Source organism: Solibacillus palustris, assembly GCF_022549215.1.
Taxonomy (GTDB): domain Bacteria; phylum Bacillota; class Bacilli; order Bacillales_A; family Planococcaceae; genus Solibacillus; species Solibacillus daqui.
This window is the reverse complement of record NZ_JAKZFC010000006.1, coordinates 1-57671: the sequence shown is the minus strand read 5'-3', so window position 1 is coordinate 57671 and position 57671 is coordinate 1. Positions and strand designations below refer to the sequence as shown.

Here is a 57671-nt window from a genome sequence, read left to right as displayed (position 1 = left end):
TTAAAGAATAAAGAAATTGCCGCTGTGGTGAATCTCGCTGAAGGTACCGTGAAATCAAAAATTCATTATATTTTAAAGAAACTGCGAAATAATGCAGGCGAAAGGAGTGATTGGCTATGAACGAAGCACCAAAAATTCCAAAACAAGCTTTACAGGCACAACGCCAAGCTGTGTTAGCACAAGTAAGGCGGGAACAAATACGAAAAAAGCAGTTCGTTATAACCGCTACATCCGCACTGTTAGCATTCGTTATTTTTGTATTTAGCGTACGTCTGTCTCCAACCATCGCAAATTACGTTGCAAAGATTCCTGGTTTTGAACCCATCGTCGAAATGATTAGCTATAACAAAGGCTTAAAGGATATTATGCAGCATGAATATTATGAGGAAATTGGCATGATGATTACAAAAAATCAATTAACCGCTACCCTTGTTGGCGTAATTGCCGATGAAACAGGCATGATGATTTCCTATGAAATCGATGCACCGTTTGATTTATCAACCATCAATTTAACTGAAATTTACATTTTGCAAAACGGCGAGCCAATTGGAACATCACATAGCTATGGTTGGGTTTCTGATAAGCCGACAAAGCATATTGAATCGGTTATTACCGCGACTTCACAAGAAGCGATTTCTTATAATAATAACAATTTTGATTTAGTGTTGCATTTTAATGATGAACATAACACCGTCATTACATTACCATTCGAATTACAGCAACCGATTGCACCAACAAAAGTTTATACAATCGACCAAACATTAGAAGTACAAGAACAGAAATTCACGGTGAATCAAGTAGCTATTTCACCTCTTACTACAGCAATTGATATTACAGTTGATCCAACGAACTCCATGCGTATTTTAGCATTTGACGACTTAAAATTAATTGATGAAAACGGTGAAGAATGGGCGCGTATTGAAAATGGTTTAACCGCTACTGGTGCGCTAGAGGACGGAAAAATCCGTTATTACATGCAAAGCAACTACTTCCGCATACCGAAAGAATTAACACTAGAAATCGGGGAAATTCATGCATTACCAAAAGGGCAGGATATCATTGAAGTTGATTTTGCCAAAGAGCGTATCCTCTATCAACCTGATATTGTCGATTGGCAAATCACAGTACAAGGGAAAACCGTCACAGTAGAAGCCGACCATTATGAAGGGGAAGGACGCACACTATTATTTACAGCTTACGATCAATATGGAAATGAAATACCGAGTGGGGAGCAATCATGGCACGACATTGAATATGGATTACACGCATCTTACACATACGACGATGCACCTTATGAAGCACCTGTTAAAATCGACATTAACTATTACCCAAATCCCATTGGGTCTCATTTAATATTACCTATTTTTTCAAATAAGTGAAACCTTTGTGTTCCCGAACCGTAATGATTAGTATTACATTTTAAGGAGTGGATTTTATGCTAGTAGTTACAACAAATTCAATCGAAGGTAAAACAATTGAAACGTATTATGGCATCGTTTCTGGGGAAGCAATTATGGGTGCAAACATTGTGCGCGATATTTTTGCATCGGTGACAGATATTGTTGGTGGTCGCAGTGGTTCTTATGAAGATAAATTAGCAGAGGGCCGCAAAATTGCGCTAGAAGAAATGCAAGACCGCGCACGTAGCTTAGGGGCAAATGCCATCATTGGTGTGGATTTAGACTTTGAAACATTGCGAGAAGGCATGATGATGTGTGTTGCAACAGGTACTGCTGTAACAATTCGCTAAGTGCTCAAACATAAGTGGCAAGAAATTAAGCTAAACTTTAATCTAGCAAAAGCGCATTTCTTCGATCCAGTTACTGAAAAGCGTGTTCGTTAGACGAAGAGAAATTAAATTCTTTCTATTCAAAAATCACCATTTAAAAAATGGTGATTTTTAGTCTTGTTTAAATCTATTAAATTTATAATAGCGCTGCACCGATTAATCCTGCATGGCCTTTATTAATACTCGCTTGTACGCGCCCTTTTTTATGGTCAAAAAACGGTAGCGTAAAACAATTATCTACTTCTTGTGCAATTTCACTCACCATTTGCGGATGATGGTTCATCACACCTCCACCTAAAACAACGACATGTGGATCGAGTAAAAGTATAAAACTATGAATCTTTTGTGCTAGTTCTTGTTGCCACTGCTTAATAATTGGAACAACCTTGTCATCCTGCGCATAATAGCTCTCAAAAAATTGCTGCAGTGTATCTTTACGATTCGTTTTTTCTTGCAACCATTTTGTTAACCCTGGGCCTGCACATACGTCTTCAAAAAAAGCACCTTTCGTCGTTAACGAAAAGCCGACCTCGCCAGGAATACCCGCGCCTCTTAAAAATTTGCCTTCGTGAATGGAACAGCAAGCAATCCCTGTACTAACCGTTAAATAGATTAGCGTTTCCTGCTCAAAATGACGAATTTTATATTCGCCATTCGCGGCTGTCATCATATCAGTTTCCATTCGAATTACAGCACTTGGATAAACTTCTTGTAAACGCGCTACTAACGGGAAGTCCCTCCAAGGTAAGTTTTGCTGATACACAACCATTCCTTGTTGTAAATTTAAAATGCCAGGAAGTCCAACTGCAACTTTTACAACTTCCCCTTCATGACCTTGCAAAAGTTCATTGAATCCTTCAATCATCGCCTCAAATAATGCTTCTGATTGTTGAGGGCTTGCGATTTCTAACTCATTAATCAGCTTTTCGGGTTGCTCTTGCTTCGAAATGGCTAATGCTAATTTTGTGCCGCCAATATCAGCGCTTAGTATCCACATATTCATCCACCTGCTTTACGAAAATTCCATAATTTTTCCAAACAGAATACCCTAATTTTTCATAAAAAGCAATTAAATCTGTCCAATCGATAAATAATGTAGTCTTATTTCGTTGCTGTAAATAATATTCTGCTGCCTTTACAACGGCTCTGCCTAACCCATATTTTCGATAGTGCTCATTAATCCCTAATGGGCCAATTCCACCTAAATTTCCAAATTGCTCTGCCCAGTTATAATTAGGTCCCTTCCATGCGCTTTGTTCATCATTTATGCGGCAAAACCCAACAATTTGCCCCTCCCATTTTACGACGACATAATCTCGACCCGTGCCACCTTTGGCAAAATAGTCATTTGCTTCGAATGTCCAACGTCCAGGAAAAGAATTTGAAATAAAATCTAGAAATTGCTGTTGCTCCTCTGGTTGTAATAAAACAAATTCGGCATTTTCCTTTTGAGGAAGTGCTTGTGGATCCGTTACCATCCTTGTAAAGTCCACACTTTCAACAAGCTGTTTAAAACCAAATTTTTCAGCAAACGCCACGCCTGCTTGCTGCGTTAGTGGAATTCCACATAGTAAATGGCCTAAATCGCCACCAATTTGAATTTTCGAAACACCCTTTTCAATCAGTGCCTGCTCGGCATGCTTATAAAGCGCTGTTGCAATTTTTTGCTGACGATAATCTGGATGCACAAGTAGCATTTGAATCCAACCATGTGCTTTATTTAATTCCACACCATACGTATCGTGCCAGCTTTTTGCAATGACAACACCTACCACTTTGTCATCTAGTATTTTAACGGCACTACCTTCTTGTAAAACATATGGTGATTGCCATGTATTTTGATCAAATAAACGCGCAGTTAATAGAAAATCAGGTAAACATTCATTCCATAAATTTAATATCTCTTCATGAAATTCTTTCGTTAATGGCTTTAACATATTATTTCCCCCCAAACGTTTCTTCCATCCGGCGAATCGGATCATCTACTATAGCTCCATCCCATTCGATGATATGCCCCTGTTGTACTAACTGTTGCTTTATTTCCTCATATGGTAATTGTTGAACTGATTTTTGTGCTTGCATTGCCTGTGCTGCAATGGTTCCAGCTACTTGGCCAAGCATCATAAATACTGGCTCCATTCGAATCGAACCATAGGCAATATGCGATGCACTTATGCAAACAGGCACTACTAAATTTGTACATTCCTCCTGCTTAGGTAAGAGCGCACGCAAATCAATCGCAAATGGCTTTACTGGAATTTGAATATCCCCTTCATTCACAACACGGCCATTTAATACAACGCGACGACAGTGATGAGAGTCCATATGGAAAGACGCAACGGCAATCGGTTGCTCACAATGTATTCGCTGAAGCGCATGATGCTCGGTCATACAATAATCTGCAATCATTCGACGCGCCTCTCGAATATACAATTGCCTTGGCCAATGATTTGTTTCAATAAATTCATCTGCCGCTAATCCCCATTGGTTCACTTCTTGTTGAACAGTCTCCGGCACTTCTTCATCCGTTGCTAAAAAGTATAATAATCCTGCTACATACGTGACATGTAGCTGAAAAATTTCCTCACGTAATGCATAGCTGCCATCTGGAAAGGCATAATTCATGCCGATAAAATCCGTTGAAAATGCTCCGTGATTATTTAAATCGGTTTTGCCGTTCATTAATGTCGTATGAAGCTTCATTGCGTCCCAATGTCCCGCTTGTAAATAACGCAATAATAACTCATAATGCGAGCGGTCATAGCCGTTTGGTTTAGGAATTGGGACTTTATTGTTCTTTGATAAACAGATTCGGAAGTTATAAGCTTGAATGCGTTTATCTCCTGCACCATTTAGTTCCGTTACTTGTTCGTTCGCAATGCCATACAGTAAACCACTATTCGGATTCCCTTCTTCTTGATAAGGATCAATATAGCTTTCAAATTTATGATGCTGTGTCCCAAACTGCACGCCATTATAAATTTCTTTATACACGGTACTTGCTTCGCGACCAACAATATATGAAACTTTAGCATGCGCGAGTAAATCCCCTTCATAGCTTGCATCGATGAATTGCTTTGCCTCATAGGTTGTCCCATCGGTCATCGTAATTTGATGAATTGCTTGATGCTCTTTCACAACGCTTTCAATAAATTGCTCAGTTTGCACATCAATTTTAAATTCTGCTAACCATTTTTTAAAGATTGCCTCGGCTACATGTGGCTCAAAGCGTACACATTTTTCAACCTGATAATGCGCGGCGATTTCTTCATAAAATTGCTTTGCCAAGCCCCCTAATGCTTCTTCAGCTCCTAAGTCAGTTGCTCCTAAGCCGCTCGTTGTCATTCCGCCAATAAAGCGACTACATTCAGCAATTCGTACGTCGATGCCTTGCTTTTTTAACGTAATAGCTGCTGTAATTCCTGCAGGAGTTGCTCCATATATTAAAACCTCTTGTTTCAAATAAAGTGACCGATGTTCTTTTTCGCGATAATAATAAACGGGATTCCACATTATAATGCCTCCCAGCGTTCCTTCGTTACACGCACAACTTCTTTTAAAGCTTGAGCATAATGTTGTAATGGTGCTTCTGGACTTGCCTGCTCGATGACTTGTTCAACAGCCGTAAGCATTTGAATAACTTCCGATTTTGCTTCTGGATTTTTCGCTTCCACGACACGGCTAGGGAAAAATTTTGCATTGAATTGACTATTTTGTCCAAGCTGATGCTCGATTTGCTGTGCGAATTGTTGCATAGATTCTGATAAAAGATAAGGAATCGTTTCAAGTCCTTCCCACAATGAGCGGGCAAATACACTATTATTTAACTGCTGGTATTGCTGATAATCATAGTTTTCCATATGCGCTTGTGCTTTTGCCACTTTATGCACTGGCACAACCAAGTTCACCATGCCATCACAGCCTAGCTCTTGATAACGGTCAACATCTACTGCAATTTGTTTAAATAGTAACGGGAATAATTCGCTTAACATGAAATGATCACTGTAGTATTCAAACACCGTAATGGATTTTTCAGTTGCTTGTCGCCAATCGTCTAAACTTTGCCAAGCACGTACATCGCGTTCAGATTCATAGCTTTTTGTATAATCACGTCCCCAATACGCATATAAAATATCCGTTGTGCTTACTCGCTGTTGTTTTCGTTCAAGCATTTCCCAGCTTAAGCCTGCATTATAAACGATGTGTTCTACATCCACCTGTAAACCAGCCTGTTGTAAAGCTTGTTGAATTTTTTCTGTAAAGGAAATATAACGCGTTAAAAATTGTACCGCTTCCTCTTCCTTTGCACCTACATCTTCTGGCCATAAGGAAATACGGCGAATTGCCGGCTCGTTTTCGCAATACGAAACAATGAGTTCAATTACTTGTTGTTGTACTTGCTCATCTTGTAAAAAATCATGGTTTTTAATCGCATGAGCCGTTGTAAATTCTGTTTCTTCACCAATTAAGTCATTGACAGCACCATCTACAGCTGCTTTGCCCGTTACTTGAAGTCCTCTAGCTTTTGCAATTAAATAACGTAGGCTATGTCCACCTAATGTTACTTCAATGCCGCGCTTTCGTATGTCATCAGTAAGCGCGTCCTTTACTTCATCCCATAAGAAAAATGTGAAAAATACTTCATTTAATCCATTTTTCGTTCCAACATCGAGCATACTTTTTAAAAATGGAACATCATCAATCGTTTCAAACACATTCCCACGACGTGTAAATTTCGGCTTGCCGACATATATGCCTTCAACCCCAACCGCTTCAATCGTATGCTGCTTCTTTAAATCTAGGAAAAGAATCCCTTCCACCTTTTCAATAAAGCGGTACACCCCATACAAAATGGCACGACTTGAATTGCCTCGAATAACATATTGATTGTCTTGCTGAATCATTTCAAAGTGATCATCTGTTAGACCCGTATCAACGTATTCAAAATGAACTGGTTTTTCACCTGCGTAATAGTTGTTTAATTCAGTTAACGCAAATTGTTCGATTTCATTTTGAATTTTAACTGATGTGTTCATATGCTCTATCCCCTTTGTTGTTATTTCTCGTAATTCAACAAAAAGGATACTCTTAACGGAGTACCCTTTTCATCTATTTATACAATTACCGCTTGCTTTTTAGCGTTAGATTCATAAGCCGCCAATGCAATTTCTAATGATTTCAATCCATCATACCCAGAAATAAGTGGCTTTCTTCCATGCTGAATAGCCTGTAAAAAATCAACGATTAATTCAAAATCTGTATCATTTCCACTATATAAATGCGTGATCGATTTTTCGCCTTTACTATATAAGTTTAGCTTTTCATTAAATACATCGACTTTACGGGTTGCTTTCGTTCCGATGATTTCAATCATGACATCGCCCCAAGTCGGAAATTGTGGAAAGCGTGACCAACTCGCATCGTGTGAAGCAATTACACCATTTTCAAAAACAATGGTCATAATCCCTGCATCATCGGTATCAAGCTCGGTAAAATAACGATTTGCAAACGCACTAACTTCGGCTACTTCACTATTTAAATACCAGCGCATAATGTCTACCATATGCACGGTATGATCCAAAACAGCTCCTCCACCCGCTAATTGCTCATCGATAAACCAGCCGCCCGGATTTTGGCCACGATTTGTAGAACGTATCGCGACAATATCTCCAAGCTCTCCTGCTTCAATCGCCTGTTTGACATCTCGAATTGCCGCACTGTAACGTACAGGATAAGCAATTGACAGCTGCACCTCATTTTGATCACAAACTGCTATCATTTCCTTTGCATCTTCAACCGTTGTAGCAATTGGCTTTTCACATAAAATATGCTTTTTCGCCTTTGCAGCCGCAATAACCATCTCTTTATGCAAAACATTTTCACTACATACGAGCACAACATCAATTGGTTGCGCTAAAAATAATTGAATATCTGTAAAAAAAGGTACCTGATATTGCTCACTCGCCTGTTGACCACGATTGCTATCCGTATCATAAATCGCTGTTAATGTTGCCCCAGGTATCCTTTTAATCGCATCGGCATAGCTTGTTGCATGAATGTGTGCAAAGCTCATAATCCCAATATTCATCGCTGTTCACCTCGTTGTAGTAACGCTTGAATTTTTGTTAGCTTTTCATCATAGCTTACGTCCCAAGAAATCGCATGTTCAACAATTGCTTCAACATTTTTATACAAATTATGATTATTGCTCACATCCCCTGTCATTTGGGCACTATCAAACTCCACAATATGTTGGTGACTGCTCCATTCAAATTCAATACGCGCTTCGCCATGCAAATACTCTATATGAGCCATAATTTGCTCTCCTAATTCACAAAGCACGATTACATATTTTGTATCACCGATTTCATTTGACCGAACCGTAATGTTACGAACAGGACCATACCATTCCTCTAAAGCAAGCAAGTCCTCTTCCATTGGAAAGGCATTTATTGTTGTTCGGCGAATCCGAATTACACCTTTTACAGCATCATGTGCCTTTAACACTTGATGCAGTTGAAGCGCAAATGAATACGACCATAAATCAAAGTAAATGAAGCCTTCATGCTGCAGCAACGAAAATGGTTGATACGCCTCTGTTGTTGGTTGCTTTAAAATCGTAATGGTATTTGGCTCATGTCGAATTTCAGATGTAAAGTTATATAATGGTGAGTGCATTAAAATTTGATCATTATTTGGTAATACGATTTGTACCATTTCATCACCTACAATTTAATTTCTTGTCCCGTTGCGGCTGATTCATAAATCGCCGTTAACATTTTCATAACTGCCACTCCATCTTCTACTGGAGAGATTGGTTTCTTGCCAGTGATACAACAATCCACGAAATGATGAATTTCGTTGGTAAAAGCACCTTCAAAATCAAAACCTAATGCATCAATTTGCGGCGTAATGTTTAGTATTGTGTCATGTCGCTCTTGTACAATCGCTAACTCAGGCTCAATTTCTGCGCCACCCTTTTCTCCGTAAACCTTTACCGATATTTCATCTTGCTTTGCCTGCAATGTAAAACTCACATCTACAAATAAAGAGGCACCATTCTCAAAACGAATTAATGCATTCGCTAAATCCTCCACATCATTCAGTTCTGCATTATAATCTGCTGCTTTATAAAATGATAAATTTTCGATATGCGCACGATTCCCTAATTTCTTATATGTATTACCTGAAACAGAAATCGGCTTTGGCTTGCCCATCAAGTACCAGCAAAGATCGACCATATGCACACCTAAATCCATTAGTGGACCACCGCCTGATTTTGAAACATCGCTAAACCAGCCACCAGGATTCCCTAGTCGGCGCAAACAAGAAGCTTTTGCATAATAAAGTTCCCCTAATTCATTGGCATCAATAAACTTCTTTAATACCCCAACATTCGTGGCAAATCGGCGTACATAACCTACTTGTAAAATTTTATTCGATCTTTTTACAGCCTCTTCAATCGCATAGGCTTCATCTATACTGATACTTAAAGGTTTTTCAAGTAATACATGCTTACCGCTTTCTAATGCTTTAATGGCAAGCGCCGCATGAGAGTTATTCCATGTACAAATACTAACTGCCGCTACTTCTTCGTTTGCCAATAATTCATCAACATTTGTATAAAGCTTTGTCACCTTATACTTTTCACCTAACTGATGTAATCTATGTTCATTTTGGTCACAAATCGCTACAAGCTCTACTTCTGGATGTGCAGAATAAGGACCTAAATGAAATTCAGAAATCGAACCGCCACCAATAACGCCAACTTTTAACATGTTAGTTTCCTCCTGAATAGTCGAGAACAGCCGTTAATGCTTCACTCGTTACTAATTTTTCATAGACGCTTGCCGATCGTTCAAATGGGATTTGTAATTGAACAAAATCAGAAACATCAATTGCTTTTCGTTCTAACAGACGAATATACGCAGCTAAATTGCGTCCCTCTGTCCAACGAACATAATGATATGGATAATCGATTGCCTCTTTTTCGTAGCGAGCATCATAACGACCAGGGCCACCCGCGCGAGAAATTGTAATAATTGCTTCTTTTGCAAAAAGTTGTTCTCGATTAAATTCGGGTTCTACATCTCCAACAATGACAATTCGTCCCTGTTTACGCACCCATTCTAAACTTCGGGCTGTTGTTTCTGAATGCTTCCCACCCGCGCAAAGAAGAACGGCATCCACACCTTGCCCATTTGTAAATTTTTCGATATGTTGCTCCATTTGTTTTAAATCTGAAAAAACTTCAATTCCCGCCATATGTTGTAGCATCGACGCACGTTTTTCATTAGGTTCATAACAAATGACATCATAGCTTGCCGCAGCACAAATTTTAGCAATCATTTGACCAAGTACACCTAGCCCAATTACAACAATGAATTCACCAAATTGAAGCTGTGCCTGACGAATCGCATGAATCGCAATCGTACCGTGTGCGGCAAATGCTGCATGCTGTAAAGCTACGTTTGGCGGGCATTTCACAACAAGCGTTTGCGGAACAGCTAACAGTTCCATATGGCCAACATACGGTGCACCGTAGCACGCAACGATATCCCCAATCTGAACCGCCGTAACAGATTCACCAATCGCCTTGACAACACCAACCGCACTATAACCAAGCTGTCGGACACCTTCTTTACTTCCTTCAATTAACAATTTTTCTGTGCCGGGGGAAACGGCTGTATAACGCGTTTCAACTAGTACCGCTGAAGGAAATAATTCTGGTTGTTCAATATCTACTAATTTTGTCTTACCATCATGTGCCTGTAGCGCTTTCACATTTCTCACCTGATTTCCATTTTGCTAAATTCACTTTGACAAAATCATCGTCATGTAAGTGTGGGTACATTTCGTATACGCGTGTAATTTCTTCTGCCTGCCCCTCACTTAACACTTCATGATCTGCTAAACACCAATTGCCTTTTAATAGCCCTTGTCTGGTTAGCACTTCATTAATCCCTGCAATACTGCCTTTAAATCCATGCGCTGGATCGAAAAATGCAGCATTTGCATCCGTTACTTCGATTGCTTTTGTTAACCATGCTGAATCGATTTGACCATTTTCGCGCGCTGCTTTTATGTTTTCAAAATAGTGTACAGCGGTTTTCGCCCAAACAGACCAATGCCCTAATAAACCGCCAACAATTCGTTTTTTCACGGTTTCACCATTAATTGTAAATGCATATTCCGACAATAAATCAACAATGATATTGTCATCATTTCCTGTATAAAGTGCAATTTCATCGCGACGTTTGCTGCAACATACTGCACGGACAACATCCAATGTTTGATAACGATTGAATGGCGCCATTTTAATCGCACAAACATTATCGATATTCGCCAACTCTTGCCAAAATTGATACGTAAATACACGTCCTCCAACAGATGGCTGTAAGTAAAAGCCTACTACTGGAATAATTTTTGCAATTTCTCGTGTGCGCGCCAATAGTTGTTGTTCTGTTAAATGAGCTAAACCACCCATGCTTAATAGCGCTAAATCATAGCCTAATTTTTTTAGAATTGTTGCCTCTTGAATCGCTTGTTCTACAGGTCCACAAACGCCTCCAATTTTAATGAAGGAATCTGGTACATTTGCTTTCTTCATTTCTTCAATCGCTAATGTTAGAACACGCTCATATAATTTGAACTGTGGATCACGAATTTCAAACTGTGTAGTATGAACACCGACAGCTAAGCCACCAGCACCTGCATCAATATAGTATTTTGTTAAAGCGCGCTGACTTACTTCGTCTAACGATTTATCTTCGTTTAATGCGAGTGGATGAGCGGGAATAAACGCACCATCAAGCAATGCTTTCTTAACTGCTTCATTCATATTAATACGCCCCTTTTCGCTCTTGGAAATGCGTTGGTTTATTTAATGTAGCACCATCTGCTTGCACCCAGTTCGCCACTAAATCTAACATTTGCTCTAATGTCACACGTGGATAACCGAACAATTTATGTGCATGAGATGCCGTATTTAACAGTGCAGTTGGTTGTTCTTCACCAACAATTTTTGCTTCTTTGCCAAAGCGTTTCGCAAATTCTTTTGTTAACCAACGTACAGATAATGTTTCTGGACCCGTTACATTTAAAATTTTCACTGGAGATTCACAATGTAATAATGAACGAATGGCATATTCATTTGCATCGCCTTGCCAAATCACGTTGACACTTCCCATCGTGACATCAACGGGCTCATCATTATATACGGATTTTGCAATTTCTAATAAAACGCCATAACGTAGATCAATCGCATAGTTTAATCGGAACATTACCATTTTTGTGTGAAAGCGATTTGAAAAGTTCGTGAAAATTCGTTCGCGTCCTAATGTTGACATCGCATATTCACCAATTGGAACAGGTGTTACATCTTCTGCACAGTTGCCCGCTGTTACAGGTAAGAATGGATAAATATTTCCTGATGAAAAGACGACAATATTAGAATTTTTATATTTATCAGCAACACGACCCGGCACATACGTGTTCATCGCCCATGTAAAATGCTCATTATTGATTGTACCGAATTTATTTCCTGCCATAAAAATAACGTTTGGCACATCTGGTAATTGAGCTAGTTGTGCTTCATCTAGTAAATCGCAAGTGATTGTTTCAATCCCAGCGTCTTCTAATTCTTGCTTCATTTCTTGATTCGAAAATCGCGCAACACCGATAATACGCTTCTCTATGCCTGCCTCTTGTACAGCAAGTTTCGCCATTTTCGCTAATGTTGGTCCCATCTTGCCAGCGATTCCTAAAATTAAAATGTCACCATCTATTTTTTTAATATCCTCTACAAGCGCTGTAGAAGGTTTTGCCATAAATTCTTCCAATTGTTCAATCGTTTGCATAATAAACACTCCTATACAATTTGAATATTCTTACATTTTTTCGTAGAATTGTTATAGTACAAAGTTTTGGAGGCGCTAACATGACAAATCACAACACACTATATACCTCTCAAAGTTTAGTAGCAATTATTAGTCCTGAAATGATGCTCCCCGCTATTAAAGAATCTTTGCGTGGATTTCCAAGTATCCAAGCACAGTATTTTATACTGCATGATTCGTTACTAACAGAGGAATTAATAACATTTATTACACAATACGAAATGCTGGTAATTGCCGATCCTTTTATTTATCAACAACTAAAAAACTATGATTCTTCATTGAAGTTATATCAACTAAATAGCCGAGCGATCCAGCTTTATCAGTTGCTATTAACACATCAAATTAAAAAGCAAGAAAAGTCGTACAGCTTTGATTTCATGCAAGAAAGTGATATTTTGGCGATTACGCATCAGCTTCACCAAAAAATCGATTATGTTTTTTCAACAGATGTAGCAATTGAACAAATTGTTGAAAATCATATTTCTTATGCCAAACAAGGTTATCACCCTGTCACTACGGTTGCAGCCGTACATGAAAAATTACGTTCTTTAAATTTAGCTAGTGACTATTTAATTCCTACAAAACAGGAAATGATTGTCGCATTTGAACGCGTACTCCTTGCAAGTAAAAGTCGGCAAAATAAGGAGACTCAAATTGTTTATGGCATAATCCAATTTGAAGCAATTGCGTCGCAAGATTACTCAAAAGTGAAGCAAATTTTGCAACAGTTTTCTCAACAAATGGATGGACACCTTATTACGTTAAATCCTTTGCAATACAGCTTTATTACGACACGCGGCCAATTCGAACGCGAAACGCTTGGCTACAAACACTTGCCGCTTCTTTCTCAGTTCAAAGAAGAACTACATATTAATTGTACGATTGGTATTGGCTTTGGTATAAATGCCTATGAATCTGGACGACATGCAAAGCAAGCGCTTTACCAAGCTAATGATAATGGTCCAAATGTCTGTTATATTGTCCGTGAAGATAGCCGTGTCATCGGTCCCATTGATACGACCGTTTTTATTAACTACGAACAATACCCTTTAGCTATTACCGATTTGCAGTTACTAGAACGTGCCGAAAAGGCTGGCATGTCTGCATCGTATATTTCAAAATTAATGGGACGAATTACAAAGCATCAAAAATATATTTATACAGCAGAGGAATTAGCCCAAACATTGAATATTACGTTACGTAGTGCGAATCGCATCTTGCTAAAATGGTTGGATGCAGGGCTAGTCGATATTATCGGCGAGGAAAAAGTAGCCCATCGAGGTCGCCCGAAGCGCATCTATTTCATGCAGTTTTTAGAAGAACTTAAAAATCAGTAATTCATTTTGCATGCTGTGTCATCTTTTCAAGGATACGAATAATTTGAAGTGTTTCGGCTAATGCAATTGGGCTTTGTTTTGTCATGAAAAATCGTTCCAATTCATCTATGAGTCGATCATAAAAATGCAAATCACCTTCTGCAATTGTGTACATTTCACTCAATGATGAGGTATGTGTCACAAATTGAAAGCTTTGACGATTTTGTAAATAGCCGCGAATGGTTGAAACTGTATCATCTTCAAATCGTACTGTAATGAAATGCTGCTGTTGATGATTCTGTACCGAAACATCCTTTATCGGGATTTTCTTTAGTACACATATCATTTCTAATGCATGAATTCCGTAATAAAAATAATCATTTGGTTCGAGCATCGGGAGCGGAGCACTAATATCCACCGCTTCGATGCATTTATTTTTTACTGCTTGTACAGGATCTGCAAATCGTAAAGCGGAACTACTCATTAATGGAATCGCTTGTTCACTTGCCAGTTTTATAATGGCAGTCGCCTCTACGCTATTTTTTGCGAATGGCTTATCAATAAAGACAGGCTTTTTGCATGAAACAAGCTGCTTGAATTGTTCAAAATGCTGTGTCGCATCAACAGAAGTAATTATGAATGCGTCACACTGTATTTGCATTTGTTCCAGCGCTTCTACAAAAGGTACACCGATTTGCTGCATTTGTGCGGAAATCGTGGCAATCCTCGTTTTACTTAATGCAATGGTAGATCCACCTTGATACGCAACGATTTGATGTCCTTTTGCTAGCAGTCGCTCAGAAAAAGCTACTGCGTGAGACGAATCCGTTCCAATGACTCCAATTTTCATCCAATGCCTCCTATTTAATACCTGACATTGTGATTCCTTCCGTGAAATAACGTTGGAAGAAAATAAAGATTAAAAATGTCGGAATAAATGAAATCGTTGCTCCGGCCATTTCAACACCGAAATTTCCTTCTTTCCCGAGCATTGAAGCAAGGCCGACTGTTACTGGGAACATTTTTTCATTCGTTAAGTAAATTAATGGTTGGAATAAATCATTCCAGTTTGAAATGAAGGCAAATGTACCAACCGTTGCGACAACCGGGAATGATAGTGGAAAAATAATTTTAAAGAAAATTTGCCAGTCATTTGCTCCATCAATATACGCCGCTTCCTCCAAATCTTTCGGAATCCCTTGTAAAAATTGACGAACTAAAAATACACCCATAATCGCCCAAAGCTCTGGAACGATTAATGCCCAATACGTATTAATCCAACCAAAATCAGCGAACATAATATATTTAGGAATAATAAATAGTTGCTGTGGAATCATAATAACCGCCATGAAAATCCAGAAAATTGTTTCTTTCCCCCAAAATTGCTTTTTTGCAAAGATATATCCAAGAAGGGCGGCAAAAAGCATTTGTGTAATTACTGGAATAATCGTAATGACGATAGAGTTCCAAATCCAGCGAATAAAAATACCATTTGTAAAAATCGTTACATAGTTTTGTATAGAAGGATCCGTTGGTAGCCAGAATAGTGGATCAATTTGTGCTTGCTTAACTTCTTTTAATGAACCAAACACCATTACAACGAATGGTAAAATGAAGATAATTGCCAAAATTGCTAACGCTGTATACGAGATTATTTTTTTCATTTATCTGCTCCTCCCCGCACCAGCTTAATAATGATTAGGGTCTTTCCCAATGAATTTTCGTTGGATTAACGAAATAATTAAAATGATGAAGAATAATACATAAGACAATACAGCTGCATAGCTTAAATTTAAGCTCGTAAAACCTTGGTGATATAAGTAATACACGATTGTTGTCGTTGCATAGTTAGGTCCACCATTTGTTAATAAAAACGCCGAATCGAAAATTTGGAATGAACCAATTGTCGTTGTAATCGCCACATAAAAGTGAATTGGCTTTAACATTGGGAATGTTACTTTCCAAAAGATCTTCCAGGAATTCGCTCCATCAATACGAGCCGCTTCATATAAATGACGGTCGATTGATTGTAATCCAGCGTAGTAGTAAATCATCGTTGTTCCGGCTACTTTGAATATACTTAGCCCAGCTAATACGATAAGCGCTTGTGAAGAGCTCGACAAAAATAGCTGTGGATTAATTCCAACAAAACCAATTAAGTAGTTAATGAAGCCATCGTCTGTACCACGGAATAACCAGCCCCAAATACCTGCAATAATTACGAACGATGTAACTACCGGTAGGAAGAATAATCCTTTAAAGAAGCCTGAAAACTTGACACCTGAACTAATAATTAACGCTAATACTAAGCCTAACGCCATAGTAGGTACTATATAGTAGATGGAAAATTTCACTGTATTCCATATTGCTTTCCACGCGATTTCATCATCTAATAATGTTTTCCAATGTTTTAGCCCTACGAATTCAGGGTCTCCAATTATTTTCCAATCATGGAAAGTTAAATAAAAACTTAACGCAAACGGGTAAACTTGAAAGATAATAAAGTGAATAATAACAGGAATGAGCACGACATAGACTAATAAATTTTTGTTTAATTCACGCTTGATTTTAGCACCGAGCGACTGCTTATTCTCCTGTTTAGATGTTGTAGCGTTCACGTGTCTCACCCTTTCTGTACATTAAGTAAGGAGAGAGTTTGATCACTAAGACCAAACTCTCATTATTTGTTATTTGTTAATTAACTTATCAATTGCATCTGCTGACTTATCTGCAGCTTCTTGAGGCGTTTGTTTACCTTCTAACATTGCTTGAATCTCAGCTTGAACTAGAGGCATAATATTACGTCCTTCTGGGTGAATAACTCCTGGTTTTGCATATTTTGTGTATTCTGATAATTGTGCCATGAATGGCTGTGCCTCGAAAATGTCTTTCGCTTCATCACGTGTTGGAATGTATTGTGTAATGTTGTTGAATGTACGTTGGTTTTCAGCATTTGTTATATATTTCATAAATTCTGCAGCTGCTTCTGGATTTTTAGAAATCGCAGAACCTACGAACATACCTACAGTACCATATGTTAATTGCTCAGCATCTTTTAATGGTGGAGCAATAACAAATTCGAATGGTTTTTCAGCTAATAGGTAGTTTACTGAGATACCAGAACCGTTTACTGCTAATAATTTTCCGCCGTAGTATAGAGAATCATGTTCTAAAGCTGTAATTGAATCTTGTGGAATCCAACCTTTTGTATACATTTCGTTAATTAACTCGAATGCTTTTACTGATTCTGGCGAGTTAATTAAAATGTTGTTATCTGCATCAATTACATTCCCGCCAGCTTGCCATAAGAATGGATAGATTGTGTTGTTTAATGAACCACCACCAGCATAAGAGAACGCATAGTAACCCGCTGCTTTTGCTTTTTCTGCTAATGCTTTAAACTCATCCCAATTCGTAGGTAAGCTGTTTTCATCAACACCAAGCTCCTTTAAAATATCTTTGTTATAAATTAAAGATTCAGCTGTTTGTAAAATTGGCATACCATATTGTTTGCCTTTCCAACTTGTTGCTTCAATCGCTGTTGGGACAAATCCACTTAATTCTTCTTGGGATACATATTGTGAAATATCTAAAATTAATTGTTGTTCTGCATATTGTGGCATTTGGTCTGGAATAACGTAGAATACGTCTGGACCTTGGCCAGCTGCTAACGCTGTTAAGATTTTTTGATCACGGTTTGCCCATGGAATTTGTTCAAAGTTTACTTTTACGCCTGTGTCAGCTTCAAAGTTTGCTACTAAGTCTTTCCACATATCGCCTTCACCAGTTGTACCATCTGTATATGGATGTGCCCATACCGTAATTTCTCCCGATAATTTTGATGCATCTCCGTTGTTTGTGTTAGCGCTTCCATTATCAGTCGTACCACTCGATGAATTATCTGATCCATTTGAAGTATCTTCCTTGTCATCGTTACATGCTGCCATAACAACTGAAAGAACTAGAACTAAGAATAATAGCCCGAACTTTTTAAAAATAGAATTTTTCATTATGAATCCCCCTTATTTATAAAATAATTAACCCTTTACTCAAAATAACATTTACTGAATTTGTAATTGCTATTTTTTTCAGACTACAAAAAATTCTATCCTAACTCAAGTCCATTAAAAGTCCTTAATTTGATTTTTATTATTTTTCTGAAAATATATTTTATAATAAAGTGTAAAGGAGGGCATTATATGACGTTTTGGGAAGGTTTTCATACCTTAGGTGTAAAGCTATTAAAAATTGTGTACCTAAATTTTTTATGGCTGTTCTTTTCGATGCTTGGATTTTTTATATTTGGGCTTTTTCCAGCAACGATTGCCCTATTTACCGTTATCCGTCAATTATTGTGTGAAGTTGAAAAACCGATTTCACAAACATTCTGGCAAACTTATAAAAAAGAATGGCTACGTGGAAATGGTTATGCTGCAATCAGTTATGTAGTCATTGCTATTTTAGCAATTGATTTTTACGCAATTTATTCATTTGAGTTTTTAACGATTTTGCTCATTCCAACAATGATCATTGCTTTTCTTGTTTTCGGGACACTGTGCTTCTTTTTCCCAGTGTATGTTCATTTTGAGCTATCATTCTTCACAACAATTAAACAAGCATTTTTATTTACATTAACTTCACCTTTCACGGTGTTATTAAATGCTTGTATTGTGTTGTTGATGTATGGCATCTTTAATCTACTTCCAGGGGCCATTCCATTATTTGTAGGCAGCGTGCTTAGCTACTTCATGATGCAATTTTCAATGCGTGCCTTCAAAAAAATTGAACAAAAGAAATTAAAAGAGGCGGTTTCTACATGAACGGTTTACATCCAGAACTCGTGACAATTTACGAAAATAAATTAAACAATACCGTTACTTTTGAGCAATTTATTGCCAATCGTTCGTTCACACATTCTTCGGAGCAGCCGATTGATACGAATGGTTGCGTCATCGAGGAAATCATGCTTGATGAGCTCCGTGTCATTTGCATTAAACCGAAGCAGACTTATGAATATGCACCTTGCTTTATTTGGTTTCATGGGGGTGGTATGGTATTCGGAAATCCAGATGATAGCATTTCGTATTTGCTTGATTTTGTTCATAAGTTCCAAGCAGTTGTCCTAATACCGCAATACCGATTAGCTCCGGAATATCCTTATCCTGCAGCATTAGAAGATGGCTATAACGCACTTCTATGGGCAAATAAACAAGCCCAAAGCTTGAAAATAAACCGTGAGAAAATTATAGTTTGTGGTGGGAGTGCGGGTGGAAATTTGGCATTAGCTGTGACATTAAAAGCACGCGATGAACAAGGACCATCTATTGCTGGGGTGCTGCCGTTGTATCCAATGCTTGATTGGCAAACTCGCCCATTCCATAAGCAATTTACTTCTCCTGGTCTTTGGAATGTAGAGAAAAATGAAAAAAGTTGGATGGCCTATTTAAAAAACTGCCAAGAAGTGCCGCCATATGCATCACCATTTTATGCCGCATTGCATGATTTACCGCCAATTTATACGTTCATTGGCACACATGACTTATTCTTTGAAGAGGTTTGTGAGTTTGTTGAGAAGCTAAAAAATGAGCAAACGACTATTACGTTTGATATTTATGAAGGATGCTTTCACGGCTTTGATCTAGAAAATGTTGCCATTGCAAAGAAAGCCAAAAAACGATTGCTGGTCGTGACGGAGGAGATAATAAATAAGGTTGTGACAAAATAAACATACACTAAAAAATACAATTTTTCTACGCGGTGAAAAATTGTATTTTTTTGTCTCAAACTCATTTTCTCATGCTAATCCGCTATATGGATATAACACATCATTTGGATAGTGGAGATTACTTTGTTCCTTCACAAACATCGCGCCTTCATCCTGGAAAATTCCTTGCTGTACGGGCACTTTTAAATTTTCAGGAGTAAAGCATAACTCCACCATTTTTTCCTGAATCGGTAAACTTTCAATAATCTCTAGTAAATCAACATATTGTTTTGAAATAACATCAATGAGTTGGAAATACCCGTTCTGCTCCTTTGCAATCACAAAAGCATGGAATTTCGGTACATAATAAATGGCATCCTTGTATTGTGTTAATGCATGAAACATGACAATATTTTCATTTTGTAACATGCTCATTTTCGAACTAATTGGCATACGGTGTTTCGTCGTTTCGTAAAATAACTTACGCGCAGCTTCATCCGAAATATCTACTTTTTTTACTTCCGTCGGCTGCAAATTTAAATCCTTCGTTTCGATCGTAAATGTTGCTTGTCTACGTGTTTCAAAGCCGAATTTCGGATAAAAATTAAGTACGGTTTCGTTGGCAAATAAGTAAATAATTGCAGCATCTGCTGTATCTTCTAACACTTTCTCCATCAGCTTTCGAGATATGCCTTGTCCCTGAAACGCTGAATTCGTCATGACTGTTCCAATTTGAATGGCTTGATATGTTTTTCCTTCTACTAGCATCGTCCCAATATTTGCAGATACATTGGCTACAATTTTCCCATCCACTTCAAAAGCATAAGGACAATACGTGTTATCCCAATAGCCTAAAGCGTCCCACTGTTCAAATTCAAGACCAAATGTCTCTTTCGCTAATTGAAGAAAGCTTTGTTTCAGTTGAACATTATTACGAATTACCTCACCTTTAATGAAATTCATTTAATAACCTCTTTTACAATTTTGTATTTTGATAGACTATTTTTCCTTCGCAAACTGCTAGTACAACTTGTGTACTGCCTGCTATTTCCCCACTAACTTACATAGTCCATTTTCCACCTGCACTTGTTGTCCACCTAAATCATAAATACTATCCGACAAATCGGCCACTCCCCTGGTTGAAACTATTTTACTTTAATGATGTTTGTTCATTCCATTTCCAATTATTAACTTATTCGATCCTATCTATCAAGTGTTTCATAGCAAAAATAATTTTTCGTCAAAAAAACGACAGCCTATTTTCAGACTGTCGTTGCATAGAGAAGAATTAACGTTTATTTAATTCTTCCATTAAAATTTGGTTTGTTAATTGTGGATTTGCTTGACCTTTTGAAGCTTTCATAATTTGGCCAAGAAGCGCTTTAATTGCACGCTCGTTACCGCCTAAGAAATCTGCTACTGATTTTGCATCGTTATCAAGAACAGTAGTAACGAAGCCACGGATTACTTCTGGATCAGAAATTTGAACTAAGCCTTTTTCTTTCACGATTTTCGCTGCGTCGCCACCGTTTTCAACAAGCTCAGTGAATACTTTTTTCGCGATTTTAGAAGAAATTGTGCCATCAGAAATTAAATTGATCATACCTGCTAAGTTTTCTGGTGTTAATGCTGTATCTTTTAACTCTTTTTGCTCTGCATTTAAGTAAGCAGAAATATCACCCATTAACCAGTTCGCCGCTAATTTCGCATCTGCACCAGCAGCTGCTGTTACATCGAAGAAATCAGAAATCTCTTTGTTAACAACAAGTACGTTTGCATCATACTCTGTTAAGCCTAACTCAGAAATGTAGCGTTCTTTACGTGCATCTGGTAATTCAGGAATTGATTGACGTACGCGCTCAACCCACTCGTCAGAAATCGAAAGACGTACTAAATCTGGCTCTGGGAAGTAACGGTAATCGTCCGTACCTTCTTTAACACGCATTAAAATTGTTTTACCCGTTTTTTCGTCATAACGACGTGTTTCTTGCTCGATTTCACCACCACTAGAAAGTACTTGTGCTTGACGAATTTCTTCGTGCTCAAGACCTTTACGTACGAAGTTAAATGAGTTTAAGTTTTTAAGTTCCGCTTTTGTACCGAATTCTTCTTGGCCATAAGGACGTAAAGAAATGTTGGCATCACAGCGCAATGAACCTTCCTCCATACGTACATCCGATACGCCTGAATATTGGATAATTGATTTTACCTTTTCAAGGTATGCATATGCTTCGTCTGGCGTGCGGATGTCTGGCTCAGAAACGATTTCAACAAGTGGCGTACCTTGACGGTTTAAGTCAACTAAAGAGTAGCCATCTGCGTGCGTTAATTTACCTGCATCTTCTTCCATGTGAAGACGTGTAATACCAATTTTCTTTTTATAACCTGGTGTTTCACCTTTAGCTGGAATTTCGATTTCAACCCAACCATTTTTACCGATCGGCTTATCAAATTGTGAAATTTGGTAAGCTTTCGGATTATCTGGATAGAAGTAGTTTTTACGGTCGAACTTTGTCTCTTGTTCGATTTCCATATTTAATGCTAAAGACGCGCGCATCGCATAGTCTACTACTTCTTTATTTAATACTGGTAAAACGCCTGGATAACCAAGGTCGATTACAGTAGTGTTTGTATTAGGCTCAGCACCAAAGTGGTTTGGTGAAGCGGAGAAAATTTTAGACTTCGTTTTTAATTCTACGTGAATTTCTAAGCCGATGACTGTTTCAAAGTTCATATTATTTTACCTCCCATAGCGCTGGAGTTTGTGTGTTAAAGTCTGTTTGTTGCTCATACGCATAAGCAACGCGGTAAAGTGTTTCCTCGTCGAAGTGTTTACCGATAATTTGTAAACCTAGTGGTAGGCCATTTTCGAATCCACAAGGGATAGAAATCGCTGGTACACCCGCTAAGTTAATAGGAATCGTTAAAATATCGTTTGCGTACATTGTAAGTGGATCATCTACGTTTGCACCAATTTCGAATGCTGGGGTTGGCGCAGTTGGTCCAATAATTACGTCATAGTTTTCAAAAACTTTGTCGTAATCTTGTTTGATTAATGTACGTACTTGTTGTGCTTTTTTGTAGTAAGCATCGTACGTACCTGCTGATAATGAGTACGTACCAAGCATGATACGACGTTTTACCTCGTCACCAAAACCTTCAGCACGTGTGTTTTTGTAAAGCTCTAATAAGTTTTTCGCGTTGTCTGTGCGGTAACCGTAACGAATACCATCGAAACGAGAAAGGTTAGAAGAAGCTTCTGAAGATGAAAGAATGTAGTAAGCTGCTAACGCGTATTTAGAGTGTGGTAATGAAACCTCTTCTACAGTAGCGCCTTGAGCCTTTAATACTTCTAATGCATCAAGAATGGATTGTTTCGCTGCTTCGCCAACGCCTTCACCAAGGAATTCTTTTGGCACAGCAATTTTTAAGCCTTTGATGTTACCATCTAAAGCTGCTGCGTAGTTAGGCACTGGTACGTCAGCTGATGTTGAATCCATTTCGTCTACGCCTGAGATTGCTTCTAAAAGTAATGCGTTATCTGTAACATTGCGTGTAATTGGTCCGATTTGGTCTAAAGAAGATGCGAATGCAACTAAACCAAAACGAGATACACGACCATATGTAGGCTTCATCCCTACAACACCACAGTAAGCTGCTGGCTGACGGATTGAACCACCTGTATCAGAACCTAGTGAAAATGGTACTTCACCTGCTGCTACTGCTGCTGCAGACGCACCTGAAGAACCGCCTGGTACGTGTTTTGTATTCCATGGATTTTTTGTTGTTTTGAATGCTGAGTTTTCGTTTGAAGAACCCATCGCAAATTCATCCATGTTTAATTTACCGATTGTCACCATGCCAGCATCGCGTAATTTTTTCACGATTGTCGCATCATAAATTGGCACGAAGCCTTCTAGGATTTTAGAAGCACAAGTCGTTTCTAAACCTTCAGTTACAATGTTATCTTTAACCCCGATCGGCAAACCGAATAATGGGCCGCGCTCCTCGAAAGGAACTTTATCTAATTCTGCAGCTTTTGCAGTTGCTTGTTCTTTGTTTAATGCTAAGAAAGCTTGTACATCGCCATCTAACTTTTCTACGCGGTCAAATGCTTCTTTTGTTAAGTCCGCAATTGTTAGTTCGCCAGACTTTAAGCTCTCTTGTAATTGTGCTGATGTGCGCTCAAATACTGTCATGCGTTCATTTCCTCCTATTACTCCATAATTGATGGTACTTTAATTTGACCAGCTTCTTGTTCTTTTACATTTAGCATTACTTTTTCGCGTGATAAGCCTTCTTTTGCTACGTCTTCGCGAAGTACGTTTACTAATGGTAAAACGTGTGAAGTAGGCTCTACGTTTGTTGTATCTAATTCATTTAACTGCTCTGCGAAGTCAGTAATTTTACCTAATTGTTTAGCAAATTTCTCTGCTTCTTCTTCTGTGATGGCAAGACGAGCTAAATTCGCTACGTGTTTTACTTCTTCTTTTGATAATTTTGCCATTTGTTACACCTCCAAAATTCGTTTAGACCATGCTTATTATCATATCATTTTTCCCTCTAAAAATCTGCGCTTCACTTAAAAATTAACGAAAGAGACGTATCACGCAGATGTTTTTTCGTCAAATTAACGCATTAGTGAAGTGCAGTGTTTTTTCTCTTAACAAAGCAAAAATACCACGCTACTTTAAGCATGGTATTTTTGCACAAAATTTACTCATAAATATGCACAAACGGCTCGTCACTGTTTGGTTCTTTAATAATTAAGACTTCTGGTCCGTTTACCGATGTAATGCTGACCGTTATGTGCAGATCAAGTGGTAAATGGTTGAGCATTAAGCCTGTCAAATATTGTGTAAAGCCTGTAATTTCAGCTGTTCCATAAAATTGGATTGGAATTTCAATATCAAGCTTTTGAATTTTTTTATTTTGATAGAAGCCTGTTGCAAATATACTTGTAAAGTTTGAGAAGTACTTATCAACCTCTTGCTTAAAGTTCATAAATTTTGTGTTCATGTCACGGTATACATCGTCAGGCGATTTCATTGGGAATGTGACATATTTTTCGTTAATGTCCTCCCAATCGCCTAATGCTGTTTTACCACTATCAGCAAAGTTATACGTCAAATATGAACCTGGAACAATTGAATTACGTTCTTCTTGTTTAAAGAGAGCCACTGTAATCGGAATATCCGCTAATTCTGTACGTGCGCGTAATCGGTTAACAACCTCTTGTGCAATCTTTTTACCTTCTTTAATCAGCTCATCCTCGGGAATTTTTTGTTCATAAAACTCACCGTATTGCTCTTTTTGATAATAGTAAACTGAGTTTAATGCAAGACCAATAGACATCCCTGCAAGCTTTACTTTATTATCATCTGTTTTAGTTAAATAATTTTGCTCGATGATGTGTGCTAAATAAACAGGTGCTTCCGTTGCTCTAACCGTTGCTTCCATTTCTTCACCTGTTTTTTCATCAATACTTGATGGATTTAAACCTTGATATTCAGGGCCTTTATCCGTTGTTTGATTCGGACGAGCTAACCAATATTTTAGCGTTTCCTCATCTAAGTATTGGCCTTCTTGGAAATAATATTTTTCTGTGTCGAAGAAATTTTGAGAAATACGCATTAAGCCGGTTTCGGCTTCTTTCATATCATATTTCGTATTAATATTCGAAACGACTAATCCACGACTTGCGCTTTCCTTGTAAGGAATTAGCGTACGATAAAATTTATCGCTAATTTGCATGTTTGGGATAATCGTTGTTTCCACCTGTTGCGTAGAATCCGATTCCTGTGTGAGTTCTGTATCAGGTGTAATTTTTGGTGTACACGCTGATAGCATCACAGCTGCAATCATCGCCGGTATCCAGCGGTAACGTTTCATGAGAACAAGTCCCCTTTACTATAGTAATTGGTCGATTAGGCGTAGTTCATCCCAAATTTCAATGCCGAGACTTTGCGCCTTTTCAAGCTTTGAGCCGGCATCTTCACCTACGATAACAAGATCGGTTTTTTTACTAACACTCCCTGCTACAATTCCACCTAACTGTTCTATTTTCGCCTTTGCTTCGTTACGTGTCAATTGCTGTAGTTTTCCTGTAAGTACAATTGTTTTTCCGGCAAATGGGTTAGTACCCACTTCCACAACTACTTTTTTGCCTTTGTATGTCATATTAATGCCGCGGTCTTTTAGTCGGTTGATTAGTTCCTGAATTTGCTCATTTGCAAAATATGCTACTACTGATTCTGCCATTTTATCGCCAATTTCGTGAATATCCTTCAGTTGATCGACTGTTGCTAGCATTAAGGCATCCATCGTTTCAAAGTGTTCTGCTAAAATTTTCGCTGCCTTCTCCCCAACGTGACGAATACCTAACCCAAATAATAAACGCTCAAGTGAATTGTCCTTGGATTTGGCAACAGCATCTACTAAGTTTGTTGCAGATTTTTGTCCCATACGGTCTAGGTTTACAAGCTGCTCGATCGTTAAGTCATAAAGACCTGACACATCTTGAATATAGTTTTCACGCAGTAACTGCTCTACTACTTTTTCACCTAGCCCATCGATATTCATCGCATTACGCGATACGAAATGCTTCACGCCTTCTGCGATTTGCGCTGGACAAAGCGGGTTCACGCAACGTAATGCTACGTCCGTCTCGATGCGTACTACTTCTTCGTCACAAGCCGGGCAGTGTGTGGGCATTTGATAAGATACGGCATCTTCTGGACGCTGTTCTACGATGACACCAACTATTTGCGGAATGATATCGCCTGCTTTACGTACAATGACCGTATCTCCAAGGCGAATATCCTTTTCACGAATTAAGTCTTCGTTGTGCAGTGAAGCACGGCTAACCGTTGTTCCTGCAACAAGTACAGGCGTTAATATCGCAGTTGGTGTTATTACACCTGTGCGGCCTACTGTTAGTTCAATATCTATAAGCTTTGTAACAACTTCTTCAGCTGGGAACTTATAAGCAATTGCCCAGCGCGGTGATTTTGCGGTAAAGCCTAATTCATCTTGCTGTGCATAAGCATTTACCTTAATAACAATGCCATCAATTTCATAAGCTAAATTTGGGCGTGCCTCTGTCCACTTTTGTATAAACGCTAAAACGTCGTCAATTGTTTCACAGTATTCACGTTCTTTATTAGAAGGGAAACCTAAGTTCTCTAAGTACTTCAGCATCTCCCAATGACCGGCCATACCGTAACTCTCACCGTCGCCACCAATCGCATAAATAAACGTTGATAAATTACGGCTGGCGGTGATTTTTGAATCTAGCTGTCGTAGTGAGCCTGCTGCGGCGTTACGTGGGTTGGCAAATAATTCTTCTCCGTTTTCGATACGACTTGCATTTAATTGTTCAAACGATTTTTTCGGCATATACGCTTCCCCACGTACTTCGATTGTTACCGGTTTTTTTAAACGTAGTGGAATGGCTTTAACCGTTTTTAAGTTCGCTGTAATATCCTCACCAACCGAGCCATCACCACGCGTTGCCCCTTGTACAAACACACCATTTTCATAGCGTAGTGAAATCGCTAAACCATCGATTTTCAATTCACACACATACGAATAATTTGAACCGACCGCTTGAGCAATTTTTCGGTCAAAGTCGCGTAAATCTGCTTCATTAAAGGCATTCGATAAACTTAGCATCGCCGTTTGATGTGTTACTTTTTGGAAGCCCTCAAGTACCGCGCCACCAACACGCTGCGTAGGAGAGTCTACATAAATAAATTGTGGATTCGCTTCTTCTAGCGCGATTAACTCATGTAGTAGCTGATCATACACGCTATCTTCTACAAGTGGCTTATCTTCTACATAATACGCATAGCCATATTCATGAAGTAGCTTATTTAGCTCCGCAATTCGTTGTTCAATTTCATTCATTAAGTTTTTCCTCCTAAGCCTTTGTAATCGGTGCGAATTTTGCAAGCAATCGTTTAATTCCTGTTGGTGCTGGGAATGCGATATCTAGTTCCATTCCATCGCCCTCCCCTTTTACACTGACGACCATACCTATGCCCCATTTACCATGCGATGCTTTGTCGCCAATCTTCCAGTCAAACTGATTGCCACCAGTAGAGTTTAAGCGTGAAATTTGTGAAGATGGCTTTTGTATTTCGCCAAGTGAGCGCGCACGATCGTAGCGGTTTGAAGAAAACGGTAACGAGCTATCACGGTAGCTATTTGCGTTACTGCGCGTTACTTGCTCTATTACTTCTTCATCAATTTCACGTAAAAAGCGGGACGGAGCGTTGTAGCCTGTACGACCAAAAATCGTACGTGAGCCTGCACAAGTTAAATACAAACGCTGTTCTGCACGCGTTGCACCTACGTACATTAAACGGCGCTCCTCAGCCATTTCTTCTTCATTTTCAAGTGAGCGTGAATGTGGGAATATATTTTCCTCCATTCCAATAATGAACACAATCGGAAATTCTAGTCCTTTCGCCGCGTGCATTGTCATTAATATAATAGAGCCTTTCTTTTGCTCTTCTTCATCTAATGTATCAATATCCGCAACAAGTGCTAAATCAGTTAAAAATGCGACTAATGATTGGTCTTCACTACGCGCTTCAAACGCTTGTGTGACAGTTAAAAACTCTTCAATATTTTCTAAACGGCTTTCCGCTTCAATGGACTTCTCACCTTTTAGCATTTGGCGGTAGCCTGATTTTTCGAGTACTTCTTCTACGATTTCAGTCACAGAAAGCTCTTGCTGACGCTCACTTAATGAACGAATCATATTGTAAAATGCTTCAGCTGATGCGGCCGCCTTGCCTGTTAAGCCCATAAACACAAGCTCGCCCATCGCGTCAAAAATCGAACGGTCTTGTTCTAGTGCATAGCCCAGCATCTTATCGAATGACGTAGCACCAATTGAACGCTTTGGCTCATTAATAATGCGAGCTAACGATAAGTCGTCGTCATTGTTCGCAATTAAACGTAAATAAGCAAGTAAGTCTTTGATTTCTTTGCGGTCGTAGAATTTTGTACCTCCCACGATTTGATAGTTCATATTCGATTTCACAAGTACATCCTCGATTACACGCGACTGAGCATTTGTGCGGTAAAGTATAGCAAAATCGTCTAACTTATAGTTATCCCCTTGCATCAACTTTTGTATTGTGCGCACGACGTATTGCGCTTCGTCCTGCTCATTGCCCGCCTTATAAAGCTGCACTTTTTCACCTTCAGGATTATCTGTACGTAGAACCTTTTTATAGCGATTTTTATTATTTTTTATAACGCTATTCGCTGCTTGTAAAATACGTTGTGTCGAACGGTAATTTTGCTCAAGCATAATGACTTTCGCGTCTTTGTAGTCTTTTTCAAACGATAAAATATTCGTAATATCGGCACCACGCCAACGATAAATAGACTGATCTGAATCCCCTACCACGCATATATTGCGGAACTTTTTCGCTAGCATTTGAACTAATAAGTATTGTGTTTTGTTTGTGTCCTGATACTCATCAACATGAATATACTGGAATTTATTTTGGTAAAATTCTAATACGTCTGGCGCTTCTTTAAATAAGCGAATTGTTAGCATAATTAAATCATCAAAATCGACACTTTGATTTTGTTTTAGGCGTTTTTGATAGCCTTTATACACTTGCGCCACAATTTTTTCGAATGGATTATGTGGGTTCATATTCGTTTCGAACCCACTTGCCGTAATGCATTCATTTTTCGCGGAGCTAATCGTATTCAAAATTGCACGTGGATCGTATTTTTTCGGGTCGATATTGTCCTGCTTTAAAATGTTTTTAATAACAGTTAACTGGTCAGAGCTATCTAATATCGAGAAACTCTTTGAGTAACCGATACGATCGATATTGCGACGTAAAATACGCACACACATCGAGTGGAATGTCGATACCCACATACTTTCTGTCGTACCGTTTCCTAAAATACCATCAATACGTTCACGCATCTCGCGCGCCGCCTTGTTTGTAAATGTAATCGCTAAGATTTTTGATGGATATACTTCACGTTCAACGACTAAATACGCGATACGGTGCGTTAGTACACGTGTTTTTCCTGAGCCAGCACCCGCCATAATCAGTAGCGGGCCTTCTGTAGTTTTTACTGCTTCGGCTTGCTGTGAATTCATGCCTGTCAGTAAATTTTTTGCTATGTGCTCCATACCGCAACCTCCTATAAAAAGAACGTTCGTTCCCATTTGTTCTATTGTAATTTATTTTACTGTATTTTTCACGGCTTGTACTGTTTTTAATGCAGCTTTTAAATCATCATAGATAATATTGCCAACTACAACTGTATCTGCATAAGCTGCCATCTCTTTAGCCTGTTCTATCGACGTAATGCCTCCACCGTAAAACAGCTTTGTATTTTCTAGTACTTCGGCAGTAGCCTTCACTATCTCGACATCACCATAAGCACCGCTATATTCTAAATAGAAAATTGGAAGTTTGAAATAATTTTCTGCCATGCGTGCATAAGCAACAACATCCTCTTCAGTTAAATCCGTCTTGGCACTCGTAACTTGTGCCACTTTGCAATCTGGATTTAGTACACAATACCCTTCAGCAACAAGCTCTTCCCAAATTAGAACATCGCCAAATTCTTTAATTGCTTCATGATGCAAATCTTTCACCCATTTAGTATCGGTACTATTTAATACTGAGGGAATGAAGTAATAATCATAGCCAGCCGAGATACTTTCGACATCAGAAATTTCAAGCGCAATCGGCACAGAATAACGTCGCACACGTACTAATAATTCAAGCACGCCATCAAGCGTAACATTATCCGTACCACCTACTAAAATCACATCTGTACCCGATTCACAAATTTGCTCTAACGCCTCATCTGAAATTTCCTTCGCAGGGTCTAATTTAAACACATGACGCCAAGTTAAATAATCCATTTTAATTTCCACCTATCTCTAAAATTTATATTAACGTTTTTAAGTCATTTCTTTATAATTGCGACTATCTAATAGTATAACGAATCTAAGAAAAATATTAAAAGACTGAGCGAATAAATTTGCTCAGTCTTTTAAGCTTAATCCTATTAATTATATGGATGAGCTGTTTGTTACTTTGAAGTAAATGGCTTTTCATCTGGATAAAGACGACCAAGCATTTCATCATAAGTATCATTACCGTAATCGAAGCATCGACGAACGCGTGAAATGGTTGCTGTTGAAGCACCTGTTTCTTTTTTGATTGTCTCATACGTTTTCTTTAAACGTAATAAATGTGCTACTTCAAAACGCTGTGCTAATGATTGGATTTCACTAATCGTGCATAAATCATCAAAAAATTTATAGCATTCCTCAATATCTTTTAACTCTAGAACCGCTTTAAATAACTGATCTGTTTGATGACCGCGAATCTTTTCAACCTGCATGTAGCCCACCATTCCCTCTCTACTCTGAATATGTAACAGCCGTCGTTAAGCCTGGTGTTGTTGGCACAAAATGAATCCACGTATTCCCTGGTACGAGCTTCACATCTGTCCCATCTTCTTCTACAGCGACTAACAAACCGTCTGCATTTTTCCATTTCACTTCACGTACTGTACCAGCTTGTGCTACGTACGCATTGCCGCCACCTGTAATCGTAATATCTCGTCGACCTTCACTATCAATTATTCGGTGTGGCATTTCAAAAAATAGAACATTGGCCAATTCAATCGATTCATTCGTTTCATGATCAATTGTTTCAGCATTTGCTGAATAACGTGTATAACGATTTGTTTCGGCATCATAAACATAATGACTATTGAATGAACCGCCATTATTATATTTCATCGTTATCTCGTTAGCAGTTACTCCTATTTTAACATTATCTTCGGCTTCATAAAATGGATATGATACTTTTTTCTGATAAAGTAATGAAGCCCCTACTTTTTCTGCACCAGCGACTACATTTTCTCCAGTAATATAGGAATTATGAGGTGCTTTTCTTTCCGAAGAACGTTTAAAAAACGTGCCATCATATTGCATTCCATTCATATGATCTACTACTTTTCTATCTAACATTGTTTTGGCTTCTGGGCTATAACCATGCGCAATGTAAAAGGCATCTAATCCTGCAGCAATATCAATAAAATACGAACGTGCACTTCGAATAGGTCCAATCGATTCTGGAATTTCGGATTGGTATAATGCTAAAAATCGTGTGACATCCCCTTCTGCCAACATTTCATAAATAACATCCGCAGCAGCAAGTCCTGATTGCGGGCGAGCTTGTGGATGATTATTTATCGTTGCTATTATTGGTCTTGTCGTTACTTCTTCTGCAACGCGCTCTCCTGTAAATGGCGTTACATATGGTAACTCTTCGGAAACCTCAAGTTCCTCTTCATTTGTTTCAATTTCATCTTGCTCAGCTTCTTTTACGGGCTCCTGTGCTTGCTCTTTATCGGAACAGCCTGAAATAATAGCTGCACTCAACATTGCGAAAACGAGTAAATTACGTTTTTTCATGCTAACCACCTCCCTAGAATGTTTGATTAACGCATTATGGCCGGTAACATCACCGTATTTTTCATAACATCAAAAATACCGCGCGTCGTAATTCGAATATATGGTAAATGCGTAGATTGTAAAAATAATAGTGTATAGATTGCATCTGAATGATGGTACCCACGTTGCATTAATGATTGCTTTAATTCAACTTCCAGAGGGATCAGCTCCTGAACATCACCATCATACACACTACCTGCTAATGCTAACGGAATTTTTACGATAACTTGTCCATCTTCAACAAGCACAATTCCACCGTTCATTTTTTTTAGTTCTTCGAAGGCATGTAGCATTTCATGCATACTTTTCCCAATTAAAATAATATCCCCCGTATTCGAATACGAAGATGCAAAGCCCTTCACATGTGTTGCAAAGCCTTTTATCATCGTATTAATACGCCATTTACCATGACGATCTACAAGCATTAAATAACTTTCGTCATGATTCGTTGATAATACATTATTGTGACCTTGGCCCTTAACACTATAAGGCTTCGTAATAACATCATTGACCATCTCAATTCCGATTGGCATCGAAAATTGGAAGTCAGCTTCATGTAAATCAAAATCCATTGCTAGCTCGCCAAATACCGTTAAGTCTGTTTTTGGGAAAGCATGTGTGTCTACCCCTTCTTTTTTCAACCAAACCCCTTTCGATAAAACTGCTTCTGGAGTTGGTGAAAGTTCGTCTGTTAAAATATTGATATTTGCATAGCGACCTGTTGCAATTAAACCATGTAGATTTGTCATATTGTAATAGCGAGCGACGTTATAAGCTGCCATATTATAGGCATCTACTGGACGTACACCTGCATCAAGTGCGGCACGAATACATTTATCTATCACTCCATCTTGATGGAAGCTCGGTGTTGAACCATCTGTTGTCATCATTAAATGATCGAATACATCGTAACCCTTATCGACAATAGCCTTTAACAGCTGCGGTAAATCCGGGCGAATCGAAGAATAACGTAGCGTCACCGCATAACCATGTTGCAAACGCATTTCTACATCTTCAATTGTCATCGATTCATGATCACCATCAACACCAAATAAACGCATCTTTGTTAACGTTTTTTCTGATGCTCCCGGTAAATGCCCTTCAATTTTTTTCCCTTTATGCTTGGCTGCCTGAATCCAGTACAACATTTGGTCGTCCCCGCGCATTAGACGTGGCCAACCCGTAAGTTCTCCACCCATAATGACGTCATAACGCTCTAGCCATTCCATAACTGACGCATTCGAATAAAGCTCTCCCTCATTTTCAAGCTCCGTTTGCGAATCAAAACGGCTCCACCAATAAAAAGAAAACGGTAGCTTACTTAACTCGTCCATAAAAGAAAACGCTTTCTTATTTCCTATAGATGAAACAAACGTCATATTGTCAGAAATAAACGTCGTCGTACCACTTTGAGCACAAAACTTCGCAAAGCTATGTGGATTATAGAGCTGGAACGGGTGCACATGCGGTTCGATATAGCCTGGCACAATCTTTTTCCCTGCTACATCAATTATTTCTGTTCCTTCTATATTAGAGGGCATTTCCTTTCCTACATAAACAATGCGGTCATCGGCAATCCAAATGTTGCCTGTCACCCATGTTTTTAGCATGCTATGTAAATAGTTTGCGTTTTGTAGTACTAAATTGGGAGCGGCATGCCCATCAATAATACTAACTTGTTTTCGTATATTATTTATTTTCCATTTAATTTCTGGCATTTTAACGCTCCTTTCAAATTTGAATTGGATGAATTAAATATATTCTTAACATTTTTATGCAATTCAACAAATTTTAGATATTTTCTAACATATTTTCATCGTAACATAGCACTTTCCTAAAGCAAAGTATTTGCAAGGTAAATTTTTAGATAATTTAGTAGATACTCTTTTATATGTAATATTATGGTATAAATTAATCGTAAAAAAAATGGTAACGAGGTATTTCCATTACCATTTTCATTTTTTTCATATTTAAGAAATCGTAATACCTCTACTTGCTCCACTAGTAGGATTTACGACTGCAGCAATACCAGTTCCTGAAACATAAATACCCACTATTTCAGGAAATGTTGTAACAAGAGCTGTAATATTATCTGTCCCTACTAAATTAGCCTTAGTATCTTAATCTTCTTAGCTAGGTGCTGCATTGCTAGATCATGAGCATGATGAAGATGAAGATGAAGATGATGATTCATGTCTTCTGCACGATGATGACGATGACGATTCATGTCTTCTGCATGATGATGATGATGATTCATGTCTTCTACACGATGATGACGATGACGATTCATCATGTCTTCTGCACGATGATGACGATGACGATTCATCATGTCTTCTGCAGTGACAATGGCTATGGCAATGGCTATGGCAATGGCCATGGTGCCTAATGGCATCTGCATTTACTGCTCTAAATGGTCCTAATGAGGAACATGGAGACCCACAATGAACTCTTCCGTGCCTAGAACTACCACTGCAACCGCTATGCATACAATTACACATACTGCTCACCTCCCTTCCCCCCTATTTTATTCATTGAAAAAATAGAGACAAAGGGCAATCAACTAGTAAATTTTTTTAGGAAATTTATCTTTATTCACTTAGTTTATTGTCATACAATGTCCACTCGTTAAGTTAGAAATGGTGTTAACTGTACTTTAGTTTTTAATGAACAAAGCGATGGGAGTGGACGAAGGCAATGAAAGCACATTTAAAGAAGCTACCGCCTACAAAATACAGGAAGCAGCTTCCAAGTTACCTAGCTTCAACATGTACCTTTCAAAGAGTGCAGCTTCATCAGTAGGCTAAATTATTGTATATGATAGGCCATATTTATATTCCAAGCATACGTGCTATTTACGGAAAATATTAAAAATCGAGGAGCTCTTCTGTTTTTTACTTTCAACATTTGAAGACTCTAATTGTTTGATTATTTTTTCGGGTGGTGCTTCAGGCTGAGGTTGTTGTTCCTGCACAAATGAGGCATTATTAGATTCACTCATAGGTTTATCCATATTAAATGTAGATGGGTCTATTTTTTCATTTTCATGATAGATTGAAGGAGAATCATTCGTTTTCTCTGGCTCATTTGCAACACTACTAGGATGATCACCATTCACTATATTACTTTTCGGGATAGTTCGATTTTCCCCAAAGTTTTTAAATTGATTAGAGGCTTCGTCAAACGTATTCTTATTTAATCTAGTATAAATATTTTTTTGTTGATGATGATTCGGTTGAAAGTAGCTTTGGTCAAAATAATGCCGATCGTTTGGATTTAATATTAATTCAGTTTGATCGACAGACGCAATGTCTTCTTCAACTTTTTGTAGTTTAATAACGTTATTAGGCAAATTTCGTAACTGGATATACGATGGCTGATAAGGAACATTAGATGAATGATTATTTGGAAGTGTTTTGTCATCATTACTTTCCGATATACTGTTAGCTATTTTTTCTTGAGGTTCATCTTTTTCAGCCATTGTACCTTTACCTAACTTTTCTTCGCTTATTCTTGTTTTTATTTTTTTTGAAATTTTAGAGATTTCTTCACTAAGTTCTTTGACTGTTTGATTAAGTACGGATAATTGAAGGGCAAATTGTTTAACCTGTTCTTCGTAAATTTCACTTTGTCCATATTGTTTTCCATCGAACGTTTTCGTGAAATCTTCAATTCTAGATATTTGCATTTTTAGTGCATCTAATTCCCTCTTTATAATAAGGTAATCATCAAATGAATTCCCCATTTTTAATGTCAGTAAAGCACCTCTATATCCGGAAATTTTTTGTTTTAGCTTCTCAATTTCGTGAAGAGTAGTATTCGACGAAGAATCTTCCATTGTAATCCACTCCTTTTTCTTACACATCTATATGTATGTTATTGAAGAGGACTGCTGTATGTTACACCGTAAACAAATAGCAGAAATCTTTATTTATCAAGAAGGAAATACTGCTTTCATAGGCATCATTTTTCCATGTGACCAAAATTATTTTAATCCCTTAGTCAATCTATTTCTTTGCCTATGCAATTATAGAGGGGGCGTCATACTATACAAACGAAAGGTAAAATATTTTGGAGGTGTTAATAAAATGCAGGAACAAATGTCATCTCAAGCAAAGGAACTAATTTGTATCAATGTCGAAAAAGTTTACGATTGGGTTGTCAAAGAACTGTCATTTGAAAGTTTTCCAACGAGCCCAATAAGATTCCCTGGTTTACCACATGACGCTCATACTAGAGGGGCTAGCGTTACATGCCAAGTATGTCCATCACACGAAGATCCTGTTGTTATTAAGAATCGTGAAACTCGTACGTTTACAATTGAAGGATCATCTGTTCGCTTACAGCAGCTTACGATTCAAAAGAACTTTAAAGTAACGATCTGTATTACTTTAGCAAACGGAACAATGTATACAAGTGATAGCTTCCATATTTCACGCAGCGAACACGTTGTAATGTGTGCACCGGAAGGAACAAATGTAGATGTTACTTATACAAATCTTGACTGCTTCGTATCCTCTACAGGCACATTGCATAATAATGGTAACCATACTATCACGTTTTCTGATTTAGCGCTGTCAATTTCAGTTTGCCAAAGCATCCAATCAACTTTCCCAGTTACAGTTGAGTTTTATGCAAAATACTGTGAACCAAGAGCAGATTTATCAGCTGCTTGCTCGCCAGGTACTCGACCACCTAATTGTTCGGTAGTCTTTCCATAGTATTTGTAAGCGGTGCTAATTCTAACTTAATGGTCATAAAATAAAGGAAGGGGAATCCCTTTCTTTATTTTGCTTTCATAAGCAAATGCACTACATATCCTGTAATTCCCAAAAGGAGGAGTAAATCTGACAACGTCCCAGAGTCAACTAGAAGCAAAGATTAAAACACTTCAAAAGGAAACTCAATCCTATCTGCGAGAAATTAAGGAACATATCGAGAAGCTTCCAAAATCTAAAAATATTAATGTAATCAGTTATTTTACTACTTCTCTAAATATTTCCCATAGCCTGGAACAAGAAAGCTTATGCTTTGGCTCTTATCATATTTACAATATCGGAAATGAACCATTACTTAACCCATATATATCGATAAAAATGCCTGAGAACTCTCCGTTTTCTTTTAGCGGTAGATATGTTCGTGAAGGATTCAGCCAAAGTTTTAATGGCCCAAATGAATGGATACGCCTAGCAGATAGCACAAACAAAAATGAATTTCTGCTGAAACCGCTTAGTAAATTGGAACTTAAACCGAATGAAATTATCTCATTTTCAAATTTTCAAATTAAGTGGTCACCAAACGAATCATACTCAGGTAGTATTACCGGTTTCACCTATTGTGATCAATTACAAGATGGCATCGCTGCGGTCAACCCCATCAATCTGAGTGTCATCAGCCTTGGACAGGAGGAATAGCCTTGAATCACTTTGACGAAGAAGAGCATGTTGGGGTCTTACCAATAGAAGACATTTTAAGACAACTTACAAAAGAACACATTTCCGATTTCAACCATCAAGAAAATAATAATAGCTTTATTTTTTTAGAAAAAAGTTCCCTGAATTTATTATTAACTTATCTATTATCGAAACCACAAACTGAACCACCTACAACTCCCGAAATAAATGTCGAGCTACAGGCTAAAAGTGAGGCGTCAGTATTAAAGGCTATAGAAGAAATTGATCAATTAATGAATGATAACGAAAAGGAATTTCAAGCCATCCTTCGTTTATTAAAAGAAATTACATGATTGGAGGGATAAACCGTAGCAAATGAAAGCCTTCAAAATAAAGACACGCTTCAATTACAACAAATGATCATCTTTTTGAAATCTGAACTTGTGAAATCTCAAAATGAAATCGATAAATTTCAAAAGAATGATTACTATTCCTTGGCCATTAGTCTTGAACAGGAAAATAACCTATTAACCAATCAGAAAAAAGAACTGTCGAGGGAACTTCTCAATTTAAAGAGAACTTTTGAAAAGGAAATGAATAAACTTCACGAGGATATTCAATCTCGTGAAAATCAGAGACTAAAATTAATCTCGTCTATTGGGGCATTAGTACAAAAGAAAAATGAATTACTAGAAGAAAATAAAAAGTTAACAAAGACCATTAAAGAAACACAGAACGAAGAAGTGGCTCAGCCTAACCTTCACTCGCCGGAACACATTGCAAAAGACTATGTAAAAGCAATTGAAAACATCGACAATACCTTACATGATTTTATCCAAAAAAATTCTCAGCAACTGTCTTTAATAAATGATGAATTGTTAAAAAATAGAAGTGAAGTTATCGATATTAATCTATATTTATTAAAAGAAATAAAAAATAAAAGCAGTAAAATAGATATGCTCATGCGTGAAATTGAAGATCTAAAAGAACAGCATTATAAACAGCTTCTATCCTTCTTAGATAATAAACCTACGGATAGTTCCGCAGCTCTCCCACAATTAGATACTCAAGTACAAAACGTATTATCTCAAGCAACAAACTTCGAAGATCAACTAGACGAAAAATTACGTATACTAGACGATTTGGAGAGCGAATTGAATCAACTTGCTAAAAAGGTTGATAAGCATAAAGTCGACAATTAAATTCAAGAAGGTATGTTTATTATTGGATACTAATAAAAGGGCGATACTTATTACGTATCGCCCCACTTAAATTATTTAAAAGTTCTCCAGCCAATATCGCTACGGAAGAAGAAGTTAGTCCATTCTTTTTTTGCAAGCTCGGCATATACCTTCTCTTGAGCTTCTTTTAAATTTGATGCTTCCGCTGCTACTAATAGCACTCGTCCGCCATTCCCTACATATTGACCATCGACTAGCTTTGTACCTGCGTGATATACCGGTAATTCCAAATCAGTCAACTCTGGCAATTTATGTCCTTTCACAACATCTCCAGGATACCCTTCTGCTGCTACAACAACACCAAGCATCGCTTCTTCCTTCCACTTTAAATCAAATGGCTTTTCTGTCATTAAGCTCATCATGAATTCACCGAAATCCGATGCCATACGTGGCAATACTACTTGCGTTTCAGGGTCGCCGAAGCGTGCGTTGAATTCAATTACCTTTGGACCTTTTGAAGTTAAAATTAAACCGGCATATAGAATACCTGTAAACGATACCCCTTCAGCTTCCATTGCTTTTACAGTAGGCTCAACGATTGTTTCATACGCCACTTTTACAATGTCTTCTGAAATTTGTGGTACTGGTGAATACGCACCCATACCGCCCGTATTTGGACCTTTATCACCGTCATACGCTCGCTTATGATCCTGTGCGATGACCATCGGATAAATTTGACCTTTATGTACAAATGACATAAAGCTGAACTCCTCACCATCAAGGAATTCCTCAATTACGACGCGAGATGAAGAATCACCAAAGCGTTGATTACCAATCATATCTTCAACCGCTTCGATTGCTTCTTGTTCTGTCATCGCCACAATTACACCTTTACCTGCTGCTAAACCGTCTGCTTTAATAACAATTGGCGCACCTTGCTCTTTAATATAGGCAACTGCCTTTGAGCTTTCCGTAAATGTTTCATGCGCAGCCGTTGGAATGCCGTACTTGTTCATAATTTCTTTTGCATAGGATTTCGAGCCTTCAATTTGTGCTGCTGCTTTTGTTGGACCAAAGATGACTAAGCCTTGCTCATTGAAGTAATCAACAATGCCTTCCGCTAATGGTTGCTCAGGACCAACGAATGTCAAAGCTACATTATTTTCCTTTGCAAAGTCTACTAATTCTGCGAAATTTAATGCATCGATTGCTACGATTTCTGCGTCTTGCTTCATACCGTCATTACCTGGTGCGACAAAAACTTTTTGTACTGATGGTGCGTTGTTAAATTGTTTAGCGATTGCATGCTCGCGACCGCCACTACCGATTACAAGAATGTTCATATATGAGCTCTCCTTCTAATGAAAAATTGGTACTAAAAAAACGCCCGCCAAAAATTAGGCGAGCGTTTTTCATTAATGGTCGTTAACACCGCGCTACCCGACCAAAAGTAGCACTGTGCTTATTACAATCAATGATCATTTGTTATTAACGGTGCATCCCCCGGCCAAAGTTGATGCAAGTTAATAATTGTATTTTTCCGATGAGGACCCGGCCAAGAATCGCTACATCGTCTTATTTATCCCTCTTCCGGCCAGAAAGAAGAACAAATAATGCATTTGCAAACGCTTCTGCTAACGTCCGGCCAGAACATTAGCGAAACATTATTCTATTATAAAGCTTTAGTAAAAATTTCGCCACTAGATTTACTTCAGATATCAAGTTTTGTGTATACTTCACAAATTAGTGTTTAAAGTGACGAACACCTGTGAACACCATTGTAATACCTGCTTTGTTTGCAGCATCAATTGAATCTTGATCTTTAATTGAGCCACCAGGTTGGATAATTGCTGTAATACCTGCTGCAATTGCGGCTTCTACAGTATCCGCCATCGGGAAGAATGCATCCGATGCAAGTGTTGCACCTTTTGCTTTTTCGCCCGCTTGTTCGAATGCGATTTTTGCCGCACCTACACGATTCATCTGACCAGCGCCAACACCTAACGTCATTTGCTTGTCTGTTACAACGATTGCATTTGATTTTACATGTTTTACAACTGCCCAGCCAAGCTGTAACGCTTCCCACTCTTCTTCTGTTGGTTCACGATCTGTTACAACTTTAATGTCTGCATTCCCAAAGCCAAAACGGTCTGGCTCTTGAACAAGTAGACCACCTTCAACTGATACAACGTTGAACTCGTCTTGTTTCGCTTGTGCAAAGTCGATTGTTAATAGGCGAATGTTTTTCTTCGCTTGTAAAATTTCTAACGCTTCTGCTGTAAAGCTTGGCGCAATGATAATTTCTAAGAAAATGCCTGATAATTTTTCTGCAGTCGCTTTATCTACTTCCATGTTTAGTGCAATAATGCCACCAAAAATTGAAGTTGAATCTGCTTCGTATGCTTTATCGAATGCTTCTTCAATTGTTACACCTGTACCTACACCACAAGGATTCATATGCTTTACCGCTACGGCTGCTGGCATTTCGAATTCTTTTACGATTTGAAGCGCTGCATTTGCATCTTGAATATTGTTGTACGATAATTCTTTACCGTGTAATTGCGTTGCATAGGCAATCGAGAAGTCCGAGCCTAAACGTTTTGCGTAGAACGCTGCTTTTTGGTGAGGGTTTTCACCGTAGCGCAATGTTTGTTTTAACTCATACGTTAATGTTAAGTTTTCTGGGAAATCTTCACCAATCGCACTTGTTAAATGGTTTGAAATATACGAATCATAAGCCGCAGTATGACGGAATACCTTTGCTGCTAATCGTCGGCGTGTTTCTAATGTAGTTTTACCATCTGCTTTTAATTCTTCTAAAACAGTAGCGTAGTCTGTGCTATCCACGATTACAGTTACATAATCATGGTTTTTAGCTGCTGAACGTAGCATTGTTGGACCACCGATATCGATGTTTTCGATTGCGTCATCCCAAGATACGTTTGGTTTTGAAATTGTTTCTACGAATGGGTAAAGGTTTACACATACGATTTCGATAGGCTCAATACCGTGCTGCTCCATTTGTGCAACGTGTGATGGCTCATCAAATTTCCCTAATAGACCACCATGAATCATTGGATTTAATGTTTTTACACGACCATCTAAAATTTCTGGAAATTTTGTTACTTCGTCAACCGCTGTTACGGGTACGTTGTTGTCTTGTAATAATTTCTTTGTTCCACCTGTAGAAAGTACTTCATAGCCAAGTGCTACTAATTCTTTTGCAAATTCTAAAATTCCATTTTTATCTGAAACACTAATAAGTGCACGTTTCGTCACGACTAGGTCCCCCAATTTTTTTGTTTTCATATCCGGTAAGCGCAAGCCCTCTCATGGAGCGACTTAAGCGGAAATTATTGTTCAAATAACTGCTTTAATGTACTCGTATAAAGTGCATGTTCTAATGTGTGAACACGTGCTTCTGTTCCTTCACGGTCACCTTCAATTACGTCAACTGCGCCTTGTGCGATAATTGTTCCTGTATCCATCCCGGCATCGACATAATGTACTGTTACACCGGTTACTTTAACACCATGCGCCATTGCTTGACCAATGGCATCTTTACCTGGAAATGAAGGAAGCAACGATGGGTGAATGTTTATGATACGGTTTTCATACGCCGCTAATAAATTCTCACCTACTAAGCGCATATAGCCCGCTAAAACAACCCACTCAACATCTTTTTCTTTCAGGTACTCAATGATTTTTGCTTCATAGGCTGCTTTGTTTTCATACGTTTTCGGCGCAAGCTCCAATACTGGAATGCCGAAATTATTTGCACGTGTGACAACAAATGCACCTGGGTTATCTGTAATAACAAGCTCAATATTGGCATTTACTTCGCCATGCGCGATTGCTTCTTGAATTGCTTGAAAGTTTGAACCACTTCCCGAAGCAAACACTGCAATTTTCGTTGTCATTACACTAGGCTCCCATCATGCTCGCCTTTGAATATTACACCTTCACCTTTTACAACGCGACCAATAGTGTATGCTTTTTCACCATTTGCTTCTGCTGCTGCGATTACTTTCTCTACTTCACTTGCCGGTACAGCCATAACAAAACCAATTCCCATGTTAAATACATTGTAAAGGTCTTTATCTGCTAATTGGCCTTTGTCTTTTAAAAATTCAAAAACGCGTAATACTGGCCAAGCACCTAAATCAATTTCAGTTGCTAATCCTTCTGGCATCATACGTGGTAAGTTTTCATAGAAGCCACCACCAGTTACGTGCGCACAGCCATGGACATCTGCCGCTTTAAGAGCTGCTAAAACAGGCTTTGCATATAATTTTGTCGGTATTAATAATGCTTCACCAATCGGACCTAAATCTTCATAGCCTTCTACTACAGCATCTACCGCATAATCATTGTCTGCAAATACGATTTTGCGCACTAACGAATAACCGTTCGAGTGTACGCCGCTTGATGCAAGACCAACTAACACGTCACCTTCTGCAATATTTTCGCCAGTAATGATGTCTGCTTTCTCACAAGCTCCTACCGCAAATCCAGCTAAATCGTACTCATCTTCTTCATAAAGACCTGGCATTTCCGCTGTTTCGCCACCAATTAATGCTGCACCAGATTGCACACAGCCGTCTGCTACACCTTTTACAATTTGCTCGATTTTTGCAGGTTCTGCTTTTCCAACCGCTACATAATCAAGGAAATAAAGTGGTTCCGCGCCTTGTGCAACGATATCGTTGACACACATTGCGACACAGTCTACACCGATTGTGTCGTGCTTATCGACCATGAATGCTAGCTTTAACTTTGTCCCAACACCGTCTGTACCTGAAATAAGAACTGGTTCTTTTAAGTTCAGTGCAGATAAATCAAACATACCGCCAAAGCCGCCGAATGTGCCCATCACACCTAAACGATTTGTGCGCTCAACGTGTGATTTCATACGTTTTACTGCTTCATAACCTGCTTCAATATTAACGCCTGCTTGTTCATATGCTTTTGACATAATGTACTTGCTCCTCCTTAAATTACGAGAGGGTGCATTCGTTTAAATTACGAATGCATTCCTCTCATCAACCGTTTAACAGTCTTTTTCATGTGGTAATACTGTGTCTGGGAAAATTTCTGTTGGATATTTCCCAGTAAAGCATGCTAAGCAAAGCCCACCATTTTCGTCTTCAAATGGACGATTTGTTGCTTTTACCATTCCTTCAACCGATAAGAATGTTAACGTATCTGCTCCAATTGCTTCACGAATTTCTTCAACATTATGGCTTGAGGCAATTAACTCTTCATGTGTCGATGTATCGATTCCATAAAAACACGGATCTGTCATTGGCGGAGAAGAAATTACAACATGTACTTCTGCTGCGCCTGCATCTTTTAACATACGAACAATTCGTTTTGAAGTTGTACCGCGTACGATTGAATCGTCTACCATTACAACGCGTTTCCCTTTTACTACTTGAACAACTGGCGAAAGCTTCATTTTCACACCACGTTCACGTAATTCTTGTGTTGGCTGGATAAATGTACGACCAACATAACGGTTTTTAATTAAACCAAGCTCATACGGAATCCCACTTTCTTCTGAGAAACCAATCGCTGCAGAAATCGATGAATCTGGAACGCCTGTCACAACATCTGCTTCAATATGTGCGCATTCACGTGCAAGCTCTTTTCCCATACGTTTACGTGCCATATGAACGTTGACATTGTCAATATTCGAATCTGGACGTGCTAAATACACATATTCCATCGCACACATTGTACGTTTATCTTTTTCTACAAAGCTATCTACTTCAATACCATTATCTGAAATAACTAACAGTTCCCCTGGTTCTATATCTCGAACAAATTCTGCACCGATTAAATCAAATGCACAAGTTTCAGAAGCAACTACGTATGCCTCACCAAGCTTCCCTAATGAAAGCGGGCGTAAACCATTACGGTCACGTGCAACAATCATTTGATTATTCGTTAAAATAATAATTGAGAAAGCACCCTTTAATAACGATAACGCTTCTTTTACTTTTGAACGGAATGGGGATTGCTTTGATTTTTTAATTAAATGAACGACTACTTCCGTATCAGAAGTAGAATTAAACAAACTACCAGAGCGCTCTAAAAATTGCTTTAAATGATTCGCGTTCACTAAGTTTCCATTATGCGCAATTGCTAATGAGCCTGTAGATGAACGGAATAACAGTGGTTGAACATTTTCTAGTCCCTTCCCACCTGCAGTTGCGTAACGTGCATGGGCGATTGCAGCATGACCTGTTGCTTTTCGTAATTTTTCTTCATTAAATACTTCATTTACAAGCCCTTCACCGCGTACAGCCCTAAACTGATTCCCGTCTGTTGTGACGATACCAGCTCCTTCCTGTCCTCGATGTTGCAATGCGTGTAAGCCGTAATAACTTAATTGGGCTGCATCTTGGTTACCCCAAATACCAAACACACCACATTCTTCATTTAAGCCTCTGATTTCAGCAAGCATGGAATTGCTCCTTTCCAAGCAGAACGGAATTCCTCCACAGTACCTTCAACAAGTACGCCAGTTTCACCGTTGATTGTTAATTTTGCGTCTTCTGTTACTGTACCGATTTTTTGTGCATCTATTACAAGTGCTTCAAATGCTTCTACATTTTCAGCTTTAACGGTTAATACAAAACGTGATTGTGATTCAGCAAATAAAGCCGTTGTTGCTGAACCTGTTAATGTTGCTTCAATACCTAAGCCTTTTGCAGCAAATGTTTTTTCTGCAAGTGCTACGGCAACACCGCCTTCAGAAACGTCATGTGCAGATTGTACAAGTCCAGCACGAATCGCTGCTAAAATAGCTTGTTGACGAGCTGCTTCGACTGTTAAATCGATTGCTGGTGCTTTACCAGAAATATTACCATCGATTAATTTTTGTAATTCAGAGCCACCAAATTCAGTAGTTGTTTCACCGATTACGTACACTACATCACCAGCAGCTTTTACTTCTTGTGTTGTTACATGTTTTAAATCTGTTACTAAACCAACCATACCGATTGTTGGTGTTGGGTAAACCGCTTCACCTGAACGTTCGTTATACATAGATACGTTACCACCAATTACCGGTGCATCTAATGCTAAACATGCTTCCGCGATACCGTCAGCTGATTTTTGAATTTGCCAGAAGATCTCTGGTTTTTCCGGGTTACCGAAGTTTAAGCAGTCTGTAATCGCAAGTGGTTGTCCACCTGAACATACGATGTTACGTGCTGCTTCAGCAACTGCGATTTTTCCACCCGTTATTGGATCTAAATAGATATAGCGAGAGTTACAGTCTGTTGTCATCGCTAATCCTTTATTTGTGCCACGTACACGTAATACAGCAGCGTCAGAACCTGGTGCTACTACTGTGTTTGTGCGTACTTGATAGTCATATTGATCGTAAACCCACTCTTTAGAAGCAACTGTTGGCGCTTTTAATAGTGAAGTTAACGTATCCTTGTAATCTGTTACTTGTGGTTCGGCGTTTTCCATCGCTTGGAACTCAGCAAAGTAAGCTGGCTCTGCTTCAGGCATAATGTAAACTGGTGCATCCTCAGCAAGTGCATCTGCCGGTACTTCTGCTACCACTTCACCGCCATGTAATAAACGAAGCATTTTATCTTCCGTTACACGACCTACTGCTACTGCATCTAAGTCATATTTATCGAAAATCGCTTTAATTTCTTCTTCACGACCTGCTTTTACAACGATTAACATACGTTCTTGAGACTCAGATAACATCATTTCGTAAGCTGTCATGTTTGTTTCACGTTGCGGTACTAAGTCTAAGTTCATTTCTACTCCTGTACCAGCTTTTGAAGCCATCTCTGCTGAAGATGAAGTTAAACCAGCCGCACCCATGTCTTGAATACCTACTAGCGCATCTGATTTTACAACCTCTAAACAAGCTTCAAGGAGAAGTTTTTCCATGAATGGGTCACCAACTTGTACAGCTGAGCGACTTTCTTCTGTATCTTCTGTTAATTCTTCAGAAGAGAATGTTGCACCGTGAATACCGTCACGACCTGTTTTTGCACCAACATACATCACTGTGTTACCTACACCTGCTGCAACACCTTTTTGAATGTCTTTATGGTCGATTAAACCAACACACATCGCGTTTACAAGTGGGTTTCCTTCGTAGCACGGGTCGAACTGAATTTCGCCACCTACTGTTGGAATCCCGATACAGTTACCATAACCAGCGATACCCGCAACAACTTCTTCAAATAAGTATTTACCACGCGCTGTTTTTAACTCACCGAAACGTAAAGAGTTAAGCATCGCAATTGGACGCGCTCCCATAGAGAATACGTCACGGATAATACCGCCTACACCTGTAGCTGCACCTTGGTATGGCTCAATTGCAGAAGGGTGGTTGTGTGATTCCATTTTGAATACAACCGCTTGCTCGTCACCGATGTCAACGATACCAGCACCTTCACCAGGACCTTGTAATACTTGAGGACCTTTTGTTGGGAATTTGCGTAATACTGGCTTCGATTTTTTGTATGAGCAGTGCTCAGACCACATTACTGAAAATAGACCTGTTTCTGTCCAGTTTGGAATACGACCTAATTTTTCAATCGCTAAATCAAACTCTTCATCTGTCATACCCATGTCCGCATAAAGACGTTGCTCTTTAATTTGCTCTGGTGATGGCTCGAATTTAGTTGTTGACATGTTGTTCCCTCCACTGCTTAACAATTGATTTGAATAATTTAAGACCGTCAGCACCGCCAACGATTTCGTTCGCTGCACGCTCTGGGTGAGGCATCATACCAAGTACGTTACCTTCTTTGTTAATGACTCCAGCAATATCCGCTAAAGAACCGTTTGGATTTTCACCTTCATATGTGAATGCGATTTGGTTATTCGCCTTAAGCTCTGCTAATGTTTCCTCGTCACAGTAGTAGTTTCCTTCACCGTGTGCGATTGGAATATTAATTACTTCGCCAGCTTCGTACTGGTTTGTGAACAATGAATCGTTGTTTTCAACTTTTAATTGCACTGTGCGACACATGAATTTTAAGTTTTTGTTGCGGATTAACGCGCCAGGTAAAAGATTCGCTTCCGTTAAAATTTGGAATCCGTTACATACGCCTAATACTGGCTTGCCTGCTGCTGCGAATTCCTTTAAAGCTTTCATTACGTTTGATTGGTTGGCCATTGCGCCACAGCGTAAATAGTCACCATATGAGAAACCACCTGGAACTAACGCACCGTCAAAGCCTTCTAAAGAACTTTCCGTGTGCCAAACGTATTCTACTTCTTCACCTAATTCGTCTTTGATCGCATGATACATGTCGACGTCACAGTTAGACCCTGGGAAAACGAGTACTGCAAATTTCATAGTATTATGCCTCCTCGATTTCGTAACGATATTTCTCGATTACCGTGTTAGTTAATACTTTTTCGCACATTTCTTTTACGATTGCATCTACATCACGAGCAGTATCACCGATTTCCACTTCTAAATATTTTCCAATACGAACATCATTAACTTCACCATAACCGATTTTTTGTAATGAACCTTGAACAGCTGAACCTTGTGGGTCTAAAATACTTTCTTTTAGTGTTACGTAAATTTTAACTTTCTTCATGACTTATTTGCCTCCAAGTTTTTGTAAAATAATTTCATATACTTCAGTAATACTGCCTAGATCACGGCGGAATACGTCTTTATCAAGCTTTTGATTTGTTTCAGTGTCCCATAAACGACAAGTGTCAGGAGAAATTTCATCGGCAAGAAGTACATTGCCATCCTTGTCACGACCAAATTCTAATTTAAAGTCGACTAATGTCACACCAACTGCAGAAAAGATTGGACGTAGCACTTCATTTACTTGCAGAGCTTTGTCGTATAAATCTTGTACTTCCTTTGGTGTTGCAATACCTAACACATCGATATGCTCCGTTGTAATAAGTGGATCACATAAAGCATCGTCTTTGTAATAAAACTCAACGATTGGGCGCTTTAGGCTTGTCCCTTCTTCAAAGCCTAGACGCTTTGCTAAGCTTCCCGCAGCGATATTGCGTGTTACTACTTCAATTGGAATAATTTCGACTTTACGTACAAGCTGTTCGTTATCTGAAAGGCGTTTCACGAAATGTGACGCAATTCCTTTTTCTTGTAGTTTTTCAAAAATTAAAGTCGTGATTTGGTTATTTAAATTTCCTTTACCCACAATTTCGGCTTTTTTCTCACCGTTAAATGCTGTGGCACTATCTTTATATTCAACAAATAGAATTTCTTCATCCTGTGTTGTATATAATCGTTTTGCTTTACCTTCGTACAAAAGTTGACCTTTTTCCATGACGTATTCCTCCAAATAGTTAATAGTTGATTAGTTAAGTCCTAAACGTTCGAAAATGAAATCGACTTTTTGAATGTGATAGTTGTAATCGAAGCAGTCACTGATTTCTTCAGGTGAAAGATATGAAGTGATCTTTTCGCTTGCTTCTACTAATGGTCGGAACTGAATTTGTTCATCCCATGCGCGTGCTGTTAACGGTTGAACCGTATCATACGCCTCTTCACGAACTAAACCTTTATCTATTAATGCAAGTAGGATGCGCTGTGAGTAAATTAACCCAAATGTACGCTCCATATTGCGTTTCATATTTTCAGGGAATACGGATAAGTTTTCGATAATGCTGCCGAAACGATTTAACATGTAGTTTAATGTAATCGTAGCATCTGGAATAATGACACGTTCTGCTGATGAGTGTGAAATATCACGTTCATGCCAAAGTGACACGTTCTCGAAAGCAGTTAGCATATAGCCGCGCATTAAGCGTGCCATACCTGTCATATTTTCAGAGCCGATTGGGTTACGTTTATGCGGCATTGCCGAAGAACCTTTTTGACCTTTTGCAAAGCCTTCTTCTACTTCGCGTGTTTCAGACTTCTGTAAGCCACGCACTTCTGTTGCAAACTTTTCAATAGAAGTGGCAATTAACGCAAGCGTCGAGAAGTACTGTGCATGGCGGTCACGTTGTAATGTTTGTGTTGAAATTGGTGCAGCTGCTAAGCCAAGATGCTCACATACATACGCTTCAACTCGAGGATCGATATTGGCATATGTACCAACTGCGCCACTCATTTTACCTGTTTCAATCACTTTTGCCGCCGCTTCGAAGCGCTCAATATTACGCTTCATTTCTTCGTACCAAAGAGCAAGCTTTAAACCAAATGTTGTTGGCTCTGCATGCACACCATGTGTACGACCCATGCAAACGGTATTTTTATGTTCTTGGGCTTTGTTCTTAATAATTTCTATAAATTTAGTTAAATCTTTGCGAAGGATATCATTCGCCTGTTTGATTAAATAAGAAAGTGCTGTATCAACTACATCTGTTGAAGTTAAACCGTAGTGTACCCATTTACGTTCTTCACCAAGTGCAGGTGTTTCAGAGACAGCGCGAGTGAACGCAACTACGTCATGACGCGTTTCCTTTTCGATTTCATAAATTCGATTAATATCGAAGTCGGCATTCGCACGTAATTTAATAACATCTTCTTTTGGAATTTCGCCAATTTCAGCCCAAGCTTCACAAGCTAATATTTCTACTTCAAGCCAAGCTTGATATTTATTTTCTTCAGTCCAAATTGCGCCCATTTCGGGACGAGTATAGCGTTCAATCATCTTTTTTATGCTCCTTCTACTCTGGCCAAATACCAGATTCCTTGATTTGTTTTAATGTCGTATTTAAATCTTTTGTCATGATTGTTACATGACCCATTTTACGATTAACTTTTGCTTCTGATTTACCGTAAAGGTGTACTGACCAATCTGGATATTTCGAAATAGAGTTTGTTAAAGATACAACATGCTGCCCTAGCACATTCACCATGATTGATGGTGCCCATAATTTTGGTTTACGTAATGGCCATCCACATACAGCACGAATATGCTGTGTGAATTGTGAAATATTGCACGCCTCAATTGAGTAATGACCAGAGTTATGTGGTCGCGGTGCGCATTCGTTGATGACAATGCTACCATCTTCAAGTACGAACATTTCTACTGCTAATGTGCCGACTAGCTGTAAGTAGTCTGCAATTTTCATTGCCGCTTCTTCTGCTAACGCTGCTGTGTTAGCTTCGATGCGTGCAGGCACAATTGTTTCATGTAAAATATGATTGACATGAGTGTTTTCGCCTACTGGCAAGCAGTATGTTTCGCCATGTCCATTACGCTGAACAATAACGGAAATTTCTTTCGTAAATGGTACAAAGCCTTCTGCAATGCATTGTGAATGTTCAAATAAACCTCGTGCAAGTGGCAAATCATCTGCTGATTTTAACAGCTGTTGTCCTTTGCCATCATAGCCTCCGCGTGCCGTTTTTACGATACATGGGTAGCCAATCTCATGAATTTGTGCTGTAAGCTGTTCATAAGTATCTGCCACAACATACGGTGCTACCGGACAACCAGCCTTAACAATCATCGCTTTTTCAGTTACACGATTTTGTGTAATTCGAACAAGCTCCGCACCTTGTGGAACATAGGCAATTTGTGTAAGACGATTTAAGCCTTCGTAATCAATATTTTCAAATTCATACGTAATCACATCACTTACTTCTGCTAATTCCTCAAGCGCTGCCTCGTCATCATAAGCTGCTACAATGCGAATGTCTGCTACTTGTCCACAAGGTGAATCCATTGTTGGCTCTAAAACAGCAATTTTATACCCAGCTTCTTTTGCTGCCACCGCCATCATTCGACCAAGCTGACCGCCACCAATTATGCCGATCGTTTGTCCAGGATAAATCATTTTTGTCACGTTAGGTCACCTGTGCTTTCTAAAACTTGTGCTTTTGTTGCTTCACGGCGCGCGTCAAGCTTTGCTGCAAGTTCTACATCAAAGGCTCCTAAAATTTGAGCAGCTAGCAAACCAGCATTTGTTGCGCCAGCTTTGCCAATTGCGACAGTTGCTACTGGTACACCGCCTGGCATTTGTACGATTGACAGTAGGGAATCAAGGCCATTTAATGCACGAGATTGTACTGGTACACCAATAACCGGTAATGTCGTTTTTGCTGCAACCATTCCTGGTAAGTGGGCAGCCCCACCTGCTCCAGCAATGATCACTTGGATACCACGGCTACGTGCACTCTCTGCATATTCAAACATTAAATCAGGTGTGCGATGCGCAGAGACAACCTGCTTTTCATAAGGTACTTCAAGCTCCTCTAAAATGTCGCACGCATGCTTCATTGTTTCCCAGTCACTTGAACTTCCCATAATAACGCCAATTTTCGGATTCATGAGTTTCGCTCCTTTAAACATCTTCTCCACTTACGTTTCGCTTTATTTATCCTTATTCAGTAAAAACTCACTGATTGTAGATAATTCCTCAGCAGGTGTGTTAGATTTTTTTCGAACACTCCTAAAAAATCTGTACACTATTTCGCTAAGGCGTAATTTACTTAATAAAAAAATCCCCAAATAAACTACTCTCTACGCATGAGAAAGCAGATTACTTGAGGACTTTTTAGAAAAGAATATGAAGATGATAGCATCCGATCCACACCCTTTAAATTAATCGTACCAAAAGTTGCTTTCCCACATAGTCCGGTATTTACGGTGCCGGGTAGAGACACTAGAGCCATATTCTCTAGCATATATGAGGGATAAAATGTTTTTCCTGTACACATTTTAACAAGGCTTTCACAGAAAATCAATACAAAAATACGAACAATAAATTTTAGCGAAACAATATTGTTCGGTTTTAAATCGTTATTTCAATTATTCTTCATACAATATGCCTTTGAATTGAATTTTTTGACGTAAGTATACCGGTTCTCCATTTACTTCCTCAAAAACAGGTTCTTCTTTACGTCCAAATGGCATATAACCATCCTCCTTCATTCGGTCAAGACATTGCTCGATTGTTTCACTTTCTTGTACTTCATACCATACTTGCTTTTTGGTCAAACTGGTCATCCTTCCGACTTTAAATATCGCTCTAACTATAACATTTTACACAATCTGCTACCTAATAGAACGAGTTAAATTTGTGAACGAACTGTCACAATTTTTGTGGAATTAAAAAGAGGAGTACTATTTCAGCACTCCTCGTTGTTTATTTTGTGAATTCCATTTGCTCCGTAATTGCTAACACTTGTTCAAATGTTAAATCGGGATTTTCAAAGATGACATTGTAGCGTAAACCTTGTTCATCCCATTGCAGTAACTTAAAGTACTCCGAATCCATCTTTGTCCCTTGTTGTTTACGCACTTCAATTGTATCCTCCTCATCACCTATTTGTTCTATAGGTTTAAATACAGATAACGTAAATTGTGGCTCGTCATTTTTCGTATAGGTTAAAGCAATCTCTCCTGTATCGGGCATGTTCATATCTTCAATACTTTCTAATTTATAACCCGTCGATTCAGGAAAGATTAAAAACGCACCTAATTTTTCAGTCGCTTCTTCCATTGTTAATTGCGCAGGTGGCTCATTTTTTACCATTTCTATGGTCGCATCTTCTGGTAAATCTGCTACAAATAGTTCATCTTTAATTTTGGCATTTGGCTCAAACTTTGTGAACTCTACTGTCATCGCCATGTCTTCAGTTGAAGTAACTGATTTTAAGGTCATCCACGTCTTTTTGTCGACCCAAATTTCCATATCGCCATATAACGAGCCAGACTTTTTCTCCTTCGCAATTAAATGATAAGTCTCATGCCCTGCGATTTTTTCTTGTTCACCAATTGTAATATCATGTGAATCCTGAACTTGCTCTAATAGGCGTAGTGCCTGCTCTTTTAATGTAAGCTGTACAAAGCCATCACCATTTGATGAAATATCCATAATCATTGCGGTATTTGTTGATTTCGTATAGGAAGTTAATGTTTTCCCATCATTAATGGCCAGCGACTCCTCACCTGTTGAATCAATAATTTCCACACGATTTTTGCCGTTCTTTGCCCATTGCTTTGAAAGAACTTCTGTTCCATCTTCCATCGTAATTTTATATTCTGCATAATACGAAGTTAGCTCAGATGTTTCTTGCATCGCCTGATTTAAAATTTCTTGAGGTGAATGCTCCTCTGTGCTGCTACATGCTGCTAATGATAATGTTAAAATGAGTGCTGCTGAATAAATCACTTTTTTCATAGTTCTCGCTCCTCGATTTTTGGTAGCCATATGATCATGGCGGTTTTATTTGATTGTGAAACTGCCTGAATAGTTCCGTTATGCTTTTCAATAATTTGTTTGGCAATACTTAATCCTAGCCCCGCTCCACGTTGCCCTACACTACTGCGCGACTCATCTAATTGATGCAGTGGTTCAAATATTTGCTGACACTGCTGTTCGGTAAGCATCACCCCACTATTTTCAATCACCATATATAAGCCCTCATTCGTAAAATATTGGATTAAATGGCTCCATTCACGCGGAATGATTTCACTTTCAAACGCAGCTATCGCAATATCGCCTCCGATATTGGTATACGTCCAAGCATTCGATACAACATTGTCGACAACACGCATTAGCTGTTTCGGATTGACCAAATAATTATTTTCAAGCTGAATCATCGTTAATCCCTTAAAGCCTTTTTCTATACTAATCTGTTCATAATCACTAAGCAGCATCTCGAAAAATTCACGACCATCCACTTCTACAAGCTCCATATCATACGTATTCGACTGTAGCAATGTAAACATCATTAAATCATCCAGTAACTGCTTCATATAATCCGATTTGCCGTGAATGATTTGCAAATATTCCTGTTGTTCCCGTTCACTTAGCTTCCCTGCAAGCAAGCTCTCTGTATAGGCTTGAATCGATGTTAGCGGCGTTTTTAAATCATGCGAAAGACTAGCAATCATAAATTCCTTTTGACGCTGCTCACTATTTAGCTTGTCTCGTGTTGCAAGGATCTCCAGTTGCATCATTTGAAAATTGTCCGTTAGCTCACCTAACTCATCTTTTTGAACTATCAATGTTGTAGTAGACTCTCCTTTTGCAAAGAACCGCATTTGTTCAATTAACTGCTTTACTGGACGATTTAAACGGTGATTTAAAAAATACACGACTGCACTATATACTAGAAGCAACACAATGATTAAACTCCCAATTACAAACGCTGATTTTGAATTTACTTCCTCCAGCCACTCCGTACGAGCAAGTGTAATTTTATAGACACCTTTAATTGCACCATCTTTATATACAGGTTCTTTATAAACAAAAGTTTTATAGTTTTGCTTAAGCTCATACAAGTTTTTATACAATGAACTTCTCGCTTCAAAATTGCTATATCCGCTCAGTGGATCGGAAGAATAATAAATTTTGCCATTTGGGCTATACAGTGTAATCATTAATTGATTGGATGTTAATGCTTCAATTTCTTCAAAACGTTGCTGGCTCGTATAAAGGGCTTGGTTGCTTAATAGTTTTTTTAACTCTGTCACCTGCGACCATGTATTAAAATATTCATCTACATTTTTGTCTTGATAATAGGCATTGATTGACACATATAACCCGTAAAATGCACCAAGTGGAATGAGCATGACAAGCAAATAAGTTAACAATAACCATGATTTAATTTTCATAGCTGCTCACCGATAAAACGGTAACCCTTTCCCCAAACCGTTTCAATGAAATAAGGTTTTCTAACTGGATCATTTAATTTTTCGCGTAACGCTTTGATATGTACGGTCACCGTATGTGTTTGATCGAGTTCCGTCTGTTGCCATACATGCGTATAAAGTGCCTGTTTCGTAAACACTTCTAATGGGTGCTGTACGAATACTTTTAACAGTGCATATTCCTTTTGTGTTAAATTTACTTTCTCTTCGTGCACATAGACGAGCTCTTTACTAAGGTCCATCATTAAGCCCTGTGTAAATTGTAATTTTTCCTCTTGCACATTTACTTTATTGTATCGTTGCCAACGTCTTAATTGAGATCGAACACGAGCCTTTAGCTCTTCTAACGAAAACGGTTTGGCTAAATAATCGTCGGCATCTTGCAAGCCTTCTACTTTATCAGCATCTTCGCTTTTTGCGCTTATCATAATAATCGGTACGTCACTTTGCAGACGGATATGCTCAATCATTGTCAGCCCATCCATTTCAGGCATCATCCAATCAACAAGCACTAACGAATAGCTGCCGGCAGAAAAATCTTCTAATCCTTCAATACCTGTCGTTGCCCACGTCACAAAATAACCTTCCTTCGTTAACGTATCCTTTATAATTCGCGCAATTTCACGATCATCTTCTACTAAAAGAATTTGCTCCATTTAGTTCGCCTCCTGTAATTACTATAACAATCATTTCATTGGAAATTGGAAACTTTATAATTTCTTTATTTTTTAGTATAACTTTTATCCCGCATTAAGGGACAATAGGGCGAGCCACTGTCTCTAAAAGCTCGATTGATGAAGGCTAATGCTCAGTGTGGGATGAGGAAAACCCCCACCGAGCAAAGTTTCACTTTTTTTCAAATAAAAAAGGAGCTGTCCAAAAAGTGATTTTTTTTGGACAGTGCTCCACTCATGTGTTAATTATCAGCTGTGGTGGTTCTTCTGCGATGGTCAGAAATAGGAACAAATTCTAAAACCATCACTTCATGTGACAACGCATTCATGAACAGCATCGTGCTAGCCTCCATCCTCAGCACAAAGGAGGCGTCCCAAAATTGCTTTCCGGACGCCCCCTTCACTGTATACGTTCTCCTGCACGGTTATATCCCTGGCGATCATAGCCATCACTATTAAAGCCTTCTTTGTCTAAGCCTATGCTATCAAACCCCGATCGATTGTAGCCTTCCTTATCATAACCTTCTTTATTAAAACCACTTTGGTCATAGCCTGCTCGATTATAGCCTTCTCCATTAAATCCTTTCTTATTATAACCACCCTTGTCATAACCAAGTTCATTATAGCCCTGTGCGTTAAAGCCTTCTTGTGTTTTGCCATTTCGATTATAGCCTTGTTTATCGTAGCCCTCTCGATTGAAGCCTTCCCGGTCATAGCCTTTCTTATTGAAACCAGCCTGGTCATAACCTTCTACATCAATTCCCGCAGCAGTAAAGCCCTCTCGATTATAGCCCTTTTTGTTGTAGCCTTCTCGACTATACCCATCCTTGTCATACCCCGCCTGATTATAGCCATCTTCATGAAAGCCTGCTCGATTGTAACCCATCTGATTAAAACCACCGCGATTATAACCATCTCGGTCTAAACCGTCTTTATTAAAACCATATACATTAAAACCTTTATTATCTAAGCGTGTACCATTTTTATGGATACCCTCTTTATTAAATCCATATTTATTGATTCCTTTTCGGTTAAAACCATTTTTGTCATAGTTATCTTTATTAAAGCCGTCCTTATAAAATCCTTCTCGATTCCAACCTTCTTTATTGAAGCCTATTGAATCATAGCCAAAGCAATCATAGCCAGAAATGTATTTTTTCCCGGTTAAATGGATTCCTTTTGCATCGAACCCATTATCGTCATAATATTTCCGATTGCGTGTTTTGCCATTTTCGCCAAAGCCACGTACATCATAACCATGATCATCATATTTCGTACCATTTTTATGAATACCATATACATTAAAGCCACGATCGTCATACTGTTGTTCAAGTAGCAAAGATTTAGATGAAAATAACTTTTTGAAAAATCCAACCATACGCAATCAAACCTTTGTTTAAATTTATCTTCATTTTACCTTATTCAGTAAGAAATACATACTATTTATTTTGAAGCTATTCTATTTCTAAAGAACTATTTTCTATAGTAATCTTAATCAAAGCACAAAAAAACCACTGATTACTCAGTGGTTTTCTTTCGTGCGAAGCGACGTTCTACTCTCACAGGGGGAAACCCCCAACTACCATCGACGCTAAAGA

General features: G+C 38.6%; 53 protein-coding genes and 1 riboswitch (1 of these 54 running past the window's edge). Of the genes, 10 read left to right on the top strand and 43 right to left on the bottom strand.

The annotated features are described in order from the left end of the window. The 3 genes in view from LZ480_RS14590 to LZ480_RS14580 are tightly spaced (at most 56 nt apart) and all read left to right on the top strand, a layout consistent with a single transcriptional unit that may run on beyond the window. On the top strand, positions 1 to 120 hold the 3' end of the coding sequence (locus LZ480_RS14590) for a sigma-70 family RNA polymerase sigma factor (protein WP_241370279.1). The gene continues 384 nt to the left of window position 1, outside the view; 120 of the gene's 504 nt are visible here — the last part of the coding sequence; its start codon lies beyond the left edge, outside the window; it ends in the stop codon at positions 118 to 120. Then, positions 117 to 1379, top strand: a complete 1263-nt coding sequence (locus LZ480_RS14585) for a DUF4179 domain-containing protein (protein WP_241370278.1) — start codon at positions 117 to 119, stop codon at positions 1377 to 1379. Before LZ480_RS14590 ends, LZ480_RS14585 begins: the two co-directional genes overlap by 4 nt. A gap of 56 nt (positions 1380 to 1435) precedes the next feature. After that, entirely contained in the window at positions 1436 to 1750 is a 315-nt protein-coding gene (locus tag LZ480_RS14580; RefSeq protein WP_241370277.1) for a YbjQ family protein, read from the top strand. 175 nt (positions 1751 to 1925) lie between these two features. Here the strand turns inward: LZ480_RS14580 and LZ480_RS14575 are convergent, their stop codons facing one another. The 10 genes from LZ480_RS14575 to LZ480_RS14530 all read right to left on the bottom strand — a co-directional run bounded on the left by LZ480_RS14575 (position 1926) and on the right by LZ480_RS14530 (position 12648). Next, positions 1926 to 2786 (bottom strand): ROK family protein, encoded by an 861-nt coding sequence (locus tag LZ480_RS14575; RefSeq protein ID WP_241370276.1) that lies wholly within the window; start codon positions 2784 to 2786, stop codon positions 1926 to 1928. Then, positions 2767 to 3726, bottom strand: coding sequence for a GNAT family N-acetyltransferase (locus LZ480_RS14570; RefSeq protein WP_241370275.1), 960 nt, complete (start codon positions 3724 to 3726; stop codon positions 2767 to 2769). Before LZ480_RS14570 ends, LZ480_RS14575 begins: the two co-directional genes overlap by 20 nt. 1 nt (position 3727) lies before the next feature. Next, complete coding sequence (locus LZ480_RS14565) at positions 3728 to 5302, bottom strand: FAD-dependent oxidoreductase (RefSeq protein WP_241370274.1); 1575 nt, start codon at positions 5300 to 5302, stop codon at positions 3728 to 3730. Beyond that, positions 5302 to 6825 carry a hypothetical protein gene (locus tag LZ480_RS14560; RefSeq protein WP_241370273.1) on the bottom strand — a complete coding sequence of 508 codons (1524 nt, stop codon included), beginning with the start codon at positions 6823 to 6825 and terminating at the stop codon, positions 5302 to 5304. Before LZ480_RS14560 ends, LZ480_RS14565 begins: the two co-directional genes overlap by 1 nt. Positions 6826 to 6902: 77 nt before the next feature. After that, on the bottom strand, positions 6903 to 7877 hold the full coding sequence (locus tag LZ480_RS14555; protein ID WP_241370272.1) for a Gfo/Idh/MocA family protein: 975 nt from the start codon (positions 7875 to 7877) through the stop codon (positions 6903 to 6905). After that, the gene (locus LZ480_RS14550; protein ID WP_241370271.1) at positions 7874 to 8506 is read right to left on the bottom strand and encodes a peptide ABC transporter substrate-binding protein; all 633 of its coding nucleotides are present in this window, start codon (positions 8504 to 8506) and stop codon (positions 7874 to 7876) included. Before LZ480_RS14550 ends, LZ480_RS14555 begins: the two co-directional genes overlap by 4 nt. 8 nt (positions 8507 to 8514) lie before the next feature. Beyond that, entirely contained in the window at positions 8515 to 9567 is a 1053-nt protein-coding gene (locus LZ480_RS14545; RefSeq protein ID WP_241370270.1) for a Gfo/Idh/MocA family protein, read from the bottom strand. Between the two features lies 1 nt (position 9568). Next, complete coding sequence (locus tag LZ480_RS14540; RefSeq protein WP_241370269.1) at positions 9569 to 10573, bottom strand: zinc-dependent alcohol dehydrogenase; 1005 nt, start codon at positions 10571 to 10573, stop codon at positions 9569 to 9571. Then, a complete protein-coding gene (locus tag LZ480_RS14535) occupies positions 10551 to 11630 on the bottom strand; it encodes a dihydrodipicolinate synthase family protein (RefSeq protein WP_241370268.1) in 1080 nt (359 codons plus the stop codon). The genes LZ480_RS14540 and LZ480_RS14535 overlap by 23 nt, the downstream gene beginning before the upstream one ends. A 1-nt stretch (position 11631) precedes the next feature. Continuing rightward, positions 11632 to 12648 (bottom strand): NAD-dependent epimerase/dehydratase family protein, encoded by a 1017-nt coding sequence (locus LZ480_RS14530; protein WP_241370267.1) that lies wholly within the window; start codon positions 12646 to 12648, stop codon positions 11632 to 11634. Between the two features lie 80 nt (positions 12649 to 12728). Between LZ480_RS14530 and LZ480_RS14525 the strand changes: the two genes are divergently transcribed. Continuing rightward, entirely contained in the window at positions 12729 to 14024 is a 1296-nt protein-coding gene (locus LZ480_RS14525; protein WP_241370266.1) for a helix-turn-helix domain-containing protein, read from the top strand. Between the two features lies 1 nt (position 14025). Here LZ480_RS14525 and LZ480_RS14520 read toward each other — a convergent pair whose 3' ends face one another. From LZ480_RS14520 to LZ480_RS14505, 4 genes are all read right to left on the bottom strand, one after another. Beyond that, positions 14026 to 14853 (bottom strand): Gfo/Idh/MocA family oxidoreductase, encoded by an 828-nt coding sequence (locus LZ480_RS14520; protein ID WP_241370265.1) that lies wholly within the window; start codon positions 14851 to 14853, stop codon positions 14026 to 14028. Positions 14854 to 14863: 10 nt separating this feature from the next. After that, a complete protein-coding gene (locus LZ480_RS14515) occupies positions 14864 to 15667 on the bottom strand; it encodes a carbohydrate ABC transporter permease (RefSeq protein ID WP_241370264.1) in 804 nt (267 codons plus the stop codon). A 24-nt stretch (positions 15668 to 15691) separates the two neighbouring features. Continuing rightward, positions 15692 to 16621, bottom strand: a complete 930-nt coding sequence (locus LZ480_RS14510; protein ID WP_241370263.1) for a carbohydrate ABC transporter permease — start codon at positions 16619 to 16621, stop codon at positions 15692 to 15694. 69 nt (positions 16622 to 16690) lie between these two features. Beyond that, entirely contained in the window at positions 16691 to 18013 is a 1323-nt protein-coding gene (locus LZ480_RS14505) for a sugar ABC transporter substrate-binding protein (protein ID WP_241370262.1), read from the bottom strand. Positions 18014 to 18202: 189 nt separating this feature from the next. Between LZ480_RS14505 and LZ480_RS14500 the strand changes: the two genes are divergently transcribed. Both LZ480_RS14500 and LZ480_RS14495 read left to right on the top strand, forming a co-directional pair. After that, complete coding sequence (locus LZ480_RS14500) at positions 18203 to 18823, top strand: YesL family protein (RefSeq protein ID WP_241370261.1); 621 nt, start codon at positions 18203 to 18205, stop codon at positions 18821 to 18823. After that, the gene (locus LZ480_RS14495; protein WP_241370260.1) at positions 18820 to 19728 is read left to right on the top strand and encodes an alpha/beta hydrolase; all 909 of its coding nucleotides are present in this window, start codon (positions 18820 to 18822) and stop codon (positions 19726 to 19728) included. The genes LZ480_RS14500 and LZ480_RS14495 overlap by 4 nt, the downstream gene beginning before the upstream one ends. A 69-nt stretch (positions 19729 to 19797) precedes the next feature. On the opposite strand, the gene LZ480_RS14490 is transcribed toward LZ480_RS14495, so the two are convergent. The 11 genes from LZ480_RS14490 to LZ480_RS14440 form a co-directional block, all read right to left on the bottom strand. Then, positions 19798 to 20670: a GNAT family N-acetyltransferase gene (locus LZ480_RS14490; protein WP_241370259.1), complete on the bottom strand. Its 873-nt coding sequence runs from the start codon at positions 20668 to 20670 to the stop codon at positions 19798 to 19800. Positions 20671 to 20995: 325 nt separating this feature from the next. Beyond that, positions 20996 to 22441 (bottom strand): Asp-tRNA(Asn)/Glu-tRNA(Gln) amidotransferase subunit GatB, encoded by a 1446-nt coding sequence (gene gatB, locus LZ480_RS14485; protein WP_241370258.1) that lies wholly within the window; start codon positions 22439 to 22441, stop codon positions 20996 to 20998. A gap of 1 nt (position 22442) precedes the next feature. Continuing rightward, complete coding sequence (gene gatA, locus LZ480_RS14480; RefSeq protein WP_241370257.1) at positions 22443 to 23906, bottom strand: Asp-tRNA(Asn)/Glu-tRNA(Gln) amidotransferase subunit GatA; 1464 nt, start codon at positions 23904 to 23906, stop codon at positions 22443 to 22445. Between the two features lie 17 nt (positions 23907 to 23923). Next, complete coding sequence (gatC, locus tag LZ480_RS14475) at positions 23924 to 24214, bottom strand: Asp-tRNA(Asn)/Glu-tRNA(Gln) amidotransferase subunit GatC (protein WP_241370256.1); 291 nt, start codon at positions 24212 to 24214, stop codon at positions 23924 to 23926. A 209-nt stretch (positions 24215 to 24423) separates the two neighbouring features. Continuing rightward, positions 24424 to 25599 carry a CamS family sex pheromone protein gene (locus LZ480_RS14470; protein WP_241370255.1) on the bottom strand — a complete coding sequence of 392 codons (1176 nt, stop codon included), beginning with the start codon at positions 25597 to 25599 and terminating at the stop codon, positions 24424 to 24426. A gap of 18 nt (positions 25600 to 25617) precedes the next feature. Further along, on the bottom strand, positions 25618 to 27615 hold the full coding sequence (ligA, locus tag LZ480_RS14465; RefSeq protein WP_241370254.1) for an NAD-dependent DNA ligase LigA: 1998 nt from the start codon (positions 27613 to 27615) through the stop codon (positions 25618 to 25620). Between the two features lie 13 nt (positions 27616 to 27628). Beyond that, positions 27629 to 29881, bottom strand: coding sequence for a DNA helicase PcrA (pcrA, locus tag LZ480_RS14460; RefSeq protein WP_241370253.1), 2253 nt, complete (start codon positions 29879 to 29881; stop codon positions 27629 to 27631). Positions 29882 to 29932: 51 nt separating this feature from the next. Beyond that, complete coding sequence (pcrB, locus tag LZ480_RS14455) at positions 29933 to 30625, bottom strand: heptaprenylglyceryl phosphate synthase (RefSeq protein ID WP_241370252.1); 693 nt, start codon at positions 30623 to 30625, stop codon at positions 29933 to 29935. Between the two features lie 170 nt (positions 30626 to 30795). Further along, entirely contained in the window at positions 30796 to 31110 is a 315-nt protein-coding gene (locus tag LZ480_RS14450) for a YerC/YecD family TrpR-related protein (RefSeq protein ID WP_241370251.1), read from the bottom strand. 19 nt (positions 31111 to 31129) lie between these two features. Beyond that, positions 31130 to 32191: a DUF3048 domain-containing protein gene (locus LZ480_RS14445; RefSeq protein ID WP_241370250.1), complete on the bottom strand. Its 1062-nt coding sequence runs from the start codon at positions 32189 to 32191 to the stop codon at positions 31130 to 31132. A gap of 26 nt (positions 32192 to 32217) precedes the next feature. Beyond that, positions 32218 to 33948: an adenine deaminase C-terminal domain-containing protein gene (locus LZ480_RS14440; protein ID WP_241370249.1), complete on the bottom strand. Its 1731-nt coding sequence runs from the start codon at positions 33946 to 33948 to the stop codon at positions 32218 to 32220. A gap of 452 nt (positions 33949 to 34400) precedes the next feature. On the opposite strand from LZ480_RS14440, the gene LZ480_RS14435 reads away from it, so the two are divergent. Next, a complete protein-coding gene (locus LZ480_RS14435) occupies positions 34401 to 34616 on the top strand; it encodes a hypothetical protein (RefSeq protein WP_241370248.1) in 216 nt (71 codons plus the stop codon). 462 nt (positions 34617 to 35078) lie between these two features. On the opposite strand, the gene LZ480_RS14430 is transcribed toward LZ480_RS14435, so the two are convergent. Beyond that, positions 35079 to 36065, bottom strand: a complete 987-nt coding sequence (locus LZ480_RS14430; protein ID WP_241370247.1) for a hypothetical protein — start codon at positions 36063 to 36065, stop codon at positions 35079 to 35081. A 250-nt stretch (positions 36066 to 36315) separates the two neighbouring features. Here LZ480_RS14430 and LZ480_RS14425 point away from each other — a divergent pair, with 250 nt between their 5' ends. The 3 genes from LZ480_RS14425 to LZ480_RS14415 all read left to right on the top strand — a co-directional run bounded on the left by LZ480_RS14425 (position 36316) and on the right by LZ480_RS14415 (position 38822). After that, positions 36316 to 36948 carry a BMQ_0737 family morphogenetic spore coat protein gene (locus tag LZ480_RS14425; RefSeq protein ID WP_241370246.1) on the top strand — a complete coding sequence of 211 codons (633 nt, stop codon included), beginning with the start codon at positions 36316 to 36318 and terminating at the stop codon, positions 36946 to 36948. 695 nt (positions 36949 to 37643) lie between these two features. Further along, positions 37644 to 37973 carry a hypothetical protein gene (locus tag LZ480_RS14420; protein ID WP_241370245.1) on the top strand — a complete coding sequence of 110 codons (330 nt, stop codon included), beginning with the start codon at positions 37644 to 37646 and terminating at the stop codon, positions 37971 to 37973. A 75-nt stretch (positions 37974 to 38048) separates the two neighbouring features. Beyond that, on the top strand, positions 38049 to 38822 hold the full coding sequence (locus tag LZ480_RS14415; protein ID WP_241370244.1) for a coiled-coil domain-containing protein 22: 774 nt from the start codon (positions 38049 to 38051) through the stop codon (positions 38820 to 38822). Between the two features lie 71 nt (positions 38823 to 38893). Here LZ480_RS14415 and purD read toward each other — a convergent pair whose 3' ends face one another. The 17 genes from purD to LZ480_RS14330 all read right to left on the bottom strand — a co-directional run bounded on the left by purD (position 38894) and on the right by LZ480_RS14330 (position 57451). Next, positions 38894 to 40144 (bottom strand): phosphoribosylamine--glycine ligase, encoded by a 1251-nt coding sequence (purD, locus tag LZ480_RS14410; RefSeq protein WP_241370243.1) that lies wholly within the window; start codon positions 40142 to 40144, stop codon positions 38894 to 38896. A gap of 400 nt (positions 40145 to 40544) precedes the next feature. Then, positions 40545 to 42080 (bottom strand): bifunctional phosphoribosylaminoimidazolecarboxamide formyltransferase/IMP cyclohydrolase, encoded by a 1536-nt coding sequence (purH, locus tag LZ480_RS14405; RefSeq protein WP_241370242.1) that lies wholly within the window; start codon positions 42078 to 42080, stop codon positions 40545 to 40547. A 74-nt stretch (positions 42081 to 42154) separates the two neighbouring features. Next, a complete protein-coding gene (purN, locus tag LZ480_RS14400; RefSeq protein WP_241370241.1) occupies positions 42155 to 42721 on the bottom strand; it encodes a phosphoribosylglycinamide formyltransferase in 567 nt (188 codons plus the stop codon). Next, positions 42721 to 43776: a phosphoribosylformylglycinamidine cyclo-ligase gene (purM, locus tag LZ480_RS14395; protein ID WP_241370240.1), complete on the bottom strand. Its 1056-nt coding sequence runs from the start codon at positions 43774 to 43776 to the stop codon at positions 42721 to 42723. Before purM ends, purN begins: the two co-directional genes overlap by 1 nt. A 75-nt stretch (positions 43777 to 43851) precedes the next feature. Continuing rightward, on the bottom strand, positions 43852 to 45270 hold the full coding sequence (gene purF, locus LZ480_RS14390) for an amidophosphoribosyltransferase (protein ID WP_241370239.1): 1419 nt from the start codon (positions 45268 to 45270) through the stop codon (positions 43852 to 43854). Beyond that, the gene (purL, locus tag LZ480_RS14385) at positions 45246 to 47477 is read right to left on the bottom strand and encodes a phosphoribosylformylglycinamidine synthase subunit PurL (RefSeq protein ID WP_241370238.1); all 2232 of its coding nucleotides are present in this window, start codon (positions 47475 to 47477) and stop codon (positions 45246 to 45248) included. Before purL ends, purF begins: the two co-directional genes overlap by 25 nt. Further along, positions 47464 to 48147 (bottom strand): phosphoribosylformylglycinamidine synthase subunit PurQ, encoded by a 684-nt coding sequence (gene purQ / locus LZ480_RS14380; RefSeq protein ID WP_241370237.1) that lies wholly within the window; start codon positions 48145 to 48147, stop codon positions 47464 to 47466. The genes purL and purQ overlap by 14 nt, the downstream gene beginning before the upstream one ends. 4 nt (positions 48148 to 48151) lie before the next feature. Then, positions 48152 to 48397 (bottom strand): phosphoribosylformylglycinamidine synthase subunit PurS, encoded by a 246-nt coding sequence (purS, locus tag LZ480_RS14375; RefSeq protein WP_241370236.1) that lies wholly within the window; start codon positions 48395 to 48397, stop codon positions 48152 to 48154. A 3-nt stretch (positions 48398 to 48400) separates the two neighbouring features. Then, positions 48401 to 49111: a phosphoribosylaminoimidazolesuccinocarboxamide synthase gene (gene purC, locus LZ480_RS14370; RefSeq protein WP_241370235.1), complete on the bottom strand. Its 711-nt coding sequence runs from the start codon at positions 49109 to 49111 to the stop codon at positions 48401 to 48403. Between the two features lie 30 nt (positions 49112 to 49141). Then, positions 49142 to 50443: an adenylosuccinate lyase gene (gene purB / locus LZ480_RS14365; protein WP_241370234.1), complete on the bottom strand. Its 1302-nt coding sequence runs from the start codon at positions 50441 to 50443 to the stop codon at positions 49142 to 49144. Positions 50444 to 50459: 16 nt separating this feature from the next. Next, positions 50460 to 51584 carry a 5-(carboxyamino)imidazole ribonucleotide synthase gene (purK, locus tag LZ480_RS14360; protein ID WP_241370233.1) on the bottom strand — a complete coding sequence of 375 codons (1125 nt, stop codon included), beginning with the start codon at positions 51582 to 51584 and terminating at the stop codon, positions 50460 to 50462. Then, complete coding sequence (purE, locus tag LZ480_RS14355; protein ID WP_241370232.1) at positions 51581 to 52069, bottom strand: 5-(carboxyamino)imidazole ribonucleotide mutase; 489 nt, start codon at positions 52067 to 52069, stop codon at positions 51581 to 51583. Before purE ends, purK begins: the two co-directional genes overlap by 4 nt. Positions 52070 to 52351: 282 nt before the next feature. Then, positions 52352 to 52451: riboswitch (purine riboswitch) on the bottom strand. 98 nt (positions 52452 to 52549) lie between these two features. Beyond that, complete coding sequence (locus LZ480_RS14350; RefSeq protein WP_241370231.1) at positions 52550 to 52738, bottom strand: NETI motif-containing protein; 189 nt, start codon at positions 52736 to 52738, stop codon at positions 52550 to 52552. A 148-nt stretch (positions 52739 to 52886) separates the two neighbouring features. After that, positions 52887 to 53924 carry a LolA family protein gene (locus tag LZ480_RS14345; protein ID WP_241370230.1) on the bottom strand — a complete coding sequence of 346 codons (1038 nt, stop codon included), beginning with the start codon at positions 53922 to 53924 and terminating at the stop codon, positions 52887 to 52889. Then, positions 53921 to 55363, bottom strand: a complete 1443-nt coding sequence (locus LZ480_RS14340) for a sensor histidine kinase (protein WP_241370229.1) — start codon at positions 55361 to 55363, stop codon at positions 53921 to 53923. The genes LZ480_RS14345 and LZ480_RS14340 overlap by 4 nt, the downstream gene beginning before the upstream one ends. After that, positions 55360 to 56055 carry a response regulator transcription factor gene (locus LZ480_RS14335; protein WP_241370228.1) on the bottom strand — a complete coding sequence of 232 codons (696 nt, stop codon included), beginning with the start codon at positions 56053 to 56055 and terminating at the stop codon, positions 55360 to 55362. Before LZ480_RS14335 ends, LZ480_RS14340 begins: the two co-directional genes overlap by 4 nt. A gap of 418 nt (positions 56056 to 56473) precedes the next feature. Beyond that, positions 56474 to 57451, bottom strand: a complete 978-nt coding sequence (locus tag LZ480_RS14330) for a hypothetical protein (protein WP_241370227.1) — start codon at positions 57449 to 57451, stop codon at positions 56474 to 56476. Between the last annotated feature and the right edge of the window lie 220 nt (positions 57452 to 57671).

Excerpts from the sequence above, each read along its gene's own strand:
- LZ480_RS14425 (WP_241370246.1), top strand. The coding sequence starts at position 36,316 with ATGCAGGAACAAATGTCATCTCAAGCAAAGGAACTAATTTGTATCAAT.
- LZ480_RS14535 (WP_241370268.1), bottom strand. The coding sequence starts at position 11,630 with ATGAATGAAGCAGTTAAGAAAGCATTGCTTGATGGTGCGTTTATTCCC.
- purE (WP_241370232.1), bottom strand. The coding sequence starts at position 52,069 with ATGAATCCGAAAATTGGCGTTATTATGGGAAGTTCAAGTGACTGGGAA.
- pcrB (WP_241370252.1), bottom strand. The coding sequence starts at position 30,625 with ATGGATTATTTAACTTGGCGTCATGTGTTTAAATTAGACCCTGCGAAG.
- LZ480_RS14345 (WP_241370230.1), bottom strand. The coding sequence starts at position 53,924 with ATGAAAAAAGTGATTTATTCAGCAGCACTCATTTTAACATTATCATTA.
- LZ480_RS14575 (WP_241370276.1), bottom strand. The coding sequence starts at position 2,786 with ATGTGGATACTAAGCGCTGATATTGGCGGCACAAAATTAGCATTAGCC.
- LZ480_RS14585 (WP_241370278.1), top strand. The coding sequence starts at position 117 with ATGAACGAAGCACCAAAAATTCCAAAACAAGCTTTACAGGCACAACGC.
- LZ480_RS14445 (WP_241370250.1), bottom strand. The coding sequence starts at position 32,191 with ATGAAAAAACGTAATTTACTCGTTTTCGCAATGTTGAGTGCAGCTATT.
- LZ480_RS14545 (WP_241370270.1), bottom strand. The coding sequence starts at position 9,567 with ATGTTAAAAGTTGGCGTTATTGGTGGCGGTTCGATTTCTGAATTTCAT.
- pcrA (WP_241370253.1), bottom strand. The coding sequence starts at position 29,881 with ATGGAGCACATAGCAAAAAATTTACTGACAGGCATGAATTCACAGCAA.
- LZ480_RS14335 (WP_241370228.1), bottom strand. The coding sequence starts at position 56,055 with ATGGAGCAAATTCTTTTAGTAGAAGATGATCGTGAAATTGCGCGAATT.
- LZ480_RS14555 (WP_241370272.1), bottom strand. The coding sequence starts at position 7,877 with ATGAATATTGGGATTATGAGCTTTGCACACATTCATGCAACAAGCTAT.
- gatB (WP_241370258.1), bottom strand. The coding sequence starts at position 22,441 with ATGAACTTTGAAACAGTCATCGGCTTAGAAATTCACGTAGAATTAAAA.
- LZ480_RS14580 (WP_241370277.1), top strand. The coding sequence starts at position 1,436 with ATGCTAGTAGTTACAACAAATTCAATCGAAGGTAAAACAATTGAAACG.
- LZ480_RS14450 (WP_241370251.1), bottom strand. The coding sequence starts at position 31,110 with ATGCAGGTTGAAAAGATTCGCGGTCATCAAACAGATCAGTTATTTAAA.
- LZ480_RS14505 (WP_241370262.1), bottom strand. The coding sequence starts at position 18,013 with ATGAAAAATTCTATTTTTAAAAAGTTCGGGCTATTATTCTTAGTTCTA.
- LZ480_RS14495 (WP_241370260.1), top strand. The coding sequence starts at position 18,820 with ATGAACGGTTTACATCCAGAACTCGTGACAATTTACGAAAATAAATTA.
- LZ480_RS14435 (WP_241370248.1), top strand. The coding sequence starts at position 34,401 with ATGAAGATGAAGATGATGATTCATGTCTTCTGCACGATGATGACGATG.
- LZ480_RS14500 (WP_241370261.1), top strand. The coding sequence starts at position 18,203 with ATGACGTTTTGGGAAGGTTTTCATACCTTAGGTGTAAAGCTATTAAAA.
- LZ480_RS14440 (WP_241370249.1), bottom strand. The coding sequence starts at position 33,948 with ATGCCAGAAATTAAATGGAAAATAAATAATATACGAAAACAAGTTAGT.
- LZ480_RS14515 (WP_241370264.1), bottom strand. The coding sequence starts at position 15,667 with ATGAAAAAAATAATCTCGTATACAGCGTTAGCAATTTTGGCAATTATC.
- gatA (WP_241370257.1), bottom strand. The coding sequence starts at position 23,906 with ATGACAGTATTTGAGCGCACATCAGCACAATTACAAGAGAGCTTAAAG.
- purQ (WP_241370237.1), bottom strand. The coding sequence starts at position 48,147 with ATGAAATTTGCAGTACTCGTTTTCCCAGGGTCTAACTGTGACGTCGAC.
- purB (WP_241370234.1), bottom strand. The coding sequence starts at position 50,443 with ATGATTGAACGCTATACTCGTCCCGAAATGGGCGCAATTTGGACTGAA.
- LZ480_RS14520 (WP_241370265.1), bottom strand. The coding sequence starts at position 14,853 with ATGAAAATTGGAGTCATTGGAACGGATTCGTCTCACGCAGTAGCTTTT.
- LZ480_RS14525 (WP_241370266.1), top strand. The coding sequence starts at position 12,729 with ATGACAAATCACAACACACTATATACCTCTCAAAGTTTAGTAGCAATT.
- LZ480_RS14330 (WP_241370227.1), bottom strand. The coding sequence starts at position 57,451 with ATGGTTGGATTTTTCAAAAAGTTATTTTCATCTAAATCTTTGCTACTT.
- LZ480_RS14565 (WP_241370274.1), bottom strand. The coding sequence starts at position 5,302 with ATGTGGAATCCCGTTTATTATTATCGCGAAAAAGAACATCGGTCACTT.
- purD (WP_241370243.1), bottom strand. The coding sequence starts at position 40,144 with ATGAACATTCTTGTAATCGGTAGTGGCGGTCGCGAGCATGCAATCGCT.
- purL (WP_241370238.1), bottom strand. The coding sequence starts at position 47,477 with ATGTCAACAACTAAATTCGAGCCATCACCAGAGCAAATTAAAGAGCAA.
- ligA (WP_241370254.1), bottom strand. The coding sequence starts at position 27,615 with ATGAATGAAATTGAACAACGAATTGCGGAGCTAAATAAGCTACTTCAT.
- LZ480_RS14430 (WP_241370247.1), bottom strand. The coding sequence starts at position 36,065 with ATGGAAGATTCTTCGTCGAATACTACTCTTCACGAAATTGAGAAGCTA.
- LZ480_RS14560 (WP_241370273.1), bottom strand. The coding sequence starts at position 6,825 with ATGAACACATCAGTTAAAATTCAAAATGAAATCGAACAATTTGCGTTA.
- gatC (WP_241370256.1), bottom strand. The coding sequence starts at position 24,214 with ATGGCAAAATTATCAAAAGAAGAAGTAAAACACGTAGCGAATTTAGCT.
- purM (WP_241370240.1), bottom strand. The coding sequence starts at position 43,776 with ATGTCAAAAGCATATGAACAAGCAGGCGTTAATATTGAAGCAGGTTAT.
- LZ480_RS14340 (WP_241370229.1), bottom strand. The coding sequence starts at position 55,363 with ATGAAAATTAAATCATGGTTATTGTTAACTTATTTGCTTGTCATGCTC.
- purC (WP_241370235.1), bottom strand. The coding sequence starts at position 49,111 with ATGGAAAAAGGTCAACTTTTGTACGAAGGTAAAGCAAAACGATTATAT.
- purF (WP_241370239.1), bottom strand. The coding sequence starts at position 45,270 with ATGCTTGCTGAAATCAGAGGCTTAAATGAAGAATGTGGTGTGTTTGGT.
- LZ480_RS14490 (WP_241370259.1), bottom strand. The coding sequence starts at position 20,670 with ATGAATTTCATTAAAGGTGAGGTAATTCGTAATAATGTTCAACTGAAA.
- purS (WP_241370236.1), bottom strand. The coding sequence starts at position 48,397 with ATGAAGAAAGTTAAAATTTACGTAACACTAAAAGAAAGTATTTTAGAC.
- LZ480_RS14550 (WP_241370271.1), bottom strand. The coding sequence starts at position 8,506 with ATGGTACAAATCGTATTACCAAATAATGATCAAATTTTAATGCACTCA.
- LZ480_RS14570 (WP_241370275.1), bottom strand. The coding sequence starts at position 3,726 with ATGTTAAAGCCATTAACGAAAGAATTTCATGAAGAGATATTAAATTTA.
- purN (WP_241370241.1), bottom strand. The coding sequence starts at position 42,721 with ATGACAACGAAAATTGCAGTGTTTGCTTCGGGAAGTGGTTCAAACTTT.
- LZ480_RS14530 (WP_241370267.1), bottom strand. The coding sequence starts at position 12,648 with ATGCAAACGATTGAACAATTGGAAGAATTTATGGCAAAACCTTCTACA.
- LZ480_RS14470 (WP_241370255.1), bottom strand. The coding sequence starts at position 25,599 with ATGAAACGTTACCGCTGGATACCGGCGATGATTGCAGCTGTGATGCTA.